Here is a 55,235-nt window from a genome sequence, read left to right as displayed (position 1 = left end):
GACAACGGCCTGCTCAGCGTGCCGCGCCCGGAGATCCGCATCGGCGACAGCGTGTTGCTGTCGTTGGCCGACGCCCGCGCGTTCTACGGTTTTGTCGCGGTGCTGTTCCTGCTGATCTTCATCGGCGCACGCCGCGTGATTGCCTCGCCGTTCGGCAGCACGCTGATGGCGATCCGCGAAAACGAAACCCGTGCCTCGGCCATCGGCTATGACACGCGCCACTTCAAGATCCTGGTGTTCGTGCTGTCCGGCGCGGTCACCGGGATTGCCGGCGCGCTGTACGCCATGTTGCTGCACTTTGTGCCGCTGTCGAATATCGACCTGGCGATGTCCGAGAACATCCTGATCATGACCATCGTCGGCGGCACCGGCTCGCTGTTCGGTTCGTTGCTCGGCGCCGGTTCCATCGTGCTGCTGGGGGATTTCCTCTCCGACCTGTGGCCGCGCTGGCTGATGCTGCTGGGGGTGATCCTGATCCTGGTGGTGATCTTCATGCGCGGCGGGTTATGGGGCGGCCTGGCGTCGCTGTTCGAGAACGTGCGCGGCCGCCGCAAAGCCGCCGTCGTCGCCAAGGAGCAAGGGCTATGAGCATCCTGCTGGAAACCAAAAACCTGGAACTGGCCTACGGTGCGTTCCATGCGGTCAACGGCGTCAACCTCAAGGTCGAAGCCGGCACCATCCACACCATCATCGGCCCCAACGGCGCGGGCAAGACCAGCCTGTTCCACTGCCTGACCGGCGAACGCCAGGCCACCGCCGGGGCGATCCATTTCGACGGCCAGCACCTGATGCGCAAACCGGCCCACGCCCGCGTCGGCCTGGGCATGGCGCGCTCGTTCCAACTCACCAGCCTGTTCCAGAACCTCAGCGTGCGCGAAAACCTGCGCCTGGCCGCCCAAGGGCGCGACGGTGTACGCGCGTTGAATTTCTGGCGCCGGGTCGAGAGCCAACGCGAACACCTGGAGATGGCCGACCAGGTGCTCGAACGCCTGCAACTCACCGCTCGCGCCGCGACCCTGGCCGGCGAGTTGTCCCACGGCCAGCAACGGGTGCTGGAGGTGGGCATGTCGATCTGTTCCAAACCCAAACTGCTGATGCTCGACGAGCCCACCTCGGGCATGGGCATCGATGACATCCCGATCATGACCCAACTGATCAGCGACCTGGGCCGCGACCACACGGTGCTGTTGATCGAACACAACATGAGCATCGTCATGTCCATCAGCCAACGCATCACCGTGATGAGCCACGGCCAGATCCTGGTGGAAGGCACGCCGGAATTCGTGCGCGCCGATGAACGCGTGCGCACGGCTTATCTTGGGGAGGCTGCCTGATGCTGATCGTCGAGAATATCCATGCCTACTACGATAAGAGCCATGTGCTCGAAGGCGTGTCGCTGACCGTCAACCCCGGCGAACTGGTGACCCTGCTGGGCCGCAACGGGGCCGGCAAGACCACCACGTTGCGCAGCATCCTCGGCATCATCTGCCCGCGCCAGGGCCAGATCCACTTCAACGGCCAGTCGCTGGTGGGCCAGAAGATCTTTGAAATCGCACGCCAGGGCCTGGCGCTGGTGCCGGAGAACCGTGGGATTTTCCGCCTGCTCACTGTCGAGGAAAACCTGCGCATCGCCGCACGCAAGACCAGCCGCTGGCAGCTCGAAGACGTCTACGGCATGTTCCCGCGCCTCAAGGAGCGGCGCAAAAACGCCGGCCACGCGCTCTCCGGCGGCGAGCAACAGATGCTCGCCATCGCCCGCGCCCTGCTCAACGATCCCAAGCTGCTGATCCTCGACGAACCCACCGAAGGCCTGGCCCCGGTGATCGTCGACGAGTTGGTGAAGATCCTGCGCAAGGTCAAGGACGACGGCCTGCCGGTGCTGCTGGTGGAACAGAACCTGATGGTCTGCGACAAGCTCGCCGACCGCCATTACGTGCTCGAACAGGGCCGCGTGGTGTACGAGGGCAGCGCCGCCGCCTTCCGCGCGGACCCGACGATCAAGAACCGCTACCTGGCCCTGAGTGCCTGACCGGAGTTCGAAGATGAATAGCTGTGCACAACCGCTCCAGAGCAACGCCCCGCTGATCAACCGCGACCGCCTGTGGCAATCGCTGATGGACCTGGCCCGACTCGGCGCCACCGTCAAAGGCGGCGTGTGCCGCCTGGCCCTGACCGACCTCGACCGCCAGGCCCGCGACCTGTTCGTGCAATGGTGCGAGGCGGCTGGGTGCAGCGTCAGTGTCGATACCATCGGCAATATTTTTGCGCGCCGCGCAGGACGTAATCCGGCGCTGCCGCCGGTGATGACCGGCAGCCACATCGACACCCAGCCCACCGGCGGCAAGTTCGACGGCTGCTTCGGGGTGATGGCCGGCCTGGAAGTGATCCGCACCCTCAATGACTTGAAAATCGAGACCGAAGCGCCGATCGAAGTGGTGGTGTGGACCAACGAAGAAGGCTCGCGCTTCCCGCCGTGCATGATGGGCTCCGGGGTGTTTGCCGGGAAGTTCGACTTGCAGGACACCCTGGACAAACAGGACGACCAGGGCCTGTCGGTGGGGGCCGAATTGCAGCGTATCGGTTATGCCGGTTCCCGCGCAGTGCTGGGCCACCCGGTCGGTGCGTATTTCGAGGCGCATATCGAACAAGGCCCGGTGCTGGAAGACCAGGCCACCACCATCGGCGTGGTGATGGGCTGCCTGGGTCAGAAGTGGTTCGACCTGACCCTCAGCGGCGTCGAAGCCCACGCCGGCCCGACGCCGATGCATCTGCGCAAGGACGCCCTCGTGGGCGCGGCCGAGGTGGTCAGCGCGGTTAACCGCATCGCGCGTCAGCAGCAACCCCACGCCTGCGGCACGGTCGGTTGCCTGAGCCTGCACCCCGGCTCGCGCAATGTGATTCCCGGGCAGGTCCACATGACCATCGACCTGCGCCATCTGCATGCCGACAAGCTGCAGGCGATGGTCGATGAAGTGCGCGGCGTGATCGAAGCCAGCGCCACGCACCACGGCCTGACGTTCGAGCTGACCCCCACCGCCGACTTCCCGCCGCTGGACTTCCACCCGGCCTGCGTCAACGCCGTGCGCAACGCCGCCGGCGCCTTGGGCCTGAGCCATATGGACATCGTCAGCGGCGCCGGGCACGACGCGATTTTCGTCGCCGAACTGGGCCCGGCCGGGATGATCTTTGTGCCGTGCGAAGGCGGCATCAGCCACAACGAAATCGAAAACGCCGCACCGGATGACCTGGCGGCAGGTTGCGCAGTGTTGCTGCGCGCCATGGTCAATGCGGCACAGGGGATCGACCATGAGTGAGATCGGCCAACTGACGGCAGTGCAACTGCTGCAGCATTTTCGTGACCAGACCTTGTCGCCGGTGGAGGTCACCGAAGACGCGCTGCTGCGCATCGAGCGCTACAACCCGCTGGTCAACGCCTACTGCCATGTCGACCCCGAGGGCGCACTCAATGCCGCACGGGCCTCAGAAGCGCGCTGGCTGAAGGGCGAACCCTGCGGCGCGCTGGATGGCGTGCCAGCGTCGATCAAAGACCTGACCCTGACCCTCGGCATGCCCACGCGCAAGGGTTCGCGCACCTCTTCGGCCGACGGACCATGGGCGGTGGATGCGCCCTTCCCGGCCCTGATGCGCAAGGCCGGCGCGGTGCTGCTGGGCAAGACCACCACCCCGGAATTCGGCTGGAAAGGCGTCACCGACAACCCGCTGTACGGCATCACCCGCAACCCGTGGGACACGCGCATGACCACGGGCGGCTCATCCGGCGGCGCGGGTGCGGCGGCGGCGTTGAATCTGGGGGTGTTGCACCAGGGCAGCGATGCCGGCGGTTCGATCCGGATTCCCTGTGCGTTTACCGGCACCTTCGGCATCAAGCCGACCTTCGGCTATGTGCCGCAGTGGCCAGCCAGTTCGATGACGATCCTGTCGCACCTGGGGCCGATGACCCGCACCGTGGAAGACAGCGTGTTGATGCTGCAAACCGTCGCACAACCGGATGCGCGGGACGGCTTGATCGGCGCGCCGAGGACCACGCCCTGGTTGTCGGACGCAGCGGACCTGAAAGGCCTGCGCGTCGCCTACAGCCCCACCTTCGGCTACGTCGACGTCGACCCGCAAGTGGCCAAGGTAGTCGCCGAGGCGGTGGCGGGCCTGGTGCAGTTGGGCGCCCATGTCGAACAGATCGACCCAGGCTTCAGCGACCCGCTGGAGCTGTTCAGCACCTTGTGGGCGGCCGGCGCCGCCCGCCTGACCGGCCCGATGAGCGACGCGCAAAAACACCTGCTCGACCCCGGCCTGCTGCGCATCGCACAGCGCGGCGAGCGCTTGAGCCTGGACGATTTCAGCGCGGCCCTCGAAGCACGGGCAGCGCTGGTGGCGCGGATGGCGGCGTTCCATGAGCACTACGATGTGCTGGTGTCGCCGATGATGCCGATCACCGCGTTCGAGGTCGGGCACAACGTACCGCCAGGTTCCGGGATGCAGGAATGGATGGAGTGGACGCCGTTTACCTACCCCTTCAACCTGACCCAGCAGCCGGCGGCGTCGGTGCCGTGCGGGCTGGCGGCGAATGGCTTGCCGGTGGGGCTGCACGTGGTGGCGGCGCGGTTTGCCGATGAGACGGTGTTGCGGGTTTGCCAGGCATATGCCAAGGCATTCCCGACCGCCCCTCTGCCAGCCCCGATCACCGGAGCAGCGTAGATCCAACTGTGGGAGGGGGCTTGCTCCCGATGAGGGTGTGCCAGAACCCGCTCGGTCAACTGACACACTGCAATCGGGAGCAAGCCCCCTCCCACAGTTCTTGATCGCATTCCACTACAATAGGCCCCCATTCATCCCCGGGGGCTTCATGGACATCGAACTGGCACGCACTTTCCTCGAAATCACCCGCTGCGGCAGCCTGGCCGCGGCGGCCGAGAAACTGCACGTCACCCAGACCGCCATCACCGCACGCGTGAAGAACCTCGAAAGCCAGCTAGGCAGCACGCTGTTTGTGCGCAACCGCGCCGGTGCGCGCTTGACCGCCGACGGCGAGGCCTTTGTGGTGTACGCCAACCAGTTGCTGCAAACCTGGGAAGCCGCGCGCCGCGACCTGCCATTGCCCGAGGGCTATCGCAATGTGCTGCATATCGGCGGCGAGGTCAGCCTGTGCAACCCGTTGATGCTCGGCTGGGCGAAGGCCTTGCGCGAACATATCCCGGGGCATGCGCTGCGCACGGAAATCCGTGAAGGCGACTACCTGCTGCGCCAATTGGAACTGGGTGTGATCGACGCGGCACTGGTGTTCCAGCCGCAGTACTGGCCGGGGCTGCAAGTGGAGCAGGTGCTGGAAGAAAAACTGATCCTGGTGCAACGGGTGAGCAAGCCGACCCCATACGTGTATATCGATTGGGGCCCGGGGTTTCGCCAGCAGCATGACGCCGCCCTGCCCGACAAGGCCCGCGCCGCGCTGAGTTTCAACCTCGGGCCGTTGGCGCTGCAGTACATTCTGGAGCACGGCGGTGCCGGGTATTTCCGTACCCGAGTGGTGCAAAGCTACCTCGACAGCGGCGTGATGCAACGCGTGCCCAAGGCACCGGAGTTCAGCTTCCCGACGTTCCTGGTGTACTCACGGGCGCGGGATTCGGCGGTGTTGCAGCAGGCGCTGGAGTTGCTGCGCGGCGTGGTCAAGGCGGAAGCTGACTGGTCGCAACGCTGGGACCCGCTGATTTGAATGTTCGCGCCGGAAACTCGCACATCCCCCACCGGCAGCGAAGCTCGCTCCCACGTTCAAATTGGAATGTTGCACCACCTGCGCCAAACCGACCATACGACCGTTGCGATAGCCCAAATGAACGCAAGGTAATAGGGCCACAACACCCAACGTTTGAGCGCTAAAGGAATAGACGCCAGTTCGGCTTCGGTCACAAGACCGGCTTTCACATGGCGTTTAGAGTCTGCAAGGTATTCAAAAATCAGCATCATGCGATATTGTCTGTCGATCCACTGGTTTCGTCGCCAAAAGCGCTTGTTGTTGCGAACTTCTTCGTTTTCACTGAAGTAACTTTCCAACTCGTCGAGTTTTGTATATTCGGCAAATAGCATCAGTCCCAAGACGACAAACATTCCAAAAAACCAAACCATCGTATATGCGAGAAAAAAATCCATGGTTAAGCCCCCTCTGGCTGGAATATTAAATCACCATCGATCTCTAGGATCTTTCCACCCAGAACCAAGCCGCATGCACGACGCGCTAATGCAGCGCCTAACCCTCCCAGCAGCCCCAGGCGCAGGTGATGATTCAATACATCAAAATGGTCAGCTTTATGGTGACTCGTACTGTGGCCCATCAGCCAGGATTGCAAACTACTGTAGTCGATTGTCATGTCGTTGATATATCCCCGCGCAATGCCTTACATCCTTGATGCAATGAAGTTGGCGTCGAAATACAGGCAAGCGAATTCCGTCCGAATACAAGCCCGAGGGGGCTCAATTACATTCAGGAAGTTGCCTACAAAAAAAGATCGGCGCCTACAGAAAGTGCTAATACCTGGTCATCTCCAGAGTCCCTTAAACCTCACCGGCCCTTCCAGTACGGAATACTCAGGTTCATCCAGGTGGCGGTGAAGACAGGTGAGCTACCATCGGTACCAAATGCCCCAAACGACTGATGCAGCCAGCCAAATAAAAGAAAGACGATACGGCCAAAGTGCCCAACGCTTGAGGGATATCGGGATTGAAGCCAGCTCTGCCTCAGTCACATCGCCCCTCTTTACATGCAGTTTTGGCATTCCTAACAATTGATTGATCAAGAGCATGCGCTGAAACCTGTCGATCCGCATATTTCTTCCCCAAAAACGCTTGTTATCGCAAACCAGCTTGTTTTCACTGAAGTAGCTTTCCAACACTTCGAGCTTTTTGCACTCGGCGTATAACATCAGCCCTACGCCAACCAGAGAGCCTACACACAGCAAAATACTAAAGACGAGAAAAAAATCCATAGTCAGGCCTCCTCGGATTGAAAGATAAAAACACCATCGTTCTCTATGATCTTGCCGCCTAGAAACCCCACCTTCAAACTGCACCGGCCCTTGCCAGTACGGAATATCCAGGCCTTCGGGTTGACAGCTTCAGTTATGGACAGCAGCGTTGTGCAGGGTTTGGGTTGACCCTCGCGGTCGCTCCAGGTGCCGGAGAGATAACCCGTACTGTCCTTTTTCCTTACGCGAAACAGCATCAACTGCTCAGGTGTAGGAAAACGAGCGACCACTAGAGCCAACTGCACCAATAGCCCCAGCTAATAGCCAAAATCATCGCAAGGCAATATGGCCACACGGCCCAACGCTTAAGTGATAACGGAACGCAGGCCAACTCTTCCTCAGTCACAAGACCTTCTTTCACGTAGCGTTTTGACATTAGCAGGATATCAATCATCAGGCCCATGCGATGAAATCCGCCGAACCGCAGGTTTGGCCCCCAGAGTTGCTTACGTTTACGAACCTCTGCGTTTTCACTGAAGTAACTTTCCAGCTCGTCGAGTTTTGTACGTTTGGCAAAAAGCATCAGTCCCAGGACGACGAACGTCCCAATAGACATTACAAGGGTGTAAGCAAGAAAAAACGACATCGTTAAACTCCCTCCCTCTTTCAAATTGGGATGTTGCACCACCTGCGCCAAATGGACCAAACAACCAATGCGACACCCCAAATAAAGCCAAGATAATAGGGCCATAGCGCCCAACGCTTGAGCGCTAAAGGAACAGACGCAAGTTCAGCCTCAGTCACAAGACCTGCTTTTACAAAACGTTTTGAATCTGACAACAACTCAAACATCAAAAGCAGGCGATACATTCTGTCAATTCGCTGGTTTCTTTTCCAAAATCGCTTATGGTAACGAACCTTTTCGTTCTCACTAAAGTAGCGTTCCAACTCGTCGAGTTTTCTATATTCAGCAAAAAAACAGCAGTCCCAAGTTGACCAGCGCCACGGTAAAGAGCAAAACCGTGTAGGCAAGAAAAAACGACTTCGTATCGTAGGAAATATCCATCACCACTTATACCAAACGGACCAAACGCCTAATGCAACAAGCCAGATATAAGAAATGCGATATGGCCACAACGCCCAACGCTTGAGTGCTATAGGAACAGACGCCAGCTCGGCCTCGGTCACAAGACCTGCTTTCAAAAAGGGTTTTGGGTTTGATAGAAAATCAATCATCAGGCCCATCCGATGAAATCTGTCGATCCGCTGATTTCTTTTCCAAAATCGCTTATGGTAACGAACCTTTTCGTTCTCACTGAAGTAACTTTCCAACTCGTCGAGTTTTTTATATTCGGCAAATAGCATCAGTCCCAAGAGGATAGACATCCCAACAAACAGCACAATGGTATAGGCGAGAAAAAAATCCATAGTCAGGCCCCCTCTGGTTGAAAGATCAAATCACCATCGATCTCTATGATCTTGCCGCCCAGAAACGCACCGCTATCCCCGCCTGCATTTCCTCCTATATACCCTCCCCCGGCGCCGCCAATAATTCCACAGGCCAACTCAGCGCGTCCTTTCGCGTAAACACCCAAAAAAACCGTACATATGCGACGCGCGGCTTTAGCTCCTACCGCCGTTCCCCAAGCCCCCCCCTCTACCCCGCCCGCCAGCCGCCCACTCTCCACATACTTCGCCAGCCGACACTGCGCCTCCCGCCCCACCACACACGCCTCCTTGATCTCCAAACCCGCTGCGCCCACATCCAGCGCCAACCCAATATAAGTGCCCTTGCCCAACCACTTCGACGTCTGCGAAATCGCCTTCAACCGCTGTGCATACCCGGCGATCTCGCCTTTATTCAGATAGCTTTTGGTCGAAATCCCCAGCACCTTTTTCAGCGATTGATTGCCGCGCAACCCCGTGCCAAATCGTGCGGCACCGCGCAGTTGCGTGCCCAGCAGCGCCAGCAGCACCTGGCGCTGGCGGATAAACGCCTGGCGATCCAACCCGCCCGCTTTCAGGCGTTGATGCAGGCGCTCGATTTCCTCCAACGTGTTCACGACTTCATCCAGGTGCCGCGACCACGCCGATGTCGCACTGCCGATACCTATCGAGCCATACGTCAGAAGGCTCTGCAGCAGGTCGTAGTTATCGATCATCGTCTGTGCAGCCGCAGCGTCCAGCTCCAGGTTGCGATCAATTTCCTCGGCATAACGCACCCACCAGGATTCGTTCCAGGAACAACTGACGCTCTCCGTGTCTGGAACAATCACCATCCGCCCCGGCATCACCCACCCACGGCGCAGGTGATGATTCAACACATCAAAATGATCAGAGTGCTGGCGGCTCACGCCGTGGCCCATCAGCCAGGTTTTCAAACTGCTGTAGCTGATTGGCTTGTCGTTGATGTATCCCCGCGCCATGCCTTACATCCCGAATGCAATGAAGATGGCGTCGGAATATAAGCAAGCGAATACGGCCAGGACACAAGCCCGAGGGGGCTAAATCACATTTGGGAAGTTGCCTACGCAGAACAGGATTAGCACCTACAGAAAAGTGCTAATACCCGGTCATCTCCAGATACCCAACCCCACCCTCAAACTGCACCGGTCCTTCCCAGTACGGAATATTGAGGTTCATCCAGGCCTTCGGGTTGACGGCTTCTGTGGTGATATCGAGCTGTTTGCCGGGAATTTTCAGCGACCAGCGTGTGGGAATACGCCGCCCGTCGATGGCCGTGGTGGCCAGTGGCGTAAGTTGGATATCGGCGTTGTGCAAGGTTTGGGTATGGCCCTCGCGGTCGATCCAGGTGCCGGTGAGATAACCCGTGCCGTCCTTTTGTCTTACGCGAAACAGCATCAACTGCTCGCCACGGTCCAGGTGCAGGGAAAACCAGTCCCAGCCGGTCTGGTTGGCGGCCAGGGGTTGGCTGCTCCACTCGCGGTCGAGCCAGGCCGGGCCCGTGACCTGGTAAACCTTGCCGTCGAGACTGATGCTGCCGTTGGCGGTAAAAAACGGCTGACTGTAGTAGTAAGAGGCCTGGCCTTGGTCGGACTTGCGGCTGTAGCCGTTGTCGCCTTGAAGCACCAACGGGCGACTGGACGTCAGGTGCAAGTCGTAGGCGAATTGCGCGCCACTGGCCTTGAGCTGCATGTCCGCCAAGGGGCCGGTTGCGCCTGGGCGGGTGGCGAAGTTCCAGTCGTCGATCCAGGCACTGAACGGCGCGGCCTGGGCCCCGGCCTGGCCGACGCCGCCACGGGCGTAGCGCTCGGCGGCGTAGTGCCGGGTGGCCGAGGTGACGGCGGCGTGGCCGAGCCAGATCGTTGAATCCTGCCAGCCCGATTGCGTCGGCCCGGCCTTGAGAGCATTGCGAAACAAGGTCCATTGCACGCCGAACACGTGGCCCTGAGCGTCTTTCAGGTTGGCGGTAACGTACCACCACTCGATACGAAAACCGGCGTGGGGGCCGTGGTCCTCGGGAAAATCGAAGACCTTGCCGGGCAGCACCTGGGCAAAATCTGCCGCCTCACTGCCCAGGCCGGCGAAACTTTCCTCGGGCGCGGGGGCTTTGTCACAGCCGCTCACCAGCAACAGAACGACGCACAGCAGCGCCTTAATCTTCATGGGCGAACGTCCTCAGCAAATCCGCCGGGCGACTGCGGTACAACTGCCACAGCGGCCATGCCGACGCCAGCAACGTGGCAAGCAGCGCCAACCCCAGCAGTTGCGCCAGTTGCCAGGGGAAAATATGCAATGGCAGGCGCCAGCCAAATGCCTGCACATTGATCACCGCATCCAGGCACCACGCCAACAGCAACCCCAAGGGCAAGGCCAGCAGTAGCGTCAGCACCGCCAACAACCAGGTCTGCCCCAAGTTGAGCAGCATCAATTGCCGGCGCGTCACCCCCAATGCCCACAGCGGTGCGAGTTGGCCGAGGCGGCTTTGGCTCTGGGTCAGCAGGCTGATGAACAGCGCCACGCCTGCCACGCCGAGGGTCAGGCTATTCAGCGCGGCGGTGGCGGCGAAGGTGCGTTCGAAGACCTGGCTCGACCAGCCTTTGAGTTGCTGCTGGTCAACGATACGGCTGTCGTCCAGGGCAAACTCGCGCTGCACTTCACGCACCAGCGGCGCCACGTTTTGCGGCAGTACGCGCAGGTTGAAGCGCGCCGGCGACAGCGTCGGCCAATGCGCCAACAGGTGCTGCGCATTGACCAGCACGTGGCCCTTGGGGTTGCCGTAGTCGGCGTAGATCCCCACCACCTGGGGCGACCACACACCCTCGGGCGTGGGAATGTCAACGGCGTCGCCGACTTGCACGTTCAAGCGCCGCGCCAGTTGCTCGCTGAGCATCAGCGTGTCATTGCGCAGTAATTGGTCCCACGGCGCACGCGCCGCTTGCAGCAACGGCCAGTGCTGGCGATAGGTCGGGGCGTCAACTACGCCGAACACATCCGCCGGCCAGCCCTGCAATTGCACGGCGACCTGCCAGGTGGGCAGCACCGCCTGCACCAGCGGTTGGTGCGTGAGCCAGGTATTCAACTGTTCGGCCTGGGCCGGGTTGTGTGGGTTGAGGTACAGCTCGGCGGTGAGGCGTTGTTCCAGCCAGTTGTTGAAGGTCAGGCGAAAGCCCGAGGTCATGGAGCCCGCGCCGATGTTGGCCGCCAGCGCCAACAGCAACGCCATCAGCGCCAGGCTCAAGGCCGGCAACTGTTGGCGGCAGTCGGCAAGAAACCATTGCCCAAGCACCGAGCGGCTGCGCCCCAGCAGCGCTTTCAACAGTGCATTGAGCAGCACCGGCAGCCCCAACGCGGCACCGAGCAGCAAGGCCGCCATTAGCACAAATCCAGCGGCCAGACTGTCGCCCCACCACAGCGCCAACAGCGCGATCAACAACGCCGCACTCGCCACCCAGCCCTGGCGCCGCAACCAGCGCCCATGGGCCTCATGCCAGGCCTGGGGATTGGCCAGCGCCAGCAACGGTAAGCGCGCCGCCCGCCACACACTGCCGGCGCCGGCGAGCAACGCACCGAGCAGGCTCAGGCCCAACCCGGCGAGCCACCACCAGGGGCTGAGGCTCAGCTGCCCCGGCACTTCGGCACCGTAGAGGCCGCGCAGGCTGGCCGCCACGTCCGGTAACAACACGCTGGCGAGCACATAGCCACTGGCGACACCGAGCACACCGCCAAGCAAGGCCAAGGCACCCAACTCCATCCCCAGGCCGAGGATCAACATCCGCGCACTCACCCCGCAAGCGCGCAAGGTGCGCAGCAGCCCGCGCCGTTGCTCCAGGGCTAGGCCGATGGCGGCATGGACAATAAACAGCCCGACCACAAAGGATAAAAAGCCCAGCGCGTCCAGGTTCAGGTGAAAGCTCTCGGTGAGGCGCGCGAGGTTATTGTCCTCGCCCTGCTTGAGCTGCAGTCCCGCCGGCGGCGTGGGATGGGCGGCGGCGAACGACTTGTCGAGCAGCAGCCGGGACAGGCGCCCAGGCATGTCCAGCAACGGTTGGGCAAAACCGATATCGGTCAGCAACATGCCAGGGGCCATGTCCGGTTGAACCTGCAACGGCGGCAGGGCTTGCCCGCTCGCCGTCAGCGGCCGTTCACCGGCCTGCAACCCCAGCGCCTGCAACGTATGCGGGGCGATCCAGGTACGCCCCGGCGGGTCGAAGAACGCGACCATTTGCGCCTGACTCAAGCGCTGCCCCGCCACCGCCCCGCTGCCGGGCAGCGACAGCGGATCGATGCCCATCAATTGCAGGCGCTGATCCTCATGCCCCTTGAGCAGCACCCGCCCCTGCACCACCGGCGACACCGGCCAGCCGGCGCGGCGCAACTCGGCAAACAGCGCCTGGGGGAAACTGGCAGCGTCCGGCGCGCTGAGGCTGGCCTGGGGTTCGCCGCCGATCAATTGACTGGCGCGCGCGTAGCTGTCCCGCGCCTGGCTGTTGAGCGCTTGCACCCCGGTCAGCAGCGCGGTGGCGAGCCACAGACCGGTCAGCACACTGAAAAACTGCACGGGATGGCGCCGCCAGTGGCTAAGCAACGCGCGTAACGTCCAATAGAACACCGCCATCTCAGCCAACGTCCGCAGGCAGGACGTGGCCGCGGTGCAACACCACCTGCCGGTCGAGCCGCGCGGCAATGCGCGGGCTGTGGGTGACCATCAACAGGCTGGTGGGGGTATCGCGCAACAGGTCCAGCAGCAGTTGCAGCACCTCATCGCTGGTGGTTTCATCAAGATTGCCCGTAGGCTCATCCGCCAACAGCAAGCCAGGTCGAGACGCCAACGCCCGCCCTACCGCGACCCGCTGCTGCTGGCCACCGGAGAGTTGTTCCGGGTAGCGCTTGAGCAGACCCCCCAGGCCCAGGCGCTCGACCAACTGCGCTTGCCAGATCGGATCAAACCGCCCTGCCAGGCGTGCCTGGAACGCCAGGTTGTCGTCGACACGCAAGCTGCCGATCAGGTTGAATTGCTGGAACACCAGGCCGATGTCAGTGCGTCGCCAATCGGCCAACTGCCGCTCGGTCATCTGATCCAGGCGCTGCTCACCCACGCGGATACTGCCACCGTCGACGCGATCCAACCCGGCCACCAGGTGCAACAGTGTGCTTTTTCCGCTGCCGGACTCGCCCATCAGCGCCAGGCTGCTACACTCAGCCAACTGCAGATCGACCCCGGCCAATACCGTCAGCGGGCCCTGCGCAGTGACGTAGCATTTATGGACACCTTGCACCTGCAACATGGGAATGCTCGCTCGCCAATGGACTGCAACCGAGGATAACGGCTGACCGACCTCGCCACGCAAATTTTTCACATGCATTTCACCGGTTACCTACCGATCACCGAATAAAGTGCCCGACAAGCGCCAATGACGCTCAACTTTTTAGTTGTCGGCACGCCTTATTTTTAACGCTCCAATTTTCAGCAAAAAGACAGCAACTGTATGACAGGCTCTTGCTCCACTAAGGGCACTGTCAAACAGTTGCGCCTGACTAATAAAAAGCTGCCTGACGTACCTACGGTGAATAGTGTGGTTAACCTGACCTTGACCAAACCGCGTTCGTATCAAACGCGAGCAAAACGTCTGAAAAAACTTTGGCAGGGCATTGCAGCAATCACCTTGCTCGGCGTGTTGCTGGCAGGTTTTCTGGCCTGGCCTGTGTCGCCACCGAACCTGGGCGCGGGCAATCGCCTGCTGACGTCAGGCCTGCTGACCAGCTGGCGCGAGGGTAATCTGGTGGTACTGGTGCGCCATGAAGAGCGCTGCGACCGCTCCTCCAACCCCTGCTTCGGACCCGCTGACGGTCTGACGGTCAAAGGGACTCAACAGGCAGCCGAAACCGGAAAAGCCTTTAAAACATTGGGCATGGAGCGTGCAGACGTGTTCAGCACCCCGACCACCCGTACCGCCCAGACCTCGCTGTTCATGTTTGGCAAAACCGAACTGTCGCCAGGCCCGCTGGCGATCTGCGGCGATGCCATGGGTGAAGAACTCCTCAGCCACAAGCAGCCTGGACGCAACCTGGTGCTGATCACCCACAGCGGCTGCATCAGTGACATCGAACTTGCCCTAGGCTACCCCCACGCGAAATCCACCGAATACGGCAGTGCATTGTTCATCAAGGTGCTGGGCAACGGCGAACTCAAGGCCGTGGGAATTATAAACAGCGGCGATTGGCCGGCGGCGCTCAAGCAACTTTAGACACTTTTCAACCGATACAAGAGGCGGATGTTCAGCCAAACGACAGCCAACTTATGGCATGTTTAACTGCGCCTGTTAGTTAAGGACGTCATGAATAATTTAAGACCCTTAGTGAACACTGTGACTTTTTACCCCCGTGCGTCCTTACACAAATTCCCTACACTTAGACGTCAAGGAGCGACGTTCGCATGACCCGATTCAAACCCCTACCTTTATTGCTGCTGGCCGTTGTCGCGTTTTATCTCCTGCCTTTGGGCCTGCACGGTCTATGGATACCCGACGAGACCCGCTACGCTCAGGTCAGCCAGGAAATGCTCATGAGCGGCAATTGGGCCGCACCGCATTTCATGGGCGTGCGTTATTTTGAAAAACCCGCCGCCGGCTATTGGCTGATTGCCCTCGGCCAGGCGGTCTTCGGCCAGAACCTGTTCGGCGTGCGCATCGCCTCGGCGTTGACCAGCGCCCTGAGCGTGCTGCTGGCCTACCTGATCGCCCGGCGCCTGTGGAACGACCCGCGCAAAAGCTTCGCCTGCGCCTTGCTCTACTTGAGCTTTGGCCTGGTGGCGGGGCAAGCCGGCTACTCCAATCTCGACCCGCAATTCACCTTTTGGGTCAACCTCAGCCTGGTGGCGCTGTGGTTTGCCCTCGATAGCCGCACCCCGCGCGCCCGACTCGGCGCCTGGGCGGCGCTGGGGCTGGCCTGCGCGATGGGCTTCATGACCAAGGGCTTCCTCGCGTTGTTGCTGCCGGTGCTGATCGCCGTGCCCTATATGCTCTGGCAACGCCGCCTGGGCGAATTGCTGCGGTATGGCCCACTGGCGATCGTCGTGGCAGTCGTGGTGTGCCTGCCGTGGGTGTGGGCGATCCATGTGCAGGAGCCCGACTACTGGAATTTCTTCTTCTGGCATGAACACATCCGCCGTTTTGCCTCCGGCACCGCGCAACATGCGCGGCCATGGTGGTTCTTCCTGCCGATCATGGTCGTCGCATGCCTGCCCTGGGCGGCGCTGCTACCGACCACGCTGCACAAGACCTGGAAAGAAAAGCGCCAACCGGCGATAGCCTTTCTCGCCCTGTGGATGCTGCTGCCGCTGGGTTTCTTCAGCCTGAGCAGCGGCAAGCTGCCGACCTACATCATGCCGTGCCTGTTACCGCTGGCGTTGTTGATGGGGCATGCCTTGATCGATGTGATGCAGCAGGGCAAAACCCGCGCACTCCGCATCAACGGCCTGCTCAACTTCGTGATCGGCATGGCCGCGATGGTGACGTTGATCTATCTGCAAATCGGCGATCCGCTATACGGCAACAGCCACGCGGAAATGTTCAGCCTGTCGTTGACCTTCATTGTGCTGCTGGGCTGGGTCCTGACCAACCTGCTGCAAGCCTTTCGCCCGTTGACACTCTGGGCGACGCCAGCCCTGGGCATCGGTTTGCTGGTGCTACTCCTGCCAGCGGGCATGCCGGCGCGGATATCGAATAACGAAATGCCTGACCAGTTTGTGCTGGAGCATCTGGAAGAACTGCAGCAAACCCAGGCGTTATTGAGCAACGAATTAGGCTCGGCATCGGCACTGGCTTGGCGCCTGAGCCGGCCGGATGTCGCGTTTTATGACACCGAAGGCGAGCTGCAATACGGCCTGCAATACCCAGACGCGGTACACCGCAAAGTCGGGCTGGACAACGTCCAGTCGTGGCTGGCCGAGGCGCGCCAACAGGGTTCGGTCGGGGTGCTGATGCGCGTCAGGAGCACCAACGAACACCTTGAGGAAGGGCAACTGCCACCCGGCGGCAAGCGCTATCGCAAGGGCGACCTGGTGCTCACCCTCTATCCGAAATCCCCTTAGGAACCGTCCATGACTGTCTGGAAAACCGAACGTGGCGCCTTGCTGCTATTGCTGGGCGTTTCCGCCCTGCTTCTGCTGCTGGGCCTGGGCAGTCGCGACCTATGGGGCCCGGAAACCCGCTGGGCGAACATCGCCGTGCAGATGCTGCAAAGCGGTGACTACTTCGACCCCTACCTCAAAGGCACGCCGTATTACGACAAGCCCCTGCCCTCCTACTGGCTGATCACCGGGTTCGCCAACCTGATGGGCGGCCTGGGGCCCTGGTCGCTGCGCCTGTCGTCGGTGATTTCCGCATGGTTGAGCATCTGGCTGGTGTACCTGATCGGCGAGCGCCTGTTTCGCAAAGGCACCGGGCTGATTGCCGGCTGGATGCTCGCCACCACGTTCTATTTCCTGTTCTGGGCACGCGTGGCCACGGCGGACGTGCTCACTGTGTGTGGCGTGCTGGCGGCGGTGTGGTGGTACTGGCGCGGGCCGGATGACACACGACTATGGCGCTACACGGTGTTTTTCCTGCTGTTGGCCGCGACCTCGTTGTTAAAGGGCTTGATCGGTTTTGTGCTGCCAGGCCTGGTGCTGCTGCCGCACCTGCTCAGCGAGCATCGCTACAAACGTCACCTCAACCTGCGCGTGGTGCTGGCGCTGCTGATTGCCGCCGGGTTCTATGCCATCCCCTTTGTGCTGTCGCACCTCTACGGCGCGCCGACCTACGGCGAAAGCGGCCTGGCCCTGGTATTCCGCGAAAACGTCGTGCGTTTCTTCGACCCCTTCGACCATATGGGGCCGATCTATACCTATCTGATTTACCTGCCCGCCTACACCCTGCCCTGGGCACCGTGCTGGTTGCTCGGCCTGTGGCTGGCCGTGCGACATTGGCGTCAGACCCCGCCCAACGTGCGCTGGCTGGTATGGGGCCTCGGGCTGCTATTCGTGTTCTTCACCGCCAGCGGCAGCCGCCGCAGTTACTACGTGCTGCCGCTGGTACCGTTTGCCCAGTTGCTGGGAGCGTGGTGGCTCAGCGAACGACTGGCGAAAAAACCCGCCAGTTGGCCGCGCTGGCAGAAAGGCTTTGGCGTTGCCGCCGCACTGATGCTGCTGGTGCTCGGCGTGGCGTACCCGTGGACCAACGGCAATGGCGGCGTAACCCGTTTCGTCGAGGATGTGCACGCTCAAGCCGAGAAGACCGCGCCGTGGAACCAATGGCAAATGGTACTGGTGGAAGTCGACAACAAACTGCCGATGTACCTGCAAAACGACGGCCAGCCGTTCTACTACGTCGCCGAAACCCAGGACTTCCCCCGCCAGGGCGACAGCGCTGCGTTCATGGCCTGGCTGGAACGCACCAGCGGCCGCCGCTTCGACCCGCAACACACGATTATCGTCGCGCAGTTCTCCAAGGACGATCCCACGCCCCTGGCATACCTGGGCACGGATCATCAGGTGATCACCACTCAGCCGGACAATGGCGAGCGGCTGTTTCACCAGCGTGCGGATGGGAGTGTGGCGTTTATCCCTATGTCACGCTGACCTGCCCGCCCCTGGCGCTCGACGATAGCCAAAGCCACACGCTGTTGGCGACGCGGGGGTTGCCGCTGCGGCGCGATCGCTTGATTCCCTACCGGCTCACTGATAGGGAATCAAGCGATCACGGTCCAGGTCTCGCATCAGGTCGCCGAGCATTTCACTCTCGCTGCGAGGTTCGATCATGGGGATGTACCAGGTCGTGGCCGTCCAGCCGCCGCGCTTGTAGGCATAGGTTTTCAACAGTTGACCGTCCTTGAACACCGAGCCATGCAATTGGCGCTCGTAGGTGTAGGGCACTGGCACGGTCAGCAGCGTCAGAGCGCCGAGTACTGCGGGGAGCACTCCGGCCCCTTTACCGCCGCTCTGGTCGACCAGCAGGCTGTAGCCGGTCTTGCTGAAACCACCGTCGAGGAAACTGAAGGCGCCGGTATCACGCAGCAACTGGATGACTTCGCGCTGCTTTTGCTGATCGAACCGGGATTCGGGCGGCGGCATGGTGACACTCATCGGCACATAGGCGTGCTGGGCTTTGTAGTCCAGGGGCTTGAGGGCGGTGCTGCAGCCGCCGAGCAACAGCACGGCAGCCATTAAGGTGATCCTGATCATTGCGTGTGCTCCACAGGCAGCAGGCCATCACGTTGTACATCCTGGGCAAAGGCACGGGTGATACGGTTTACGTTCTCTTGCTGCATCCCGCCGCTGCCATCGAGCAGCCAGGTGTATTTGTGGGTGACGTTGCGATAGCTGTATTGCTTCAACAGCTTTCCATTTTGTTGCAGGGAAAACTCGGTGGTGGTGTCGATACTCTGGGACAAGGGCAGCAAAAACAGTGTCGCCGTACTCAGCAGAATTACCGGGAAAGGTGGCAAATCGCGCTGGCTATTGAAGCGGATCAACACCGAATAATCCCCTGCCTTGCCCTGGCCGGTTTCGACACTGCGAAACACTCCGGTTTCGCGTAACTGGTTACGGATTTGCGCGGCATTCAGCGGGTCGTCGACCATGACATGGATCGGCTTGAGGTAGTCCTGACCGTCGGGCAACGCGCGCTCGGGCAGGGTATTGGTGGCCGCACAGCCAGTCAGCAGCGCCAGGACGCTCAGGGTAATAACGCGGTTCATGGACGCATCTCTTGAAGGGTGTTCTGGCCCGCAGCGGTAGACAGCGGCGCGATGATATGCGGGGCGGCGCTGCGATAATCCAGCGGTATCAACTCCAGCGCCGGCAAGCGCGGAACCGATTGTCGCGCGATCGGTTCATCGCGACCTTGCTGGTCACGCCAACGGAAGGCGCACAGGGAAGCCCCCAGGCACAGCGAGCGAAATTCACCGAGGTAATAGGCCTTGCCGGCTTGCAGGCGCATCGGCAGGTTGAACTTCTCCCGAGCCTGGACCGAGGTGTAGGTGGTGCCCAGGGTGGGTGAATAGTTGCTGGAGAAGAACTGGAAATCATAAAACTCATAATCTCCCGGTTTGAGCGGCAGCACGAACACACTGGCGGCACCGGCCTGGTCCTTCACATCCTGAGGCGTTTCCCGCCCGGCACCGACCCATATACCGGCGGCCCCGAAGGCGGAGCCACGCTTGCGAAACAACAGGCGCTGGTTGGGTGCGGGAGAAGCATTGAGGTTCTGCGGGCCGATGGAGCCCACAAGATAAGCCACCGGTTCTTCGGGGCCTGGTTGCAGCGGCTGACTGATCAGCGACGCGGGCTGAGTACCGCACCCCGCCAAGGCTGCAGCCATTAAGAGCAAGGCCAAAGGCCTGGAAAAGCAAAACATGTCGAATCCTGAACGCGGGCAAAAAGGGAGCTGCATACGCCACAGGAAAGACATGCAATGAGCCATCCTGGCGCTGCGCCTCGCGTCACTGCGAGGGGGGCGAATGGTACGGGAGGGATGAAGGTTTTACCACCCGCTCGCCACCCCAGGCTTTCCAGCACCGCCCTACCAACGCCCCATCGCCAGGCTGTACGGCGAAAACTCCGCAACCCCCCACCTCAACGCCAGCGCCGCCGGGCGGCGCACCACCTGCTCCACCGTGACCGTCCACAACCGCTGCGCGCCCTCGAACCGCGCCACCTCGGCCCCGCTGAGGATCAGTGAAGTGCGCCCGGCCAGGTGCATCACGTCCCCCGATGCAAAGTCGATGAACAACAACCCCGCCACCGGATTGGCGTGCAGGTTGCCCAGGGTGTTGAAGAACAGGTTGCCGGCAAAGTCGGGGATGGTCAGCACGTTGCCTTCCACGCGCACGAAGCCGCGGTTGCCGCCGCGATGGGAGACGTCCACCGAGCGTTCGCCGCCGATGTCCACGTAACTGGCGACGAAGAAGGTGTCGGCATTGCGGATCATTGCGCACGCGGCGTCATCCAGGCAGTTGCTGCGCTCGACCACATCCCCGGGTTTACGGGCGACCCCATCGACAGGCCGCAGTTGGATGTATTTGGGGCAGTTGCCGAAGGACTGCACCACATCGACCGCAAAGCCCTCATGATCCAGCGCGCCGACCCGGCCATTCAGGCGATTGCGGCGGCGCGTGTCGAGGTCGATGCCGAGTAAGCCGACCGCGGCCCCTGGATGCAGCGCGGAGCGTGCAGGGTCGCCGGTGCCCGGCAGGCTGTCGATCTGCAAGGTGTGGGGGTCGGGCGAATGGGCAAACCCCGGCGCGCCTTCGATCATCGTCGCCCAGGGCATGCCGTGCGCGTCCACCACGCCGAGCAGCAAGTACGGCAACAGCGGATAAAACCCTCGGTGTTGCTCGTGCAGATGATCGCGGATCACCTTGGCGCCAATCATGTCCATGCGCTCGGCAGCACCTGCGCTTGCTTGCATCTGCCGTTCACCGGCATGCCAGGGGGAGTGTTCGATCGGGTTCATGGCGATCACCTCGAGTTAGATAACCCAATGCTGCGCCCCGCCAGGCAGCGAGAGAATACCCATGTTGAGCAATCGAGCATTACGCCAACTGAAACGCCGGATGCTCGCGCAGCGCCGCCACGCAGTGATCGACAAAACTGCGCACGCGCATCGGTGCATGGCGGCCTTCGCGGTAGACCACGTTGACCGGCAACGGCGCCAACTCGTGGGCGGGCAAGACGCGGCGCAACTGATTGCTGATCAGGTGCTCGTGAACCGGGTAGCTCAGGCAACGGATGATCCCCGCGCCATGCACGGCCGCATTGATCGCACCTTGCACCGTGGCGCAGCGCAGGCGTGTACGGGCCTTGAGGTGGGCGTGGGGGAAATCCCAGTGGACCTGATCGGCGCTGGCGATCAGGCGATGTTGTTTGAGATCGTCCGGGTGCGCGGGTGCGCCGTGGGCAGCGAGGTAATCGGGACTGGCGCAAAGGATCTGCCGCACCTGGCCGACCGGCCGTGCGATCAGCGACGAGTTCGGCAACGCGCCGACCAGGATCGCCACGTCCAGCCCCTCTTCGTGCAGGTTGGGGTAATAGTCGTGGTAGCGGGCCGTCAGGTACACATCGGGGTGGCGGTCCAGATAACCGGCCAAGATCGGCGCCATCACGTACCGGCTGAACAGCAACGGCAAGAACACCCGCAGATTGCCCTGGGCCTGCACATGCGAGCCCTTGGCCGAGGCTTCGGCGGCGTCCACGGCGGCCAGCAGGCGTACGCAGTCGGCCAGGTAGGCGCGGCCTGCGTCGGTGAGGCTAACACCCCGCGTACTGCGCTGCAGCAACGCCACGTGCAGGCGTGCTTCCAACCGCGCCAGCGCACGCACCAGCGTCGCGCCCGACACCTGGGCACTGCGCGCCGCCGCAGCCAGGCTCGGTTGCCCGGCCAGCGCCGCAAACCGCTGCATGTCGCGATAGCGCTCCATCAGCTAGGCCGCTGCGGCGCCGGGTTCAGGCCCCGGTCCTGGGCGAAACGCTGGGTGAGGAAGTCGACGAAGGTCTGCACCTTCGCCGGTACACGGGCGCCCTTCTGGAACACCACCTGGATCGGCAGCGGCGCGGGTTCGAACGCGTCGAGGACAATCTCCAGCTCACCGGCCGCCACCGCCGCCGCCACCTGATAGGACAGCACCCTCGTCAAGCCCCAGCCGATGCGCGCCAGGTTGATCGCGGCGTTGTTTGCCGTGACCACCAGGCGCGGCGCGATGGGCACCGTCAGCAGCCGGTCGCCGTCGACGAATTGCCACTCGCTGATCAATTGGCTGGCCGACGACGTGGCGATCTTGGCTTCACGCAACTGCTCGGGACGTTGCGGCCGCCCGTGCTGATCGAGATAGCCGGGCGATGCGCACACCACCCGCCGCACTTCACCGACCTGGATCGCCTGTTGCCCCGGCTCCTGCAGATGACCGATGCGCACGGCCACGTCGACGCCTTCGTCGGTCATGTTCACCACGCGGTCGACCAGCAAGGCGTTGATGTTCACCAGGGGAAAACGATCGAGATACGTCCCCAGCAACGGCGCCACATACAGCTCGCCAAACAGCACCGGGGCGGTCACGGTCAGTTGCCCACTGGGGATGGAATAACTGCCCGCCGCCGCTTCCTCGGCTTCGTTCAGCTCGGCGAGGATGCGTCGACAGTCTTCTAGGTAGCGCTGGCCGGCTTCAGTCAGGTGCAGACTGCGGGTGGTGCGCGCCAGCAATTGGGTGCCGATGCGCTGTTCCATCGCGGCAATCGCCCGGGTCACGCTGGGCGGCGAGGTGTTCAGGCGGCGCGCGGCGGCGGCGAAGCCCTCCTCCTCGGCCACCGCGAGGAACACCTGCATTTCATGAAATCGGTCCATCGACGCCCCTCTTGAAGGTTACTGTGATTGCAGGCCCACCGCCGTGCGTGGCATGCCGACAAAACCCGGCAACGCTTCGATACTGGCCAGCCACGCGCGCACTTGAGGGTAGTCGGCCAGCGACACATTGCCTTCCGGCGCGTGGGCCACGTAGGTATAGAAGGCGATATCGGCAATGCTCGGCTGCTCACTGGCCAGGAAGCGACTTTGGCCCAGTTGCTGTTCAACCAATTGCAGCAAAGCGTGGGAGCGGCTGATGGCGGTCACGGTATCGACATCCGCGCCAAACACCACCGCCAGCCGCGCGGTCGCCGGCCCGACGTGGAGCTGACCGGCGGCGGCCGAGAGCCAGCGCTGCACACGCGCCTGGCCCAGCGGGTCGCTCGGCAGCCATTGGCCGTTGCCGTACTTGCTCGCCAGGTACACCAGAATCGCGTTGGAATCGGCGAGTACGGTGCCGTTGTCATCAATCGCCGGCACCTGGCCGAACGGGTTGATGGTGTCGACGAATTCAGCGGCCTTGTGCGCGCCTTGCTTGAGGTCTACCAGGATGAATTCACTGGGCAGGCCCAACAGCGACAACATCAGCTCGACCCGATGGGAATGGCCGGACAGGGGGAAACCATAGAGTTTGATCGCAGACTGGGACATGAAAGGCTCCAAAGAAGTGGGGGGCTTGACGCCAGGCATATTCCGCCGCGGCGTCTATCGATGGAATCACCAGGATTTACAATCGAGCATTTCAGCTGATGAAACAATCATCGACGGCTCGTCGCCTGACCTTCAGCGCTCTTGCAGCCGATCCCGCAAAAACCGATGACTCCTGGAAAACAGGCGCCGGTAGGTAAGCAGCACCGCGCCGACCGTGCCCAACGCCGACGAAGCGGCGATCAAAAACATGATCACGATCTGGTACCGCACCGCGTCCACCGGGCTCTCCCCCGCCAGCACCTGGCCGGTCATCATGCCGGGCAGGCTGACGATACCGACCACGGTCATCTGGTTCAGCGTCGGGATCATCCCGGCGCGCACCGCCTGGCGGATCGCTTCCTGCGCCGCTTCCCAGCGTGAGCCGCCGAGGGCCAGGATCATCTCGATGGTGTTGCGGCCCGAGGTCAGTTCCTGGGTCATGCGCTCGATCCCCAAGGACACGCCGGTCAGGGTGTTGCCGAGGATCATGCCGAGGATCGGGATCGCATACTGCGGCTCGTACCACGGGTGGATACGAATTACCGCAAACAAGCCCACCGCCGTGACCAGCCACGAACTGCCCCACACCGACACGATGCTGTCGATCCGTTGCCCACGGTACGTCCGCCGCCCACGCCCCGCCGCCGACAGGCCGGCAATCAGGGTCATCGCGCACATCAGCGGCAGCACCACGTACCAATAGGCGAACGCGAACACCCAGCCCAGCAGGTAACCGATCGCCAGCAGTTGCACCACGGTACGCACGGCGGCCCACAACAACTGGCGCTCCAGGCCCAGGCGCAACGCCAGCGACAGCGCGCCGTTGATCAGGATCAGCGAGGCGGCGATGGCCATGTCCAGCGCAGTCAGGTTTTGGTAGTTCATGGCTGGGTGGCTCCGCTCAGCACACCGGCGCGCATGTGCAAGTGGATGTCACTCATGCGTTGGGCCTGTTCCAGGTCGTGGGACACCCAGACATACGCACGGGTGGGGTCATTGGCGAACCAGGCGTCGATCAGCGCTTCGACATCGTGCGAGGACGCGGGGTCGAGGGCGGCGGTGGGTTCGTCCAGCAACAGCACGTCGGGATTGAGCTGCAGCGTGCGGATCAACGCCACCACCTGGGACTCGCCGCCCGACAGGTCGCTGGCGTTTTTTGCCAGGAAGTCGGGCGACTTGCCGGCGTGCTGCAGCAGCGCCGTGACGGTCGTCAGCTCGAAACGGCGTTTACGCAGGGTCTTGAGGCTGAAGGGGAAACGCAGATTGTCTTGCACCGTGCCGTCGATCAGCGCCGGGCGTTGGGACAGGTAGCAGATGCGGCTGCGGTACTCGGGAATGTCTGCGTTAGTGATCGGCCGGTTGTTCCACAAGACCTGCCCCGATGTGGGCGCGTCCAGCAACGCCAGTGCCCGCAGGAACACGCTTTTGCCGGAGCCGGACGGGCCGGTGATCGATACGCGGTCGGCGCGGTGCAGGGCGAAGTCAGTGGGCTGGAGCAAAGCCACCTGGCGACGCTCATCCCGGCACGCAAGGGCGCGGGTTTCGATCAGTGCGCTCATGGACGCGATGCTCCTCATGGTTCGGTCAGGCGCAATGGTGAAGCAGGCGAGCGGGCTTTTCATAGCAAAAGTTCAAACGATGGCGACCGGCTCTGTGGCGGGCGCCTTGCAATCAGCCCCTGCCCTGCCTATATTTGCCGCCTGGCGCTCTCTACGCCACCTTCCGCGGAAAGGGCTGCGCCCAAGACAGTGAAGCACTCCCTCGTTTCTACGACTCCCAACCTTAAAGCGGAAAAGGTGTGCAAGGAGCTCGTATGTCGCAACGCCGCGTATCCTCGACCACTGATGGCCGTCTCAACCTTGAGCAGCAGCGCAAGCGCGCCAAGGAACTGTTGGCACGCCTGAAAAGCGAAAACCCCGACGCCACCTTGTCCCAGGCTCAATGGCAGATCGCTAAACAGCTGGGTTTCAGCAGTTGGCCCCAGCTCAAGGCCCATGTCGACGCCATCGACTTCGCCGCCCGCCATCCCGACTTCGCCGCCAGCGACGAAGTCCGCACCACCCATTGGCGCTGTGGCAACGACATTGCCCATAGCCTGCAAGTGGCGGGGTTCAAGGGCCACTTCCAGATGCTCAGCGACCCACTGTGCATGGGCCCGGTTCGCGACCTGCCCCGCGACGAATTCCGCGCCATGCGCAGCGCATTCATCAGCCAGACTTTTGGCCTGGGCGAAGCGGATGTCGCACGCCGTGTCGCCGATGAATACAACCAACTGGAAACCTTGGCCAGCGCCGAACACAGCGTGCTGTGGTGCGAGGCGGACGCGTATGACCAACTGTTCCTGATCCGCGCCCTGGCCGGTCTTGACCAGGCACCACGCAAGCTGGAGCTGATCGAGGTGGACCGAATTCCAGGGGTAGAACGCTTTATTGGCATTGGCCAATTGGCCCCCGATGTACTGGCGTGGTTATGGCCGCAGCGGCGCTTGATCGATGACGACGCGGTGCAGTTGGCCCGTGAGGCATGGTCAGCCTACTGCGCCAGTTCTCCGCTTGAGGTGGCGGCACTGGCCCAGGGTACGCATCCCGCCCTACCCTTGCTGGCACCCGCCTTGCGAAGCCAGTTGCAGGAATTGCCAGGTGCGAGGGATGGTTTGTCACTGACCGAACGTCTGTCCCTGGCGTACATCGCCGAAGCCGGGCCGGTCGCGTTCGGGCGCGTGTTTGCCGAGTTGATGGGCAAGCGCGAACCACTGCCGTTCCTCGGGGACATGATGTTCCATGCGCTGCTGCGGCCGTTGATCGACGGCGAGCGGCCTTTGTTGACAGAAACCGAGGCTCATCTTGAATGGCCTCGGCGGGTACTGGCGTTGACTGCGTTGGGGCACGCCGTGCTGAGCGGCGATGCTTATTGGCTGGACCACGCCAGCCATGAACGCTGGGTTGGCGGGGTTTGCCTGAGGCCCGGCCAATCCCATTGGAGCCTTGATGAACAGCTGTCGCCGGTATGGCGGCCTTGATTCGCGGGGGGGATTTCGTCCGGGCCGGACACAACATCGGTGAGGCCCGGCGCAAGGCGGTCGTGCCTTGTGGGACTGAAGCAGCGGGTAGTGCTGTTGCAGGAATAGTGAAGGGACGAAGACTGGCGCCCGGATGCACAAAGACGCGCTATCCGGGCACAAGGTGCAGCTTCACGCTTTGACGTTCTGCCGGATATTCCAGCCAAACTTCACTGGCCCGCCGTCCTTGGCGCCGTCGGCCTTCTGCGGCTGGTAGCTGACGTCGACGCTGGCGAAGTTCAAGGCGATGCTGTCGTAGAGCACCTCATCCTGACTTTCAGCACCGGTGCCGTAGGACACCACCATGACTTCCTTCAGGGTGATCACCAGATACTCCACCGGGCTGGAACCGCCCGCCTTGCGCACCACCAGTCGTGCTTCGGGATAATGCTTGCCGGTCGTGCAGGCCATCATCAGGTTGGGGCTGGATTTATCCAGCGGCTTTTTCAGGTTCAGGTTGGCAAAGTCGGCCTTGCCCGCGCCGCCACCGGTGCCGGAATGCATCGACCCGGTCTGCGACACCCCCCACGTCCACTCGCTGACATCAATCTCATCCCGATGGGCCTGGTCCCGTGATTCACCCTTGATATCGCCCAGTTTCAAAAACATATCGACGGCCATGTGAGCTCCCTGTCCTGTTATGCGTCGGTAGCGACGTGGGGCGCACTGTTCCTGAATCGATACGCCGCTCACAAGACGCCAGGGCGGGATTGGGAAGTGCCTTTCTTGAAAAAACGAAACTTCCGACATTCATCCGCGCGACGCCATCTTTACTCTCTCGACTCTCGCCAATCAGGAGTTAAGGAATGACGATCTCCCAGTTCAAGGATAGATATCTCTCAGCCCATCTCAACACGCGCCAACGTCTCGAAGGCAGCCTCAACCTGCGGCGGTTGTTCTTCGCCATCGACGCCGACCCGGCGCTGATCGGCGCGGGGGTGGTGTACATCGACGAAGCGTTCAACGTGGTGACACTGCGCGAGTTCCAGGCGACTTGCAGTGTGCGGCCGATTACCGTGGTGCTGCGTGAAGCGCCCCGGTATGTGGGGCCGGTGGAATTCAAGCGGATGCTGGAACATGAGCCGCGAGAGTCGAGGTTGATGGCTGAGGCGATGAGTACGGCGGTGACGTGTGCGGGGGCGCTGCTAAGTTGGTTGGTCGTAACTAGCGGGTTCATGCTGATACCGTTTACAGCGGGGACGAGTGCGGTGATCTCGTTTATTGGCCAGGCAGCCATGGTGGCCAGCGTAACCCAATGCTTTATTGGGGTGGGCAGGACCAGCGCTGAGGTGATCGCTCCGCAAGCTATTGATCGCCTCGACAGTGAAGCGTGGTATCAGGCAGCAATTGCGGTTCTGGATGGTGTCGCGCTGTTGGGGGTCTCAGCATCAGCGTTGACGACAGCGAAAACTATCAGTGTCGCTACCAAGACAACGGGAAAACCTCTTCGGCAAGTACTGAAAGGGCTGACCCGACAGGAACGAACAAAACTGAATGATGAATTGCTCAAAATCCACGACCCTCGTTTGACAACGAAACTGCTCAAGCTGAAAAAAGTCGCTGGAACGGCTACCAAACGCATCAGTGCGACACAGATGCAACGAGCCACGATCAATCACATACGAGATGCACGATCGGTAGTCCTGGGGGTTACCAGCAGCTCGATATCGGGAAATGTTAATACACTCGCTATCGGTATCTACGAAGAGATCAGCCAGTGAAAAAGCAGCGAGCACTTAAGGCACTGGAAAAATTGGGGTACAGCAACAGCCCGACAACTGACTGGGAAACGCTGAGCGGAAAAGACCTCTACTATTCGATTTTTTACCTAGAGGACCCACGAACTTTACGCAAGCGCTACGGGCTGGTTATCGGTGGCTGGATGTTTGCGGGTTGTTTTTCAATTGCGATGAGCGGTGTGCTGATACTGGACACCTATCTTTCCGGAGCGCCGGAAGATGCAACATTACGCAATTGGTTTTTTAGTATGTTGGCGATAGGTGTGAGTTTTTTTCTTGCAAAATCCCAAGTGTTGTACGGCCGCATTCACGGAATCTGGATAAACGTAGCTGTCTACTTGGCCTGCTTACTGGTTTCACTTCCCGCAATCACCTATGGCCCCAACATCTATATCTACTCCATGGCCCTCCTCAGCCCCCTGACCGGCCTACTAATCCTCAACAGCAAACGCTGCCGCGAACTGCGCCAAAGGATGGTAGAAATCCGCCACAAGCGCGAAGCCATCATCGCCACCCTGAAAAAACAAGGCCGCTGGAAAGGGTGGTAACCCGCGCGGTTGCTGGCACGGTCGACTTCCGATCACCGAGACCCGAACGCCACCCTATCGCGAGCAAGCCCGCACACGTTTTTTTACCGCAGTCCGTTAGTTTGCCGGCTTCAGCAACTGCATCTGCTGGCGATAATCATCCGTCACCTGCCGCGCCTGGCTGCTGCTGGTGATCACCCTCGGCGTAATCAGCACAATCAGCTCAGTGCGGTCCTTGGATTTGCTGGTGTTGCCGAACAGCCAGCGCAGGCCGGGGATTTTGCCCAGGTACGGCACGGCACTGACGCTCTCGGCGTTGTCCTGTTTGATCAACCCGCCGAGCAACACCGTCTGCCCACTTTGCACCGCCACTTGAGTCGAGACCGAGCGCGTTGAGATACGCGGATTTACCGGCGTGTCACTGCTGCTGGTCTGGCTCTCGGCATCGCTGACCTGCTGCTGGATGTCCATGTACACCAGGCCGCCCGGGTTGATGCGAGGTACCACATCCAGAATCACCCCGGTCTGCACGTATTCGACGCTGCTCAGGGTGCTGTCGGCGTTACCGGTATTCACCGTGGTCTGGCTGATGGGGATGTTGTCCCCGACCTGGATCTGCGCCGGCTGGTTGTTCATCACCACCAGCGACGGTGCCGACAGCACCTGCGTGCGGCCGTTGGTCTCCAGCGCGTGCAAGGCCACTTGCAAGTTGGAGCTGACGAAGGAATAGAACAACGAATCCGACGCCCCCAGCCCTGCCCCGCCACCGCCCAGCGCGCCCTGGCTGCCGGACGCGTTGGCGACGGTGGTGCTGGAGGAGTTGCCCGCCAGGCGGCCGAGGTACCACTGCACGCCAAGGTCCAGTTCACCGGTGAGTTTGACTTCGAGGATGCGCGTCTCGATCTGCACTTGCAGCGGCGGGTTGTCGAGGCGTTTGATCGCGGCTTCGATCTCTTTCCATTGCGCGGGGCGGGTGCGCACCAGCAGTTGGTTACTGCTTTTTTGCGCGGTGATGCGGGTGCCGGCTTCGAGGCTTTTATCCGCTGCGGGTTCGGGCGCTTCGGCGCTTTGCTCAGGTTCTTCAGCCGGCGGCGGAGTGCTCTGCAGGCCACCGGCATTGTTGTTGAGCGATGACAACGTAGTGGTGCGCAACCCCGGTGCGACCTTGGCCGGCGTATCGTCCTTGATCGCGCCGTTGCCGTAGATCTGCCGCAGGTATTTGGCCAGGTCAGAGGCCTTCATGTTGCGCACGTCGTACACATACATCTGCGGCTCGTTACCACCACCTTCGTCGATGGTGCGAATCCAGTCGCCCACCTCGCTGAGGTACTGCGGCTGGGAAGAAATCGCCACCACCGAATTGGTCCGCTCGATCGGCAGAAAGCGCAGCATGCCGGCCAGGGGCATACCGCTGTCCGGGCCGAACATGGCTTGCAGCTCGGGCATCAGCTCGGCCACCGACGCGCGTTGCAAGCCGAATACGCCCACCGACATGCCCTTGAGCCAGTCCACATCGAAGGTGTCGATGGTGGCCTGGTAGTTGGCCAATTCTTCCGCAGTGCCGGCCAAACTCAGGACGTTGCGCGCCGGGTCCACCAGCAGAAAGGCGTTTTCGCGGGCGAACGGCTTGAGCAGTTTCTGCATCTCGGTGGCGGAGATATACCGCAACGGAAACAGCCGCGCCGACAGGCCGCTGGACGGTTGGGCGACGTTCATTTGCGGCACCAGCTTGCCCGCCACCGCCTGGTTGGCCGGCAGGATCACGTAGCGCTTGCCCTGCTTGATCATCGCGTTGTCAGTCCAGGACAGCAGCGTTTCGAGAATCGACAGCGCCTGCTGTTTGTCCACCGGTTTAGACGTGGAAAAGCTGACGCTGCCTTTCACCCCTTGGGCGATGCTGTAGTTCTCGTGCAGCAGGTCACCCATCACGCTGTTGATCACCGCTTCGATAGGCTGGTCGGCGAAGTTGAACACGATATCGCCGCCGCCCTGCTCTTCGTCACGCGGGCTGGCGCTGGGTGGGCGCACGAATTGCTGGTTGCCACGTATCAACTGGCGTTGGGCCGGCGCCTTCGCTGCGGGCGGCGGGCTGTCCACCGCCGGCGTCTCACTCGGCGGGCGTTGCGCGCCGGTGCCTTGCATGGCTTCGTGAAGTAAAGCGTCGTCTGCGTCGAGACGCTCGGGCAGCGAGCCACAGCCTCCCAGGGAGACGGCGGTAGTCAGGCAAAACAACGAGGTGCGCATGTCGATCAAGGGAGGGGCTCGCGAGGCAGGGAAATCGGTGGCCGGGTCGACGGCGGCGGCAAACGCTTGGCGTACAGGCTCAAGGTTTGCGTGCGACCGTCCAGGGTAAAACGGGCGGATTGCGGCGTGAGGTGTTCCAGGCGCCAGCCGTTGGGCAGCACCTGGCCCAGGCGCACGGTCAGCGGGCGACCGTCGGCTTGCTTGAGCATCACCATTTGCAGGTTGCCGGTGATCAGGATGCCGCTGAGGGTCAGGTTGGCCAGGCTGCTGGCCTGGGTATTGCCGACCGCACGATCGGGGCTGCGATCCGCACTGAACAGCGGGGTTTGCCACGTGGCGGCGAGGCGGTCCAACGCGACGCTGGGCGCGACTCGCACCCGCGCAGAGGCATGCTCGCGCACGGCCGGTTCGGGCAGCCACTGCGGTTCGTCGCCGATGCTGCTCAGGATGACCGCCATCAACAGGCCCAATACCCCGACCAACCCGAGCAAGCCCCATTCCAAGGGGCGCAAGACACCGATCATCGGGCCACCTGCGGTTGCAGGTAGCCGCGCACCAGCAACTGCACCACCAACTGCCCCGCCCCGCCACTGACCGGCGCCTGTTTGCCACGGCGGATGCGCAGCTCATCGACGAACAGAAACGGCGGCTGGTATTCCAGCTCATGCAGGATCGCGGTCAAGGGTTCGATGGCGCAATTGAGGGTCAGGCTGACCTGCACCTGTCGATACGGTTCGCCGTCGTCCTGCTCCGGGGTGATCGGTTTGCGTTGGCTCAGGCTGCAGCCGCCGCCGAGGGTGGCGTGGCGGTTGATCAAATCGGCGAGGCGTTGCATCAGGTCGGCGGCGACCGCATCCGGGTCATCCCCCGGCAGCAGGCTGGTTTGGCTGGCCGGGTCCTGGCGGGCCTGGTCCAGTTGCTCGCGCAGTGCATCGCCCTGGCGCAACACACCGGCATAGCGTTGCTGCTGTTCGCGCAACTGCTCGGCCTGTTCGCCCATGGCACGCAAGGGCCCGGCGAACCAGCTGTCGATCAACAGCCAGTACGCCGCGCCGAGCACCACGGCCAGGATCAGCAAGGCCGTGCCACGGCGTTCACGGGGTGTGAGGGGTCGGCGCATCGGCGGCCTCCGGGCGAAGATGGGCACGCAAGGCAAACTGATCCTTGCCGCTGCGCACATCGGGTTGAATCACCCCTTCAAACTGGGCGTTGTCCAGGCGGTGGCAGCCTTTGATCCGAGTGATCAGGGCGCTGGCCTTGGCGCTTTGTCCGGAGAAGGCAATGTCTCGACCCTTGATGTCCAACTGGTCGAGCCAGGTGTCGGCGGGCAAGCACGTGGTGAGGTCGTCGAGCAGCGCCACCAGCGGTGGCTGGGCCAATTTGCGCCGGGTCAGGTACTGCGCCGCGCCGCGGGTGGTGAGCAGTTGCTGACGCAGCGCATGCACTTCGGCGACCTGGGCTTTTTGCTGCTGGACGCTTTCGTGCATGGCGTCGAGCACGCGCTGGCGGTCGTTGAGCCACAGCAGCATCGCCGCGATCAGCAACGCGCCGCACAGCCACGGCAAGCTGCGTTGCAAGCCCTTGCCTGCCGGGCGCGAACGTGGGCGCAAAGGCGCGGGCAGCAGGTCGATGCCCAGGTTGCCCACATCCACGCGATGAGGATGCAAACCGAGGGCGGCACCGTCGCTGAGGATCTGATCGAGGCGTTCGCGCAGGATCGCCACCAGCGTCACCTGCAGGTGGGTCGGCGTGCGCCGCTCCTGGCGGGCGACGAAGTACAACTGGTCGGCCTCGAACGGCGTGTAGCGATCCAGTTCATAGCCGACCACGGCGCTGAGGTTGCGGGCAGCGGCTACGGGCAACTGCACGGTTTGCACCAGCACGGCGTCGGCCGCGAGCACCAGCACCTGGCGCGCGTTGCCCGGCGCCAGCTCAACCGGCTCGCTCAACGGCCAGTGATAGCGCTGCTCGGGCGGCTCGTGCAGCGCCAGCCACGCTGGCACGCACGCACGCAGCTCCGCGAGCCACAGGCGCCAACCTTGTTGCGCCAGGCTGCCACGCCAATACCGGGCGATGGGTTCCAGTCGATTCATTCTTGCCAACGCAACACCCGGTAGGGCTGTGCGCCGTCCTCCGTTGGGCTCAATAAAACCGTGACGTGCAAACGCGCTTCATAACCGCCGGGGCGCTGTGCGCGGCTGTCGACCACCAGCACCTCGCCGGGATCGACGCCCTGCGCGCTCTGCTGCGGCAGGTTCAGGGCCTGGCGCATCAGGGCGCTGGCGAACGCCGGAGCGGGCCGATCGAGGTCGCTCCACAAAGTGATCTCGGGCAACAATTGGCTGTACAGCGCCTGGGTCATGCCCGGCAATTGGCGCACTTCTTCGAGCACGCGAAACGGCGCCAGGCCCTGGTTGCGCCGCGCCTCCAACGCCTTGGCCAGTTGCGTGGCCTGGGCCGGGGTGGCGCCGCAGGCCAGGGCCAGGCGCGTGAGGTCATCCGCCTCGGCGTTGATCAGGTACAGCTTGCCGCGCTCGCTGCGTAGGCTGACGTGCAACTGCGCGTCATCGAAAGTCAGCGGCATTTCACGACCATCGGCGATCCAGCGTGGATCGGCCATCGCCAGGGCGACGCCGGCTTCGGCCGCCAGCACCGTCTGGGTGTGCTGGCGATGCCACAGCGCCTGGCGACTTTCCAGCTGTACCCAAGCGGCCAAGCCACCCAGCAACACGCTGAGCAAGGCCAGCACCCAGAGCACCAGCAGCAGCGCCGCCCCGCGTTGACGCCTCATTCGCCCGTGGCTCCGCTGGACAGGTTCAAGCGCAACGCAATCACCTCGGTGACCCAGGGCACCGGCCCGTCGACACGCGCGGCAATCCGTACCGCAGCGGGCAAGCGCCGGGGCCACGGCCACTGGTCAATCCATCCGGTGGGTTGGCCCAAGGGCGATACGCCGCGATAACTGAACTGCAGCGCCGCAAGGTTCGTCAATAGCACTTGCGGCTCATCGCGGGAGACCGTGGTCTGCGCCTCCAACCGCGAGAACGCCACCTGCAAATCCTCTGCGCCCCGTTGCAGGGTGAAACGCTGAATCCCACCGCCGAGCACACCGGGCAACGTCGCGACAAACTGCAGTCGCTCGGAGGTGCCCACGAAAAACCCATCGGCCTGGCTTTCGTCTTCCGTGACATCCAGTGGCAATGCTTCACTGATGGCAGTGCGTAAGAACTGCTGGGCGGCGCGCATTTCGTCCAGGCTGACGGTATAGCGCTGGGCCTTGGACACCGCGCGATTGGCGCCGAGCAACGCGCCGCTCAACAACACCAGCAGCACCGCGAGCAAGCTGAGTACCACGAGGATTTCGAGCAGGGTGAAGCCCCGCTCGCGGCACCTCACTGGCGCACCTTCAATGTGCTGAAACGGGCCTGGTGCGAGCCCTCGCTGACAATAAGGTCAAGGCGATACAGCTGCGGTTGCTGGCGCACGCACGTCAGTTGCCAATGGATGCCGTCCAGCTCGCCCTGGCGGACCCCGTCGGCCAGGTGCCCCGCCGTTTCCTGGTCCAGCACACTGAGGGCGGCATGGCTCAGGCGATCGCTGCGGGCCACTTGCGCCAACGAGCGCGCGCTCTGGCCGAAGGCGACCAGCAACACCGTGCTGCACACCGCCATCAACGTCAGGGCGGCGAGCATTTCGAGTAAGGTAAACCCGGCCTGGCGCTTCATGGCAGCGCCTTGGACTGCACGCTGCCGGTCAGCCAGCCAATGTCGATGCGCCAACGCCGGCTGCCGTTGGCCAGCAGCAGATTGCCGCCGGTGGAACTGCCATCGGGGTAGAACTCTACGGCGCTTGCGACCTGTTCGGCGCTGTGCAAGGTGACTCGCAGGCTCGCCGGCCACGCGTGAGGGGCGCGGCCCGGCGCCTGGAAGGTCAGGCGCTGCAGATCGAATTCGGTCCTGGCCGCACGCCCGCTAACAATCGCCCCGGCCCGCGTGGTGCGCAGGGCGTCGACCATCTGCCCGACCACGCGCCGCTCGTTCGCCGCCTGCACGGCCTGGCGCGCACCGAGCCCCAACAACCCGACAGCGAGGCTGATCAACAGGATGACCGCCAGCATCTCGAGCAAGGTAAAGCCGCGTTGGGGCATGGGCGGGTTATTCCCAGTTGCCCAGGTCGGCGCTGTAGCCCTCGCCGCCCGGTTGGCCATCCTGGCCGTAGAAGATCAGGTCGAAGGCCCCATGTTCGCCCGGGAAGCGATAGCCGAACGCATGGCCGAACGGGTCTTTCAGCTCCGACGGTTTGGCATACGGTCCGGCCCAGCTTGCGGCATTCCCGGGTTTGTCCACCAGTTGCTGCAGGCTGTTGGGCGGTGAACCGACATCCAGGGCGTAGCTGTCGAGCTTCATGCTCAGGCTGGCCAGTTGCGCCTTGCCCGCGCCGTACTTGCCCTTGTCCACATTGCCGCCGACCTGGCGCACCACAATGGTTGCGACAATGCCCAGCAGCACGATCACCGCGAGCATTTCCAGCAGGGTGAAACCGCTTTGACGGCGTTGAGTTCTCATCGATCGGGTTCCTTGAAGGTTCATATATGGCTGGTCAGGCTCATCAGCGGCAGCATGATCGCGAGCATGATCACCGCCACCAGCACCGCCATGACCACGGTCAGGGACGGCACCAGGGCCGCGAGCAGGCGGTCGATACCGCGTTTGGCTTCGACGTCGAAGATGTCGGCGACCTTGAGCAGCATGCTGTCGAGTTCGCCGGCCTGTTCGCCGACGTCAATCATTTGCAGGGCCAGGTCGGGCAACAGCGCTTGCGTACCGAAGGCGCTGGCCAGGGTGCCGCCGCCTTTCACCGATTCAGCCGCATCGGCCACTTGGGCCTGCAATGCGCGGTTGGTGCAGACCTGCCGCGCGATGACCAACGCTTGCAGCAAGGCCACGCCATTGCTGAGCAAGGTGCCCAGGGTGCGGGTCAGGCGCGCCGCTTCAACCCGCTGCAACAACGGGCCGAGCACCCGCAGGCCGAGCAGACGGCGGTCGTAGCGTTCGCGGCGCTGGGGATCGCGCAGGCGTGCCGCCAGGGTCCCCAGCGCGACGATCGACCCGGCCAACAGCAGCAGACCGTAGGCACCGAGGAATTGACCCAGGGCCAGAATCACGTCGGTGATCAGCGGAATCGGCACGCCCAGGTCCTGGAAAATCGGCACGAACTGCGGCACCACATACGCCAGCAACAACGCCAGCGAACCGAGCACGCCGACCACCAGGAACGCCGGGTAGATCAGCGCATTGATGACCTCGCCGCGCAGCCGCTCGCTGCGTTCGAGGTAGTCGCTGAGTTGGCGCAGGGTGCTTTCCAGCGCACCACCGGCTTCACCGGCGCGCACCATGCTCAGGTACAACGGTGAGAAGCTCGCGCCCTCGTCCTCCAGCGCGGCCGATAACGGTTTGCCGGCCTTGACCTGGTCGCGGATGCGTTCGATCAGCGCGCGCACCTGGGGCTGGCCGGGTTGCTTGAGCAGCAGGCCCAGGGAGCGCTCCAACGGCTGACCGGCGCCCAACAGCGTCGCCAACTGCTGGGTGAAACTCACCAACGCGGCGCCCTTCAACGCCCCACGCACAAAGGCATGGCGCAGGCCCTGGCTGCCGGCCGTGTCGATCTGCAACAGCAGCCAACCGCGCTTGTGCAGGATTGCGACGGCGGCGGCTTGATCCTTGGCTTGCAGCGTGCCGCGCTGGGTCACACCCTGGCTGTCCAGGGCGCGGAAGGTGAACAGACTCACGCGCCGTCACCACGGGTAACGCGCAGCACTTCTTCCAGCGAGGTGACGCCCGCCACCGCCTGGCGCAGGCCTTCTTCATGCAAGGTACGCAGGCCCGCGCGACGGGCGGCCTGCTCCAGCGTCGCGGCGTCGGCGTGGCGCATCAACAGGCCACGCAGTTCGTCATTCATCACCAGCAATTCGGTGATGGCGCTGCGGCCGTGGTAACCGCCTTCGGCGCCGGGCCGGTAGAGCAGGATCGGGCGCTCATCGGTAAAGCGCTCCAAGCCATGCTCCTCGATCAGCTCCGGCGGCGCTTCGAAGGCGACGCGGGTCGCCGGGTCCAGGCGCCGCACCAGGCGTTGCGCGAGGATGCCGGTGACGGTCGAGGCGATCAGGTAACGCTCCACGCCCATGTCCAGCAGGCGCGTGATGCTCGCGGCGGCGCTGTTGGTGTGCAGGGTGGAGAGCACGAGATGGCCGGTGAGCGACGATTGGATGGCGATGCGGCAGGTTTCCAGGTCGCGGATCTCGCCGATCATGATCACGTCCGGGTCCTGGCGCACGATGGAGCGCAGCGCCCCGGCGAAGTCCAGGCCGATGGCCGGTTTGACCTGGATCTGGTTGATGCCTTCGAGCTGGTATTCCACCGGGTCTTCGACGGTGATGATCTTGCGCTCGGCGCTGTTGAGCCGCGCCAGCGCGGTGTAGAGCGTGGTGGTCTTGCCGGAACCGGTGGGCCCGGTGACCAGCAGGATGCCGTGGGGCCGTTCGAGCACGTCGAGGAAGGCGGCCAGGCGCTGGCCGTCAAAGCCCAGGCTGGGGAAGTCGAACTGCACGGTTTGCCGGTCGAGCAGGCGCATCACCACCGACTCGCCAAAACTGGTGGGCACCGTGGACACCCGCAGGTCCAGCTCCTTGCCCTGGATGCGCAACATGATCCGCCCGTCCTGGGGCAGGCGCCGCTCGGCGATGTCCAGGCGCGCCATGATCTTCACCCGCGAGATCACCGCCGCCGACGAACTGGCCGGCGGCGCTTCGGCGTCGTGCAGCACGCCGTCGACGCGGTAGCGCACCTTGAGCTGGTTTTCGAAGGGTTCGATATGGATGTCCGATGCACGCTGTTCCACCGCCCGCTGCAGGATCAGGTTGACCAGGCGAATCACCGGTGCTTCGGAGGCCATGTCCTTGAGGTGTTCGATATCTTCCAGCGCGCCGCCCTGCTCATCGAGGTTCTCGATCAGGGTGCCCATGGCGGAACGGCCCTGGCCGTAGTAGCGCTCGATCAACGTATCGACTTCGTTGCGCGGGCCGATGGCCAGCCATATCGGCACATCGCAGGCGTAGGCCAGGGCCTGAAAGGGATAGTGCTGCGCCGGGTTGGCCGCGAGGACGCGCAGCCCGCCTTGGGTCCACCCCATCGGCACCACTTGGTAATGGCGCATAAAGCGCTCGGTGAGCGTGGGCAACGGGTCGAGCAGCGGCGGCGCGGCATCGGCCAGCAACAGCGGCGCACCGAGCAACGCCGCCCAGGCGCGGGCCAGTTCGATTTCGGACACCAACCCCAGGCGCGTGAGCAACCCCAACAGGTCGCAGGCGTCGGTGGACAAGCGCCGGGCACGCTCCAGATCGACGGTTTTCAGCCCGGCGTGCTGCATCAGCCACGCGCACACGGTGTCGGTGTGCGGTATCTGCGTATGGCAGGCATCGATGGGCATGGACGACATAGTGGGGTGTCTAGTTGCGAGAAAGTATGGCTATTTGGAACTACTGGATATAAAAAGAAAATGCCATTAGTTCGCCACGCCGCAGTCGGAGTTAACTGGGTTAATCGACTGGAAGTTCCAACGCTAGTTCCGGAAGCAGGGAAACAAACTGAAAAGAATAGGCTTCGGCCATCTTTAAATGGCCTTACAAGCCTTGATTTAAAGGCTCAGCACCGAAAAGGCCGAATTTAGCTAATTGCAATTAGCCACTTCGCTAATTAGCGCCACGCGCCGAAGTTTCCCTCGGCGGACATCATGCTAAAACTTTCAAATAGCCTGTGTGTTTTTCACTGCCGCTGGCACCTGCGAACCGCGCGCGAGTAAACAAAGGCGATCTCCCGATCAGAAGTCGACCGTGGCCGACAACAGGTAAGTACGCGGCGTCGACAAGGTCAACCCCGGCTCACTGTCGTCCGACGCGCCCGCCGAACTCCAATAGCGTTTATCGGCGACGTTCTCCACATTCGCGCGCAGGGTGATGTGTTTGTCATCGACCTTGAACGCATACCGCGCGCCCACGTCGATGCGGTTCCAGGCGTCGATTTCCTTGACGTTCGACTGATCCAGGTATTGCGAGCTGGAGTGGATGCCGCGGCTGGTCAAGGTCAGGCCTTCGAGGCTCGGCACGTCCCACTCCGCGCCGAGGTTGACGTTGTACTTGGGGGTGGCCGGGGCGCGGTTGCCGTCGTAGGTGCCGTTGGTGGTGTGGGTCAGCTCGCTGTCGATGTACATCACCCCGCCAAGCAAACGCACACCCTTGAGCGGCTCGCCGAACACGCTCAGTTCCACCCCTTCGTTCTGGCGCTTGCCGTTGGGGCCGAACACGTTCGAGGTGGCGTTGGTTTCATAGGCCGGTTGCTTGATGCGGAACACTGCCGCAGTCACCGCGAAAGCACCGGCGTCGTATTTGGCGCCCACTTCCACCTGGCGGCTGATGAACGGCGGGAAGATTTGATTTTCGTTGTTCGAGGTCGACGGCGCGACCTTGCCCTGGCTCAGGCCTTCCATGTAGTTGGCGTACAGCGACAGCGTGTCGGTGGCCTTGAACAGGATGCCACCGGACGGCGAGATTTTTTCTTCGTCGTAGCCAGTGCGGCCTTTGACGTCGTTGGTCCAGTCATCCACCTTCACGCGTTGCCAGCGCGCGCCAAGAGTCAGCAGCAGGCGGTCGTCGAAGAAGCCCAGGGTGTCGGACAGCGCCACGCCGCTGAATTTATTCTCGGTGTACACCTTCGCATCCTGGCGGGTGGCGGTGGACGGCGTCGGCGTTTGCACCGGGTCGTAGAGATTGCTCGACGCCGACGCATACCGTGCGCCGCCGTTGGTGAAGTCCATGTAGAAGTAGCTGGCAGCCAGGTTGACCTCGTGACTCACCGGCCCGGTCTGGAACCCGTTGCGCACGCCCGCCGTGGCGGTGCGCACATTTTCATCGCGGGTGAAGTCACGGGGCTGCACGCTGAAATCCCCTGCGCTGTTGCTAACGGAAACGGCGTGGCGCAGGAAGTCGTGGTTGCTTTTGCGCGCGCCTAGGCCGCCGTAGAGCATCACGTTATCGCTGAGGTCGAACTCAGCATTGACCGTGCCAAACGTGTCGTTGGTGCTGGCCTTGCTCCACGACTGCGCGTAATTGTGGCGCACATCGTTGGCGCTGGGCACCGGGGCTGCGGCGGCCACCTGCACACGCTCCTGGGGCGCATCGGTGTCGCGCTCGGTGTGGCCGATATCGGTGGAAAGGCGCAGGCGCTCGCCGCGAAAATCCAGGCCCAGTACGGCCATCTCGCGATCGACGCTCTGATGGTCCCATTCGGTATCGCCGGACTGCTTCACGCCGTTGAAGCGCAGGCCGAACTTGTTGTCCTCGCCAAAGCGCCGGCCCACATCCACCGCGCCGCCGGCCTGGCTGTCGGAGGCCCAGGTGCCGGTGAACGAGGTGATGTCCTTGTCGGTGGCGCGCTTGGGCACCACGTTGATCCCGCCGCCCACACTGCCGCGCGGCGAGATGCCGTTGATCAATTGGCTGGGGCCTTTGACGACGTCGACGCGGTCGGCCATTTCCATGTCGATGGTGTAGGTGGGCAACACGCCATAGAGGCCGTTGTAGGCCACATCACTGTTGAACAGGCTGAACCCGCGAATGGTGAACTGCTCATAGCGCCCACCGGCCGGGTTGGTGGCGCGCACCGATGGGTCGCTGGCGATCAGGTCGCCGAGGGTGCGGGCCTGTTGGTTCTTCACCGCCGCCTGGGTGTAGGTGGTCATGCTGAACGGCGTGTCCATGAAGTCCCGCGAACCCAGCAGGCCTTGCGAACCACGCCGCGCCACTTGCCCACCGGCGTAGGTATCGCCGTCGTCCAGGCCGCTGGTGCCGAGGATCGACGTCGGCGCCAGTTCCAGGCGGCTGCCCTCGGGCGTCGGCACCAGCATGTAGGCCTGCTCTCCCATGGCTTGCAGTTGCAGGCCCGAGCCTTGCAGCAGGCGCGCAAAGCCCTCTTCCACCGCATATTCGCCGGACAACCCGCTGCTGCTGCGCCCGCTGACCAGCGCCGGGTCCACCGACAGGTTGACCCCCGACAACCCGGCGAAACGGGTCAGCGCGGCACTCAGGCTACCGGCTGGCACCTGGTAGCTCCGGCGGCTGGCGGTGTCTTCGGCATAGCTGACGGGCACGAACAACGGGCTGGCGCTGAGGCTCAGCAGCAGGCTCAGGTTGAGCAACGGGCGCAAGCGCAAGGAGGGGACTGCGGACATTGTAAGAAGCTCTCGATTTTGTTCACTTACCTGGGATGACAGGCGAGGTGAAAAAAAGGGACAGGCTTCGTCAAACTATTTTCCGCAACGGCTACCCACCGCCTCCCGATGCGCTGGCCGCCCGTTTTACCACACGGCGATATGCGAGTCCGCCCGCGGCTCGGTCCCTGCGCACAGCACCCCGCTGACCGGGTCGCGCAGGATGATCTGCCCGCGCCCATAGTCGGTGAGGTCGCTGTCGATTTGCACCTTGTGGCCACGCCGCGCCAACCCATTGGCCAGATCGCGAGAAGCGCCCTGCTCAATCCCAACCTTCATGTCGCCCAGCCATTGCCAGCGCGGCGCATCCAGTGCGGCCTGAGGGTTGAGGCCGAAGTCCACCAGGTTCATCACCATCTGCACATGGCCCTGGGGCTGCATGTACCCGCCCATCACGCCGAACGGCCCGAGGGCCTCACCGTTCTGTGTAAGAAAGCCGGGGATGATGGTGTGGAAGGTTTTCTTGCCCGGTGCGAGGCAGTTGGCGTGGGTCGGGTCGAGGCTGAATTCCTGCCCGCGATTCTGCAGTGCGATGCCGCTGTCGGGCAGCACCACGCCGGAACCAAAGCCGTGGTAATTGCTCTGGATGAACGAGACCATATTGCCTTCGGCGTCCGCCGTGGCCAGGTACACCGTGCCGCTGGCGTGCGGGTCGCCGGGTTTGGGCGGCTGTGCCTGCTCGCCGATCTGGTTGCGGCGGCGGGTGCTGTAGTCGTCGCTCAGCAGGTCGGCCACCGCCACGCGCATGTGCTCGGGGTCGGTGATGTAATGCAAGCCATCGCTGTAGGCGAGCTTCATCGCTTCCAATTGGCGATGCCAGGTTTGCTGGCTGTCGCGGTGATCGAAGCTGAAACCTTCGAGGATCTTCAGCGCCATCAGTGCCACCAGGCCCTGGCCGCTGGGCGGGATTTCCCAGACATCGACGCCGCGATAGTTGATGTGGATCGGCTCCACCCACTGTGCGCGGTAATCCTTGAGGTCGCAGGCGCGCAGGTAGCCGCCACTGGCCTTGGAATACGTCTCCAGGCGTGCGGCCAGGGCCCCGCGATACAGGCTTTCGCAGCGGGTCGCGGCGAGTTCTTCCAGCGTTCGGGCCTGGGCCAGGTTGCGGAAAACCTGCCCCGCCTGGGGGGCGCGCCCGTCGATCAGGAACGTGTCGAACCAGGCGTCCAGTACGGCGTCGCGATGGGGGGTGAATTCGTTCAGCGCAATCTGCCATTGATGGGCGACCACCGGCGACACCGGGAAACCCTCCCGCGCCAGGCTGATGGCCGGTTGCAGCAGTTCGGCAAACGGCAACTTGCCGAAGCGTTGCGACAGCTCGGCCCAGGCCGAGGGGCAGCCGGGCACAGTGACCGGGGTCCAGCCATACAGCGGCATCCGGTCATGCCCCGCCGCCTTGACCGCCTCGATACTCAAGGCGGCCGGCGCGTGACCGTTACCGTTCAGGCCATGCAACTGGCCCTTGCACCAGACCAAGGCAAACGCATCGCCGCCCAGGCCGCAGCCGGTGGGCTCCACCACCGTCAAGGCCGCCGCCGTGGCAATGGCCGCGTCGATCGCGTTGCCGCCCTTTTGCATGATTTCGATGCCCGCCTGGGCGGCCAGGGGTTGGGATGCCGCGACCATGCCGCGCCGGGCAAACACACTCTGGCGTTGCGACGGATAGGGGTACTCGTGAGCAGAAAATTTCAACATGGCAAAGGCTCTTCGATTTATTGGCCGGATTTGATCCGGTTCCATTCCCGGGTCATCAGACGCTGGATGTTTTCCGGCAGGTCGGCGGAGACGAAGGTGTGGCTGATCACGTCGTCGCCGGGGTAGATGCCCGGGTTGCCGCTGACCTTGGGGTTCATCAGCGCCGTCGCATCCTTGTTGGGGTTGGCGTAGCCCACGTAGTCGCTGATCGGCGCGATCACCTCGGGCCGCAGCAGGTAGTTGATCAGCGCATGGGCGTTGGCCGCGTTACCGGCATCCTTGGGAATCGCCAGCATGTCGAACCACAGGTTCACGCCTTCTTTGGGTATCAGGTAGCGGATGTCGATGTTCTTGCCGGCCTCCTTGGCTCGGCTCTGGGCCTGCATGACATCGCCGGAATAACCGACCGCCACGCAGATATCGCCGTTGGCCAGGTCGGCGGTGTATTTCGACGAATTGAAGTAGGTCACCGACGGCCGCAGCGCCATCAGCCGTTTCGAGGCCTGCGTGTAGTCGTCTGGCTTGACGCTGTTGGGGTTCAGGCCAAGGTAGAGCATGACCTGGGGAATGATCTTCACCGGCGCATCGAGAAAAGCGACTCCGCAACTTTTGAGTTTGGCCAGGTTGCCGGGCTCGAAAACCATCGACCATGAGTCCAGCACCGCCTCTTTGCCCAGCACAGCCCGCACCTTTTCTGCGTTGTAGCCGATGCCCACGGTGCCCCACATGTACGGCACAGCGTAGCGGTTGCCGGGGTCGGCCGCGTCCAGGCGTTGCATCAGACGCGGGTCGAGGTGCTTCCAGTTATCCAGCAGCCCGCGTTGCAGTGGCTGGTAGGCGCCGGCACGAATCTGCTTGGACAGGAACTGGCTGGATGGCACCACCACGTCATATCCCGAGTGCCCGGAAAGCAACTTGGCCTCGAGCATTTCGTTGGTGTCGAAGATGTCGTACTGCACCTTGATGCCGCTGTCTTTCTCGAAGTTTTTCAAGGTGTCAGGCCCGATGTAATCGGACCAGTTATAGACCTTCACCACCGGGTCGGCGGCCTCGGCCATAGGGACAATGGCGGCGCAGCACAGGGCCGCGAAGAAGCTCGATAAGCGCATGGAAAATCTCCTTGGACGGGTCATAACACGCGGCTGAGAAAGGCCCGGGTACGGGGGTGGCTGGGGTGGCTGAATATCTGTTCCGGAGGGCCTTGTTCGATGAGCTCGCCCTGGTCGAGCACCACCACGCGGTCGGCCACTTCACGGGCAAAGCCCATTTCATGGGTGACCACCACCATGGTCATGCCCTCCTCGGCCAGTTCCTTCATCACCTGCAGCACTTCGCCGACGGTTTCCGGGTCGAGGGCGCTGGTGGGTTCGTCGAACAGCATGGCCTGGGGTTTCATCGCCAACGCGCGGGCAATCGCCACCCGTTGTTGCTGGCCGCCAGAGAGCATCGACGGGTAATGGCTGGCCTTGTCCGCCAGGCCGACCCGCGCGAGCAAACCACGCGCCTGCTCCAACGCCTCGGCACGCGGGGTGCCGAGCACGTGGATCGGTGCTTCGATGATGTTTTCCAGCGCGGTCATATGGGGGAACAGGTTGAAGCGCTGGAACACCATGCCGATGTCACGGCGCTGCCGGGCGATGTTGCGCTCCGAGTCGCGCACCAGGCTGCCGTCGGGGCGTTCGCGATAGCCCATGGCGCGGCCGTTGACGCGGATGCGCCCACCCTGGATGTCTTCCAACAGGTTGATGCAGCGGATGAACGTGGTCTTGCCGGAACCGGAGGCACCGATCAGCACCACCACTTCGCCGCGCCGCACTTGCAGGGAAATGCCCTTGAGAATCTGCAGTGCGCCGAACGACTTGTGGATGTCCAGCGCTTCGATGATCAGTTCTTCACTTTGGTGCGCCATGGTTAACGTCCCCTCAGCAGTTTCAGGGCGCTGCGCCCGAACATGCGGCTGGCTGCCGGCGGTGGCTCAGAAGGCCGGTCGGACTGGCTGAAGCGCGTTTCCAGCCAGCGCTGGAAAAAGCCCCACAGGGTGGTCAGTGTCAGGAAATACAGAGCGACCACCAAGTACAACTCGAACACGCGGAAGGTCGCCGAGGTGATCATCTGGGTGCTGAGCAGCAACTCCTGCACCCCGATCACACTGACCAGGGTGGTGTTCTTGAGCATCACGTTGAACTCGTTGCCCAGCGGCGGCACGATCACCCGGAATGCCTGGGGCAGCACGATACGCCGCATCAATTTGGCAAAGCCCATGCCCAGGGAGCGCCCGGCTTCGTATTGGCCCTTGTCTACCGCACCGATGCCGGCGCGAATGATCTCGGCCATGTACGCGCCTTCATTGAGGCCCAGGGCAATGATTGCCGCCTGGATATTGCCGGGCACGATCAGGCCGAACAGCTCGATATCCTCGAAGCGGAAAATCCCGCCCGCCGCCAGCGCGGTGTACAAAAACACGATCTGCACCAGCAGCGGTGTGCCGCGCATCAGCCACACATAAAAACGCACCGGCAGGTGCAACAACGGGTTCTTCGACAAGCGCAGCAGCGCCGCCGCCAGCCCCAGCACACAGCCGAGCAGCATCGCCAGCACGCTGATCAGGCAGGTCAGCCACAACCCGGTGAGGTACACCCCACTGGGCTGCAGCAGGTACTGCCAGAACACATCCCAATTGAAATTCATCGCAGGTTTGCCTCAGTCGAGTGTGTCGCTGCTGACATGCCATTTGTCCAGCAACCGCACGTAGCTGCCGTCGCTGCGCATATCGCTGATCACCTGCTGCACGGCGGCGGTCAGTTGCGGATCGTCCTTGCGCATGCCCAGGCCGGTGAGGATGCGACTGAACGCTGGCACGCCTTCTTGGAACAGCTCCGGGGCCATCGCTGCGTAGTAACCTGCGGTTTCCACGGTGGTGCCGTAGGCGTCGACCTGGCTGATGCGCAGGGCCTGGAACGCGTCGGTGTCGGTGTTGTAGACCACCAGTTTCATCAAGGGCTTGCCAGCCTTGGTCAGGCTGTCGTTTTGCGCGTCCAGCAGGGTCTTGATGGTGGAGCCGTTGAGCACCGCGACTTTGTGCCCGGACAGCTCATCCAGGGTCTTGATGCCCTTGGGGTTGCCCTTGGGCACCACCACCGACTGGCTGGAGTACATGTAGTTGACGATGTCGATCACTTGGCGCCGCTCGGGCTTGTCGAACAACTGGTCGACGATCATGTCGCATTGCTGGGCCAGCAACGCCGGCACTAAACCGGAGAATGGGATCACCCGCCATTGCACCTGTTTGTCGCCCAGGCGCTTGGCGATTTCCAGGCCCAGGTCGACGGTGAGCCCGCGCGGTTTCTGGGCTTCGTCGAAGGACACCAGGGGCGGTGAGTCCATCCCCGAGCAATACGTGAGCTTATCGACTTTCTGCAGGCGCTCCGGCACCTGGGGCGCAGCAAAAGCCCATTGGGTACAGAGGCCGAGGGAGACAGCCACCAGCAAGGCACGGCATTTATGCATGACCAGACACTCCAGTTCGTTGAATAACGGGGGCAGGAATCAACGTCAAAACACGACAGCTTTTTTATTGTTCGTTTTGCAGGAATTGGATCAGCGCCGGCACCGTACCCTCGATGTGTTCACGCACCACGGCTTCGGCGCGCGCGGCATCACCGGCACGAATGGCGTCGAGGATCACCGCGTGTTCCTGGCGTGCGCTGAGGGGTTTTTCGCCGTGCTGCAACCACAAGCGCATGGGCGCCTCGACCAGCGAGTACAGCGCCGAAATCTGCTTCATCAAGCGCGGCCGGCCGCTGAGGCTGCACAGGTATTCATGAAACGCGCGGTGCCGGCCGACCCACGCGGCGCTCTCGTCGCGGTAGTCATCCATCTCATCCAGCAGGCGCTCCAGCGCCGCGAGCTGGCGCTCACCGATGCGGCCGACCGCCACACGCACCGCCAGACCTTCAAGGGCGCTGCGCATCTCGAACACCTCATGCAGCTCATCGATATCCAGACCACTGACGATGGCCCCGCGATTGGGGCGCAGGGTCACCAGGCCCTGGGCATCCAGGCGACGAAATGCCTCGCGCACCGGCATGCGGCTCATGCCGATCTCGCTGGCGATGTCTTCGGCGATTAGCCGGTCGCCCTTGCAGTAGCGGCCACGACAAATGGCGTCCAGCAGGAAGTTATAAGCTTCTTCCTCGGCGGTCAGCGGCTGACGATCAACGTAAGCGCGGGCAAATTGCATCGGCGGCACCTTTTGAATTTTTGTATCCAATTATCCACGGATACAAAAAAGCAGAATACGTGCCAACGTCTTGAGCGCTGTGCCAAGTGATTGATTTAGATGAAATCGGCGAGAACGTATCGGCAGGCAACGGGGGGGAGGACGGAGGAATTTGCTACCCAATGGCTCAACCCGCACCAAGGGTGGGCAGCGGTAACACACAATGTGGGTTGCACAGGCGAGCCTTGCGCCCGCCAGGTACCTGAAATAATCACGCGCTCCGAGCGGATGACTCAGCCGAATAGATGACCGTTTGTGCGCTGCCCGGCGCAACGGTTGGCCGGGTGAAGTAGGTGTCGCCTTCGTCGGTGCGGATCTCGTAGTCGGCTTTGCGCGTGGCGCTGGCGTGCTTGATGATTTTCAGCACGCGCTGGAATTTCACGCTTTGCGTACCGTTCTGGTTGGGCCCGGTCAGCACGTTGACGCTTTGAAACCAACCCGCGTGCTGCTTGTTGCCCACCAGCGCGCTGGTCATCGCCTCGAACCGCTCCAGTCGGGTGAAGCCCCACAGCGTCTGCTCCTCGACCGTGGCGTCCGGCGTGGCGGCGCCGGTGAACACGAAGAGATTGATCGCCGGGCTGTCTTCGCAAAAGAAGTCGTAAGGTACCAGGCCATCGACCATTTTCCTGCCGGGCACAAAGCCCTTTTTATGCACCTGAAACATCGCCACCTCCGCTCAATCAATGGTGACCAGTCTAATGAGCGGCGACGTACAGGGCGGTCAAGCCAATGTAATGTCGTGTAAAGATCGTGCGCTGTGCAGGTTGATTTCCACGGTCAGCCCGCCGCCCGCTTCGTTGCGGGCCGCGATGGTGCCGCCGTGCATCTGCACCGCCCGTGCGGCGATGGCCAAGCCCAGGCCGAAACCGACGCAGGCATCCCCCGCGCCCCGCTCGAACGGCTGGAAGATGCTGTGCAATCGGTCATTGTCGACGCCCGGCCCGTGGTCGGTGATGCGCACCGTGAGGCGGTTCGCGTCGCGGCTGATATGCGCCGAAACCCGCACCGTGGTGTCCGGTCGGGTGTAGCGCACGGCGTTGCGGATCACATTCTCGAAGCAGCGGTACAGCAACTCGCCGCTGACACACGCGATAAACGGCGGGCAGGCCTGCAGGTGCACGTGACAGCCTTTGATCCCGGCCTCGAACTGCGCGTCTTCGACGATCATCGCCAGCAACTCAGTGATGTCCACGGGCTCACGCTCGATGCTTTCGGGCCGGCCTTGCAGGCGTGCCAGGGTCAGCAGCGCTTCGATCAGGGTGTCCATGCGTTCGGATTCATGCTCGATGCGTTCGAGCATTTCCAGGCGTGCGGCGTCCTGGCGCAACAGGCCGATAGCCGCTTGCATGCGTGTCAGCGGCGAGCGCAGTTCATGGGAGATGTCGTGCAGCAGATGCTGCTGGGCTTGCACCAGCACCTTGAGCTGGTTGGCCATGCGATCGCAGTCTTCGGCCAGGTCGACGATTTCATCACGGCGCTTGCCCATGGCGGGCTTGACCCGGGTTTCGAAGCGCCCCTGGGCCACATCGCTCATCGCCCGACGTAAGTACGCCAATGGCCAGGCCAGGTAGTACGCCATGTAACCGCTGAACAGCGCACTCATCAGCGTGCCGATGATCAGCGGGATTTGGTGCCACGGCCTGCCGCCGTCAATACCCGGGAAGTGGGTCGAGCGCAGCGAAAGCGCCAGGCCTTCCTTGCTGATGACCGCTTGTTCATAGGCCGGCCGCGTAACGGGGGCCCCCACCAGCAACTGGCCGGCGCTGTCATAGACACCGATGGCTTGGTCCGACGGATGCTCCCATACCGCCAGAAGCTGGGCGGCCGCTTCGACACCAAATTGTTGCAGCAGCTTCTGTTCACTCGCGAGGATGGCTTCAACATGCGGGTCGCCTGGGCGGAAGCGGCCCAACTCAAGCACGCCGATCCCTACCAGAAACGTCAAGGTGGTCGCCAGCCAGAAAGCCAGGAACAGTTTCCAGAACAGCAGGCTGGGCTTGATCATTCGGCAATCAACAGGTAGCCGAGACCGCGCACGCTCTGGATCCAGGCCTTGGCATCCGGGCGCGGCCCGAGCTTTTGCCGGATGCTGCTGATGTGAACGTCGATACGCCGGTCATAGCGAGTCAGCGGACAGCCCAGGGCGTTGAGCGACAGATCCCTTTTGCTCACCACTTGGCCGGCGCTGCGGGCCAGTTCTTCGAGCAGGCTGAACTCGGTGCTGGTCACACCCAGCTCGGCGCCGTTCCACAGAGCCTGGCGCTTGCCCGGCCACAACACCAGCGAGCCGGTCTTGATCACCTCGGTGGTCGGCTGGCCCACCGCCTGCACCCTACGCATGATGGCGCGCAGGCGCGCCACCAATTCGCCCGGGGAACTGGGCTTGGGCACATAATCGTCGGCGCCGAGTTCCAGGCCGGTGATGCGATCGATGTTGTCGCCACGGGCAGTGAGCAATACCACCGGCACTTGGCTGACGGCACGGATACGCCGGAGTACCTCGATACCCGAGCGCTGGGGCAGCATGACGTCCAGCACCACAATGCTATGGCGCCCCGACAGCGCCTCGACCTCACCCTCCTCACCGGTATGCACGGCCGTGACCTCGAAGCCTTCACACGCCAGGTACTGGCTCAGCATTTCAGTCAATTCCTGATCGTCGTCGACTAACAGTACGGAGATCATTGCGGGCTCGTCAGTAGAGTGGGGGCGCATTATCAGCCTTGCAGCAGGGATTCGGGCCAACCTTTACCTAACTTGACATTCAGTTAACCGCACCAAACGCGATGCGCTCTTATGCTGGGTGTTCACCAGTCTGGCCGCGCGGTGAATTATCCAAGCGAGCCGGCGCTGCTTGTCGATGTATTCTGGAAAAGATCTTGATGAATTTTTCGCGCCTGCTCTGCTCGGTTGCGCTGCTGCTCAACACCTCACTGGCACTCGCCCAAGGCTTCAAAATCTCCGATATTCGAATCAATGGCCTGCAACGGGTCTCGGCGGGCAGCGTATTCGGCGCATTGCCGCTGAACGTCGGCGACGAAGCGGATGACCGGCGTTTGGTGGATTCCACTCGCGCGTTGTTCAAGACCGGGTTCTTCCAGGACATCCAGTTGAGTCGCGAAGGCGACGTGCTGATTATCAATGTCGTCGAGCGCCCTTCGGTTGCCAGTATCGAGTTCGAGGGCAACAAGGCGATCTCCACCGAAGACTTGATGAAAGGCATGAAGCAATCGGGCCTTGCCGAAGGCGAGATATTCCAGCGGGCCACCCTGGAAGGCGTGCGCAACGAGTTGCAGCGCCAGTACGTGGCCCAGGGCCGTTACTCGGCGTCGGTCGACACCGAAGTCGTGGCTCAGCCGCGCAATCGGGTCGGCCTGAAAATCAAGATCGATGAAGGCCAAGTGGCGTCGATCCAGCACATCAACGTGGTGGGCAATACGGTGTTCTCCGACGACACGTTGAACGACCAATTTACGCTCAAGACCAGTAACTGGCTGTCATTTTTCAAGAACGACGATAAATACGCGCGGGAGAAACTCTCCGGCGACCTCGAACGACTGCGCTCCTATTACCTGGACCGTGGCTATATCAACATGGATATCACCTCGACCCAGGTCTCCATGACCCCGGACAAAAAGCACGTCTACATCACCGTGAACATCCAGGAAGGCCAGAAATACACGGTGCGCGAGGTCAAGTTGAGTGGTGAGCTGAAAGTCCCGCAAGACCAGGTCCAGTCATTATTACTGGTGCAAAAGGGCCAGGTGTTTTCGCGCAAGTTGATGACGACCACCTCGGAACTGATCACCCGCCGCCTGGGCAACGAAGGCTATACGTTCGCCAACGTCAACGGTACGCCTCAGGTACATGAAGAAGACCACACGGTGGACATCATCTTCAGCGTCGACCCCGGCAAGCGGGCTTACGTCAATCGCATCAACTTCCGGGGCAATACCAAGACCGACGACAAGGTGCTGCGTCGCGAGATGCGCCAGATGGAAGGCGGCTGGGCGTCGACTTACCTGATCGACCAATCCAAGGTGCGCCTGGAGCGCCTGGGGTTCTTCAAGGAGGTGAATGTCGAGACGCCGGCCGTGGCCGGGGTGGATGACCAGTTGGATGTGAACTACGCCGTGGAAGAACAAGCCTCCGGCTCGATCACCGCCAGCATCGGCTTCGCCCAAAGCTCGGGCCTGATCCTCGGCGGGTCGATTACCCAGAACAACTTTCTCGGCACGGGCAATTACGCCAGCCTGGGGCTGACCCGTTCGTCCTACCAGAGCAAGTACAACATCGGTTTCACCGACCCCTACTTCACCACCGATGGGGTTAGCCTGGGTTACAACGCGTTCTACAGTGATACCGACTACAACAAATACTACGATAGCGGGGTGTCTTATTACTCCATCAACAGTTATGGCCTGGGCACCAGCCTTGGTTACCCGATCAATGAGACTTCCCGCCTGACGTTCGGCCTGACGGCACAGCACGACAACATCGAGCCGGGCACCTACAGCGCCGACGAGATCTACGACTTCATCGAGCGCGAAGGCAAGCAGTTCACCAACTTCAAGGCCAGCGCAGGCTGGTCGGAATCGACCCTGAACAAAGGCGTACTGGCGACGCGCGGGCATTCGCAAAACCTCAACCTGATGGTGACCGTACCCGGCAGTGACCTGAGCTTCTACAAAGTCGACTACACGGGGCAAACCTTCCTGCCAATCAGCAATGCCACGGCCCTGCGCTTGCACACCAAACTGGGTTACGGCAACGGCTATGGTTCCACGGACGGGTTACCCTTCTATGAAAGCTATACGGCGGGCGGCGAAGGCACGGTACGCGGGTTTAAAAGCGGTACCCTCGGCCCACGCAGCACGCCGGCGACCGGGGCTTATGCCAGTGAGGGTCAGGCGTACTATTCGGACCGGAGCACGGACGCGCTGGGCGGTAATATCCTGATTACCGGTGGCGCGGAGTACTTGTTCCCCGTGCCGTTCATCAAGGACAACAAATCCGTGCGCACCTCGGTGTTCTGGGATATGGGCACGGTGTATTCGGACAAGTGCTACCTGAGCACCACCCAAAGCTGCGACGGTGTGGACCTGAGCCAGATGGCCAGTTCGGTAGGGGTGGGTGTGACGTGGTACAGCCCGCTGGGGCCATTGAGTGTCAACCTGGCCTATCCGATTCGCACACCCGAGAACGCCGAAAAGCAAATATTCCAGTTTTCCATGGGGCAGACGTTCTGATTGTTTCAGCGCGTTAAGGCGACTGATCCCGCCCCTAAATAGAGATGATTCCTACTCTCTATAGAGACTAATCTGACGTCCGTTTATAAATTATTATTTATAAATCAACTCTCCTGAAGACACCCGGCTTGAGGACGTGTATATCTTTTTCACTTATTAGCAGTACGAGTAGGTCAGATGAAACAGGTGTCCCTCAAGGACCAGTACGGTGAGAACACTGAGCAGGCTCTGCATGACCCAGAGTCGGTAGCCACACATTCAAACCAACGCGAGTTGACCGTGCACGATTTTGATAGCTGTCGGAATATCGAATCAGGCGCGGTTTTTATTCTTGCATCCGGCCTGTCGGCGAAATCGTTCCCCATCGAAAAATTTGCGCACGTTCCGATGATCACAATGAACGGCGCTATTTCGATGTTTTTGAACACCGACGTAAAACCGTTTTTTTATGTCTGCTCGGATAGAAGTTTTTCCGAACAGCAGCCGCATTTATTCAACTACGCCATGACGGTCAGCCAAAGAGTCGCGCTGTGGGAAGACCACGCGCGTACTTCGGGTATTTGTCCCAGCGGGCAACTCTATGCGTTGTCCAAGGCTAAAAAACCGTCCTGGTTCCACTGCGTATTGGGACGACACACGCCGCTGGTCACCCATCCCCCCTTACGGGCTTGCGGGAAAGGACACATTGGTTTCAGCAAAGACATGCGCGAGGGGTTTTTTGATGCCCGGACGGTGGCGTATCTGGCCATTCAACTGGCGTTCCACGTCGGGTTCTCCAAGGTGTTTCTTGTGGGCGTGGATCTGAAAGAGAACTCGGGACGATTTTATGAAAATCATGATTCCATAAACTCACCCTGCGGACTCGATCAGCACTACCACACTCGCATACTTCCATCGCTAGAGCTGATGTCGCAGAAAATCATCGGCGATGATTTTAGGGTCTACAACTTATCCGACTGTTCAAGAATTCCGGAGAGCGTTATACCGCGCATCACGCTTGCGCAGGCCGAGACGCTGATTTAGTCGTATTGCATGCGCCGGGACAGACTCGCGCGACGCTTCCCGGAGCAGACCTAGCCAAAAACTGTATGGATTGACGATCCCGCCGCCCCGCAGAGCCGCCAGCGTGGCGCCGGGATCGTCGGCTTTCAGTGCAGGAACTTCAACCCGCCCGCCAGTGCCAGCGCACCAAAGCAGGTCCAGCCCGAGAACAAACAACGCCACACGCGCGCGCGCGGCACGAAGCCCACGCCCCGCACAAAGGCCACACTCATCGCCGTGAACAAGGCCATTGCCAGCCCATGATCAGCTTTCCCGTCCGGGGCGGCCATCAGGGGCGGATAGAGCGTACACACGAGCATGATCCCTACCGCGATAAGCAAGCTCAGCGGGTGAAGGCGTGAGGGTGCCGGGGCGTCGGCGACACGCGGCATCATGGCCGCGGCTCCTCACGGTCGCTCAGGGCGCGAGCGGCTTCGTTCTCGCCCCACATCGCATTTAATATGGCCAGCAGCAAGGCAAAACCGACTCCCAGCATCCAGGCGAAATACCACATAGTCTTTGCTCCTCTGATGGCGTTAGTAGGCCGAATGTTCGTTGGCTTCGATCTGTGCCACGGTGACCTTGCCGCGCATGACGCGATAGGCCCACGAGGTGTAGATCACGATCAGCGGCATGAAGATCAACGTGGCCCAGAACATGATGGACAGGCTCAGATGACTGGACACACTGTCCCACACGGTCAGGCTGGCCGCAGGCACGGTTGAGGACGGCATGACGAAGGGAAACATCGAGACACCGGCCGTGCTAATCACCCCGATCACCGCGAGCGACGACGCGACAAACGCGACCAGTGTGCGGCGCATCAGCATCAACAACGCGGCGCCGGCTGCGCCAACCAAGCCCAGCGCGGGCAGCAGCCACAACACAGGATAATGACCATAGTTGGCCATCCAGGCCCCCGCTTCGCGCACCACGGTCTTGTTGAGAATGTCCGGCAGCCCGGCGGTATCCACCACCGAGGTAATGCGATAGCCGTCGATCCATTGCAACCACACGCCGGCAATGACGAATGTGCACAGCAGCACCAGCGCCGCGCCAACCCCGCCCTTGATCGCACGGGCCTGGATCACGCCTTCAGTGCGGTGCGCCAGATAGGTCCCGCCTTGCAGGGTGATCATTGCACTGCTCACCACACCGGTCAGCAGCGCGAAGGGGTTCAGCAGTTGCCAGAAACTCCCGGTGTACGTCGATACCAGCATGTTATTGAAGTGGAACGGTACGCCTTGCAACAGGTTGCCGAACGCGATGCCGAACACCAGCGGCGGCACGGCCCCGCCGACAAACAGCCCCCAGTCCCAGGTGCTGCGCCATTTGGCGTTGTGAATCTTGCTGCGATAGTCAAACCCCACCGGGCGGAAGAACAGCGCCCACAGGACCAGAATCATCGCCCAGTAAAACCCGCTGAACGCGGTGGCATACACCACCGGCCACGCGGCGAACAACGCGCCGCCCGCGGTGATGAACCACACCTGGTTGCCGTCCCAGTGCGGCCCTACGGTGTTGATCGCGACGCGGCGTTCCACGTCCGAGCGGCCCACGAAGGGCAGCAAGGTGCCGAC

At 62.2% G+C, this 55,235-nt stretch carries 58 protein-coding genes and 1 pseudogene (2 of these 59 running past the window's edge); 14 read left to right on the top strand and 45 right to left on the bottom strand.

Annotated features, from left to right (window positions below; translation table 11 throughout):
- The 6 genes from ACP7CJ_RS20625 to ACP7CJ_RS20600 all read left to right on the top strand — a co-directional run.
- Positions 1–588: the 3' portion of a branched-chain amino acid ABC transporter permease gene (locus ACP7CJ_RS20625; RefSeq protein WP_247406724.1), read on the top strand. It extends 423 nt beyond the left edge of the window; 588 of the gene's 1,011 nt are visible here — the last part of the coding sequence; its start codon lies beyond the left edge, outside the window; it ends in the stop codon at positions 586–588.
- On the top strand, positions 585–1,334 hold the full coding sequence (locus ACP7CJ_RS20620; RefSeq protein WP_426101377.1) for an ABC transporter ATP-binding protein: 750 nt from the start codon (positions 585–587) through the stop codon (positions 1,332–1,334). The genes ACP7CJ_RS20625 and ACP7CJ_RS20620 overlap by 4 nt, the downstream gene beginning before the upstream one ends.
- A complete protein-coding gene (locus tag ACP7CJ_RS20615) occupies positions 1,334–2,029 on the top strand; it encodes an ABC transporter ATP-binding protein (RefSeq protein ID WP_276193726.1) in 696 nt (231 codons plus the stop codon). Before ACP7CJ_RS20620 ends, ACP7CJ_RS20615 begins: the two co-directional genes overlap by 1 nt.
- Before the next feature lie 13 nt (positions 2,030–2,042).
- Positions 2,043–3,314 carry a Zn-dependent hydrolase gene (locus ACP7CJ_RS20610; protein ID WP_426101375.1) on the top strand — a complete coding sequence of 424 codons (1,272 nt, stop codon included), beginning with the start codon at positions 2,043–2,045 and terminating at the stop codon, positions 3,312–3,314.
- A complete protein-coding gene (locus tag ACP7CJ_RS20605; RefSeq protein WP_426101373.1) occupies positions 3,307–4,713 on the top strand; it encodes an amidase in 1,407 nt (468 codons plus the stop codon). Before ACP7CJ_RS20610 ends, ACP7CJ_RS20605 begins: the two co-directional genes overlap by 8 nt.
- 148 nt (positions 4,714–4,861) lie before the next feature.
- Positions 4,862–5,725, top strand: a complete 864-nt coding sequence (locus ACP7CJ_RS20600) for a LysR family transcriptional regulator (RefSeq protein WP_426101371.1) — start codon at positions 4,862–4,864, stop codon at positions 5,723–5,725.
- A 56-nt stretch (positions 5,726–5,781) separates the two neighbouring features.
- On the opposite strand, the gene ACP7CJ_RS20595 is transcribed toward ACP7CJ_RS20600, so the two are convergent.
- From ACP7CJ_RS20595 to ACP7CJ_RS20545, 11 genes and pseudogenes are all read right to left on the bottom strand, one after another.
- On the bottom strand, positions 5,782–6,159 hold the full coding sequence (locus tag ACP7CJ_RS20595; RefSeq protein WP_046382783.1) for a hypothetical protein: 378 nt from the start codon (positions 6,157–6,159) through the stop codon (positions 5,782–5,784).
- Positions 6,160–6,161: 2 nt separating this feature from the next.
- Positions 6,162–6,377: a hypothetical protein gene (locus ACP7CJ_RS20590; RefSeq protein ID WP_426101369.1), complete on the bottom strand. Its 216-nt coding sequence runs from the start codon at positions 6,375–6,377 to the stop codon at positions 6,162–6,164.
- Positions 6,378–6,629: 252 nt separating this feature from the next.
- On the bottom strand, positions 6,630–6,992 hold the full coding sequence (locus ACP7CJ_RS20585) for a hypothetical protein (protein WP_426101367.1): 363 nt from the start codon (positions 6,990–6,992) through the stop codon (positions 6,630–6,632).
- A 2-nt stretch (positions 6,993–6,994) separates the two neighbouring features.
- Complete coding sequence (locus ACP7CJ_RS20580) at positions 6,995–7,228, bottom strand: hypothetical protein (RefSeq protein WP_426101365.1); 234 nt, start codon at positions 7,226–7,228, stop codon at positions 6,995–6,997.
- Between the two features lie 32 nt (positions 7,229–7,260).
- Positions 7,261–7,617 carry a hypothetical protein gene (locus tag ACP7CJ_RS20575; protein ID WP_426101363.1) on the bottom strand — a complete coding sequence of 119 codons (357 nt, stop codon included), beginning with the start codon at positions 7,615–7,617 and terminating at the stop codon, positions 7,261–7,263.
- Between the two features lie 20 nt (positions 7,618–7,637).
- Positions 7,638–8,037, bottom strand: a pseudogene (locus tag ACP7CJ_RS20570) (hypothetical protein).
- Complete coding sequence (locus ACP7CJ_RS20565; RefSeq protein WP_321847911.1) at positions 8,037–8,399, bottom strand: hypothetical protein; 363 nt, start codon at positions 8,397–8,399, stop codon at positions 8,037–8,039. The pseudogene ACP7CJ_RS20570 and the gene ACP7CJ_RS20565 overlap by 1 nt, the downstream one beginning before the upstream one ends.
- 2 nt (positions 8,400–8,401) lie before the next feature.
- Positions 8,402–9,397, bottom strand: coding sequence for a hypothetical protein (locus tag ACP7CJ_RS20560; RefSeq protein WP_426101361.1), 996 nt, complete (start codon positions 9,395–9,397; stop codon positions 8,402–8,404).
- Positions 9,398–9,533: 136 nt separating this feature from the next.
- Positions 9,534–10,598: a lipocalin-like domain-containing protein gene (locus ACP7CJ_RS20555; RefSeq protein ID WP_426101359.1), complete on the bottom strand. Its 1,065-nt coding sequence runs from the start codon at positions 10,596–10,598 to the stop codon at positions 9,534–9,536.
- Positions 10,588–13,050: an FtsX-like permease family protein gene (locus tag ACP7CJ_RS20550; protein ID WP_426101357.1), complete on the bottom strand. Its 2,463-nt coding sequence runs from the start codon at positions 13,048–13,050 to the stop codon at positions 10,588–10,590. The genes ACP7CJ_RS20555 and ACP7CJ_RS20550 overlap by 11 nt, the downstream gene beginning before the upstream one ends.
- Position 13,051: 1 nt before the next feature.
- Positions 13,052–13,720 (bottom strand): ABC transporter ATP-binding protein, encoded by a 669-nt coding sequence (locus ACP7CJ_RS20545; protein ID WP_426101355.1) that lies wholly within the window; start codon positions 13,718–13,720, stop codon positions 13,052–13,054.
- Between the two features lie 279 nt (positions 13,721–13,999).
- Between ACP7CJ_RS20545 and ACP7CJ_RS20540 the strand changes: the two genes are divergently transcribed.
- From ACP7CJ_RS20540 to ACP7CJ_RS20530, 3 genes are all read left to right on the top strand, one after another.
- On the top strand, positions 14,000–14,680 hold the full coding sequence (locus ACP7CJ_RS20540) for a histidine phosphatase family protein (RefSeq protein ID WP_426101353.1): 681 nt from the start codon (positions 14,000–14,002) through the stop codon (positions 14,678–14,680).
- 188 nt (positions 14,681–14,868) lie between these two features.
- A complete protein-coding gene (arnT, locus tag ACP7CJ_RS20535) occupies positions 14,869–16,524 on the top strand; it encodes a lipid IV(A) 4-amino-4-deoxy-L-arabinosyltransferase (protein WP_426101351.1) in 1,656 nt (551 codons plus the stop codon).
- Positions 16,525–16,533: 9 nt separating this feature from the next.
- A complete protein-coding gene (locus ACP7CJ_RS20530; RefSeq protein WP_426101349.1) occupies positions 16,534–18,051 on the top strand; it encodes an ArnT family glycosyltransferase in 1,518 nt (505 codons plus the stop codon).
- Positions 18,052–18,147: 96 nt separating this feature from the next.
- Here ACP7CJ_RS20530 and ACP7CJ_RS20525 read toward each other — a convergent pair whose 3' ends face one another.
- The 9 genes from ACP7CJ_RS20525 to ACP7CJ_RS20485 all read right to left on the bottom strand — a co-directional run bounded on the left by ACP7CJ_RS20525 (position 18,148) and on the right by ACP7CJ_RS20485 (position 25,059).
- The gene (locus ACP7CJ_RS20525) at positions 18,148–18,654 is read right to left on the bottom strand and encodes a hypothetical protein (protein ID WP_426101347.1); all 507 of its coding nucleotides are present in this window, start codon (positions 18,652–18,654) and stop codon (positions 18,148–18,150) included.
- The gene (locus ACP7CJ_RS20520) at positions 18,651–19,169 is read right to left on the bottom strand and encodes a hypothetical protein (RefSeq protein WP_276193742.1); all 519 of its coding nucleotides are present in this window, start codon (positions 19,167–19,169) and stop codon (positions 18,651–18,653) included. The genes ACP7CJ_RS20525 and ACP7CJ_RS20520 overlap by 4 nt, the downstream gene beginning before the upstream one ends.
- The gene (locus tag ACP7CJ_RS20515) at positions 19,166–19,792 is read right to left on the bottom strand and encodes a hypothetical protein (protein ID WP_426101345.1); all 627 of its coding nucleotides are present in this window, start codon (positions 19,790–19,792) and stop codon (positions 19,166–19,168) included. The genes ACP7CJ_RS20520 and ACP7CJ_RS20515 overlap by 4 nt, the downstream gene beginning before the upstream one ends.
- Before the next feature lie 201 nt (positions 19,793–19,993).
- Entirely contained in the window at positions 19,994–20,926 is a 933-nt protein-coding gene (locus ACP7CJ_RS20510) for a pyridoxamine 5'-phosphate oxidase family protein (protein ID WP_426101343.1), read from the bottom strand.
- Positions 20,927–21,005: 79 nt separating this feature from the next.
- Positions 21,006–21,890 (bottom strand): LysR family transcriptional regulator, encoded by an 885-nt coding sequence (locus ACP7CJ_RS20505; protein ID WP_426101341.1) that lies wholly within the window; start codon positions 21,888–21,890, stop codon positions 21,006–21,008.
- Positions 21,890–22,810, bottom strand: a complete 921-nt coding sequence (locus ACP7CJ_RS20500) for a LysR family transcriptional regulator (protein WP_426101339.1) — start codon at positions 22,808–22,810, stop codon at positions 21,890–21,892. Before ACP7CJ_RS20500 ends, ACP7CJ_RS20505 begins: the two co-directional genes overlap by 1 nt.
- An 18-nt stretch (positions 22,811–22,828) precedes the next feature.
- Complete coding sequence (locus ACP7CJ_RS20495) at positions 22,829–23,461, bottom strand: glutathione S-transferase family protein (RefSeq protein WP_426101337.1); 633 nt, start codon at positions 23,459–23,461, stop codon at positions 22,829–22,831.
- Between the two features lie 132 nt (positions 23,462–23,593).
- Complete coding sequence (locus ACP7CJ_RS20490; protein WP_253397130.1) at positions 23,594–24,385, bottom strand: ABC transporter permease; 792 nt, start codon at positions 24,383–24,385, stop codon at positions 23,594–23,596.
- Positions 24,382–25,059 carry an ABC transporter ATP-binding protein gene (locus ACP7CJ_RS20485; protein WP_426101335.1) on the bottom strand — a complete coding sequence of 226 codons (678 nt, stop codon included), beginning with the start codon at positions 25,057–25,059 and terminating at the stop codon, positions 24,382–24,384. Before ACP7CJ_RS20485 ends, ACP7CJ_RS20490 begins: the two co-directional genes overlap by 4 nt.
- A 254-nt stretch (positions 25,060–25,313) precedes the next feature.
- Between ACP7CJ_RS20485 and ACP7CJ_RS20480 the strand changes: the two genes are divergently transcribed.
- On the top strand, positions 25,314–26,519 hold the full coding sequence (locus ACP7CJ_RS20480; protein WP_426101333.1) for a DUF1835 domain-containing protein: 1,206 nt from the start codon (positions 25,314–25,316) through the stop codon (positions 26,517–26,519).
- A 171-nt stretch (positions 26,520–26,690) separates the two neighbouring features.
- Here the strand turns inward: ACP7CJ_RS20480 and ACP7CJ_RS20475 are convergent, their stop codons facing one another.
- Positions 26,691–27,179 (bottom strand): Hcp family type VI secretion system effector, encoded by a 489-nt coding sequence (locus tag ACP7CJ_RS20475; protein WP_426101331.1) that lies wholly within the window; start codon positions 27,177–27,179, stop codon positions 26,691–26,693.
- 185 nt (positions 27,180–27,364) lie between these two features.
- Here ACP7CJ_RS20475 and ACP7CJ_RS20470 point away from each other — a divergent pair, with 185 nt between their 5' ends.
- Complete coding sequence (locus ACP7CJ_RS20470; protein WP_426101329.1) at positions 27,365–28,279, top strand: NAD synthetase; 915 nt, start codon at positions 27,365–27,367, stop codon at positions 28,277–28,279.
- Positions 28,276–28,845: a hypothetical protein gene (locus tag ACP7CJ_RS20465; RefSeq protein WP_426101327.1), complete on the top strand. Its 570-nt coding sequence runs from the start codon at positions 28,276–28,278 to the stop codon at positions 28,843–28,845. The genes ACP7CJ_RS20470 and ACP7CJ_RS20465 overlap by 4 nt, the downstream gene beginning before the upstream one ends.
- Positions 28,846–28,941: 96 nt before the next feature.
- On the opposite strand, the gene gspD is transcribed toward ACP7CJ_RS20465, so the two are convergent.
- The 21 genes from gspD to ACP7CJ_RS20360 form a co-directional block, all read right to left on the bottom strand.
- A complete protein-coding gene (gene gspD, locus ACP7CJ_RS20460; protein ID WP_276197962.1) occupies positions 28,942–31,068 on the bottom strand; it encodes a type II secretion system secretin GspD in 2,127 nt (708 codons plus the stop codon).
- Between the two features lie 5 nt (positions 31,069–31,073).
- Positions 31,074–31,592 (bottom strand): general secretion pathway protein GspN, encoded by a 519-nt coding sequence (locus ACP7CJ_RS20455; RefSeq protein ID WP_276193752.1) that lies wholly within the window; start codon positions 31,590–31,592, stop codon positions 31,074–31,076.
- Positions 31,589–32,188, bottom strand: coding sequence for a type II secretion system protein GspM (gene gspM, locus ACP7CJ_RS20450; RefSeq protein ID WP_276193753.1), 600 nt, complete (start codon positions 32,186–32,188; stop codon positions 31,589–31,591). Before gspM ends, ACP7CJ_RS20455 begins: the two co-directional genes overlap by 4 nt.
- Positions 32,163–33,161, bottom strand: a complete 999-nt coding sequence (locus tag ACP7CJ_RS20445; RefSeq protein WP_276193754.1) for a PilN domain-containing protein — start codon at positions 33,159–33,161, stop codon at positions 32,163–32,165. The genes gspM and ACP7CJ_RS20445 overlap by 26 nt, the downstream gene beginning before the upstream one ends.
- Complete coding sequence (locus tag ACP7CJ_RS20440; protein ID WP_276193755.1) at positions 33,158–33,859, bottom strand: general secretion pathway protein GspK; 702 nt, start codon at positions 33,857–33,859, stop codon at positions 33,158–33,160. Before ACP7CJ_RS20440 ends, ACP7CJ_RS20445 begins: the two co-directional genes overlap by 4 nt.
- Entirely contained in the window at positions 33,856–34,464 is a 609-nt protein-coding gene (locus ACP7CJ_RS20435) for a prepilin-type N-terminal cleavage/methylation domain-containing protein (RefSeq protein WP_426101325.1), read from the bottom strand. The genes ACP7CJ_RS20440 and ACP7CJ_RS20435 overlap by 4 nt, the downstream gene beginning before the upstream one ends.
- Positions 34,461–34,793, bottom strand: a complete 333-nt coding sequence (locus tag ACP7CJ_RS20430) for a type II secretion system protein (RefSeq protein ID WP_426101323.1) — start codon at positions 34,791–34,793, stop codon at positions 34,461–34,463. Before ACP7CJ_RS20430 ends, ACP7CJ_RS20435 begins: the two co-directional genes overlap by 4 nt.
- Positions 34,790–35,215, bottom strand: a complete 426-nt coding sequence (locus ACP7CJ_RS20425) for a pilus assembly FimT family protein (RefSeq protein ID WP_426101321.1) — start codon at positions 35,213–35,215, stop codon at positions 34,790–34,792. Before ACP7CJ_RS20425 ends, ACP7CJ_RS20430 begins: the two co-directional genes overlap by 4 nt.
- A gap of 7 nt (positions 35,216–35,222) precedes the next feature.
- On the bottom strand, positions 35,223–35,633 hold the full coding sequence (gene gspG, locus ACP7CJ_RS20420) for a type II secretion system major pseudopilin GspG (RefSeq protein ID WP_276193759.1): 411 nt from the start codon (positions 35,631–35,633) through the stop codon (positions 35,223–35,225).
- A gap of 20 nt (positions 35,634–35,653) precedes the next feature.
- The gene (gene gspF, locus ACP7CJ_RS20415; RefSeq protein WP_276193760.1) at positions 35,654–36,856 is read right to left on the bottom strand and encodes a type II secretion system inner membrane protein GspF; all 1,203 of its coding nucleotides are present in this window, start codon (positions 36,854–36,856) and stop codon (positions 35,654–35,656) included.
- Positions 36,853–38,562 (bottom strand): type II secretion system ATPase GspE, encoded by a 1,710-nt coding sequence (gene gspE, locus ACP7CJ_RS20410; RefSeq protein WP_276193761.1) that lies wholly within the window; start codon positions 38,560–38,562, stop codon positions 36,853–36,855. Before gspE ends, gspF begins: the two co-directional genes overlap by 4 nt.
- Before the next feature lie 381 nt (positions 38,563–38,943).
- Positions 38,944–41,349 carry a TonB-dependent receptor gene (locus ACP7CJ_RS20405; protein WP_276193763.1) on the bottom strand — a complete coding sequence of 802 codons (2,406 nt, stop codon included), beginning with the start codon at positions 41,347–41,349 and terminating at the stop codon, positions 38,944–38,946.
- Between the two features lie 126 nt (positions 41,350–41,475).
- Positions 41,476–43,086 carry a gamma-glutamyltransferase family protein gene (locus ACP7CJ_RS20400; RefSeq protein ID WP_276193764.1) on the bottom strand — a complete coding sequence of 537 codons (1,611 nt, stop codon included), beginning with the start codon at positions 43,084–43,086 and terminating at the stop codon, positions 41,476–41,478.
- Between the two features lie 17 nt (positions 43,087–43,103).
- On the bottom strand, positions 43,104–44,195 hold the full coding sequence (locus ACP7CJ_RS20395; protein ID WP_276193765.1) for a polyamine ABC transporter substrate-binding protein: 1,092 nt from the start codon (positions 44,193–44,195) through the stop codon (positions 43,104–43,106).
- Between the two features lie 20 nt (positions 44,196–44,215).
- A complete protein-coding gene (locus tag ACP7CJ_RS20390) occupies positions 44,216–44,995 on the bottom strand; it encodes an amino acid ABC transporter ATP-binding protein (RefSeq protein ID WP_276193766.1) in 780 nt (259 codons plus the stop codon).
- Positions 44,996–44,997: 2 nt separating this feature from the next.
- Positions 44,998–45,774, bottom strand: a complete 777-nt coding sequence (locus ACP7CJ_RS20385) for an amino acid ABC transporter permease (protein WP_276193767.1) — start codon at positions 45,772–45,774, stop codon at positions 44,998–45,000.
- Positions 45,775–45,786: 12 nt separating this feature from the next.
- Positions 45,787–46,593, bottom strand: a complete 807-nt coding sequence (locus ACP7CJ_RS20380) for an ABC transporter substrate-binding protein (protein ID WP_276193768.1) — start codon at positions 46,591–46,593, stop codon at positions 45,787–45,789.
- A gap of 64 nt (positions 46,594–46,657) precedes the next feature.
- Positions 46,658–47,326: a GntR family transcriptional regulator gene (locus ACP7CJ_RS20375; RefSeq protein ID WP_276193769.1), complete on the bottom strand. Its 669-nt coding sequence runs from the start codon at positions 47,324–47,326 to the stop codon at positions 46,658–46,660.
- Positions 47,327–47,576: 250 nt separating this feature from the next.
- Positions 47,577–48,029: a hypothetical protein gene (locus ACP7CJ_RS20370; RefSeq protein ID WP_276193770.1), complete on the bottom strand. Its 453-nt coding sequence runs from the start codon at positions 48,027–48,029 to the stop codon at positions 47,577–47,579.
- Positions 48,030–48,086: 57 nt separating this feature from the next.
- Entirely contained in the window at positions 48,087–49,370 is a 1,284-nt protein-coding gene (locus tag ACP7CJ_RS20365; protein ID WP_276193771.1) for a HAMP domain-containing sensor histidine kinase, read from the bottom strand.
- A complete protein-coding gene (locus ACP7CJ_RS20360; RefSeq protein ID WP_247407170.1) occupies positions 49,367–50,050 on the bottom strand; it encodes a response regulator transcription factor in 684 nt (227 codons plus the stop codon). Before ACP7CJ_RS20360 ends, ACP7CJ_RS20365 begins: the two co-directional genes overlap by 4 nt.
- Before the next feature lie 197 nt (positions 50,051–50,247).
- Between ACP7CJ_RS20360 and bamA the strand changes: the two genes are divergently transcribed.
- Together bamA and ACP7CJ_RS20350 are read left to right on the top strand one after the other, a co-directional pair.
- The gene (gene bamA, locus ACP7CJ_RS20355) at positions 50,248–52,614 is read left to right on the top strand and encodes an outer membrane protein assembly factor BamA (protein WP_276193772.1); all 2,367 of its coding nucleotides are present in this window, start codon (positions 50,248–50,250) and stop codon (positions 52,612–52,614) included.
- Positions 52,615–52,791: 177 nt separating this feature from the next.
- A complete protein-coding gene (locus ACP7CJ_RS20350) occupies positions 52,792–53,637 on the top strand; it encodes a lipopolysaccharide biosynthesis protein (protein ID WP_276193773.1) in 846 nt (281 codons plus the stop codon).
- 125 nt (positions 53,638–53,762) lie between these two features.
- On the opposite strand, the gene ACP7CJ_RS20345 is transcribed toward ACP7CJ_RS20350, so the two are convergent.
- The 3 genes in view from ACP7CJ_RS20345 to cydB are tightly spaced (at most 22 nt apart) and all read right to left on the bottom strand, a layout consistent with a single transcriptional unit that may run on beyond the window.
- Positions 53,763–54,050: a cyd operon YbgE family protein gene (locus ACP7CJ_RS20345; RefSeq protein WP_276193774.1), complete on the bottom strand. Its 288-nt coding sequence runs from the start codon at positions 54,048–54,050 to the stop codon at positions 53,763–53,765.
- Entirely contained in the window at positions 54,047–54,169 is a 123-nt protein-coding gene (cydX, locus tag ACP7CJ_RS20340; protein ID WP_276193775.1) for a cytochrome bd-I oxidase subunit CydX, read from the bottom strand. Before cydX ends, ACP7CJ_RS20345 begins: the two co-directional genes overlap by 4 nt.
- Before the next feature lie 22 nt (positions 54,170–54,191).
- Positions 54,192–55,235: the 3' portion of a cytochrome d ubiquinol oxidase subunit II gene (gene cydB / locus ACP7CJ_RS20335; protein WP_276193776.1), read on the bottom strand. Its footprint extends 93 nt past the window's final position; 1,044 of the gene's 1,137 nt are visible here — the last part of the coding sequence; its start codon lies off the right edge, out of view; it ends in the stop codon at positions 54,192–54,194.

Source organism: Pseudomonas sp. PSPC3-2 (assembly GCF_049897085.1).
Lineage (GTDB): Bacteria > Pseudomonadota > Gammaproteobacteria > Pseudomonadales > Pseudomonadaceae > Aquipseudomonas > Aquipseudomonas paraveronii.
Note: the sequence above shows the minus strand (reverse complement) of the source record. Positions and strands in the feature narration are given on the sequence as shown.

Bases quoted from the DNA above. Each gene is read 5' to 3' on its own strand.
- ACP7CJ_RS20370 (WP_276193770.1), bottom strand. From the start codon at position 48,029: ATGTTTCAGGTGCATAAAAAGGGCTTTGTGCCCGGCAGGAAAATGGTC.
- ACP7CJ_RS20555 (WP_426101359.1), bottom strand. From the start codon at position 10,598: ATGAAGATTAAGGCGCTGCTGTGCGTCGTTCTGTTGCTGGTGAGCGGC.
- bamA (WP_276193772.1), top strand. From the start codon at position 50,248: ATGAATTTTTCGCGCCTGCTCTGCTCGGTTGCGCTGCTGCTCAACACC.
- ACP7CJ_RS20395 (WP_276193765.1), bottom strand. From the start codon at position 44,195: ATGCGCTTATCGAGCTTCTTCGCGGCCCTGTGCTGCGCCGCCATTGTC.
- gspE (WP_276193761.1), bottom strand. From the start codon at position 38,562: ATGTCGTCCATGCCCATCGATGCCTGCCATACGCAGATACCGCACACC.
- ACP7CJ_RS20475 (WP_426101331.1), bottom strand. From the start codon at position 27,179: ATGGCCGTCGATATGTTTTTGAAACTGGGCGATATCAAGGGTGAATCA.
- ACP7CJ_RS20505 (WP_426101341.1), bottom strand. From the start codon at position 21,890: ATGGAGCGCTATCGCGACATGCAGCGGTTTGCGGCGCTGGCCGGGCAA.
- ACP7CJ_RS20565 (WP_321847911.1), bottom strand. From the start codon at position 8,399: ATGGATTTTTTTCTCGCCTATACCATTGTGCTGTTTGTTGGGATGTCT.
- ACP7CJ_RS20515 (WP_426101345.1), bottom strand. From the start codon at position 19,792: ATGGCTGCAGCCTTGGCGGGGTGCGGTACTCAGCCCGCGTCGCTGATC.
- ACP7CJ_RS20390 (WP_276193766.1), bottom strand. From the start codon at position 44,995: ATGGCGCACCAAAGTGAAGAACTGATCATCGAAGCGCTGGACATCCAC.
- ACP7CJ_RS20530 (WP_426101349.1), top strand. From the start codon at position 16,534: ATGACTGTCTGGAAAACCGAACGTGGCGCCTTGCTGCTATTGCTGGGC.
- ACP7CJ_RS20345 (WP_276193774.1), bottom strand. From the start codon at position 54,050: ATGATGCCGCGTGTCGCCGACGCCCCGGCACCCTCACGCCTTCACCCG.
- ACP7CJ_RS20360 (WP_247407170.1), bottom strand. From the start codon at position 50,050: ATGATCTCCGTACTGTTAGTCGACGACGATCAGGAATTGACTGAAATG.
- gspM (WP_276193753.1), bottom strand. From the start codon at position 32,188: ATGCGCCGACCCCTCACACCCCGTGAACGCCGTGGCACGGCCTTGCTG.
- ACP7CJ_RS20485 (WP_426101335.1), bottom strand. From the start codon at position 25,059: ATGAGCGCACTGATCGAAACCCGCGCCCTTGCGTGCCGGGATGAGCGT.
- ACP7CJ_RS20445 (WP_276193754.1), bottom strand. From the start codon at position 33,161: ATGAATCGACTGGAACCCATCGCCCGGTATTGGCGTGGCAGCCTGGCG.
- ACP7CJ_RS20525 (WP_426101347.1), bottom strand. From the start codon at position 18,654: ATGATCAGGATCACCTTAATGGCTGCCGTGCTGTTGCTCGGCGGCTGC.
- ACP7CJ_RS20550 (WP_426101357.1), bottom strand. From the start codon at position 13,050: ATGGCGGTGTTCTATTGGACGTTACGCGCGTTGCTTAGCCACTGGCGG.
- ACP7CJ_RS20430 (WP_426101323.1), bottom strand. From the start codon at position 34,793: ATGAAGCGCCAGGCCGGGTTTACCTTACTCGAAATGCTCGCCGCCCTG.
- ACP7CJ_RS20560 (WP_426101361.1), bottom strand. From the start codon at position 9,397: ATGGCGCGGGGATACATCAACGACAAGCCAATCAGCTACAGCAGTTTG.
- ACP7CJ_RS20405 (WP_276193763.1), bottom strand. From the start codon at position 41,349: ATGTCCGCAGTCCCCTCCTTGCGCTTGCGCCCGTTGCTCAACCTGAGC.
- ACP7CJ_RS20520 (WP_276193742.1), bottom strand. From the start codon at position 19,169: ATGAACCGCGTTATTACCCTGAGCGTCCTGGCGCTGCTGACTGGCTGT.
- ACP7CJ_RS20380 (WP_276193768.1), bottom strand. From the start codon at position 46,593: ATGCATAAATGCCGTGCCTTGCTGGTGGCTGTCTCCCTCGGCCTCTGT.
- ACP7CJ_RS20500 (WP_426101339.1), bottom strand. From the start codon at position 22,810: ATGGACCGATTTCATGAAATGCAGGTGTTCCTCGCGGTGGCCGAGGAG.
- cydX (WP_276193775.1), bottom strand. From the start codon at position 54,169: ATGTGGTATTTCGCCTGGATGCTGGGAGTCGGTTTTGCCTTGCTGCTG.
- ACP7CJ_RS20615 (WP_276193726.1), top strand. From the start codon at position 1,334: ATGCTGATCGTCGAGAATATCCATGCCTACTACGATAAGAGCCATGTG.
- ACP7CJ_RS20400 (WP_276193764.1), bottom strand. From the start codon at position 43,086: ATGTTGAAATTTTCTGCTCACGAGTACCCCTATCCGTCGCAACGCCAG.
- ACP7CJ_RS20610 (WP_426101375.1), top strand. From the start codon at position 2,043: ATGAATAGCTGTGCACAACCGCTCCAGAGCAACGCCCCGCTGATCAAC.
- ACP7CJ_RS20440 (WP_276193755.1), bottom strand. From the start codon at position 33,859: ATGAGGCGTCAACGCGGGGCGGCGCTGCTGCTGGTGCTCTGGGTGCTG.
- ACP7CJ_RS20545 (WP_426101355.1), bottom strand. From the start codon at position 13,720: ATGTTGCAGGTGCAAGGTGTCCATAAATGCTACGTCACTGCGCAGGGC.
- ACP7CJ_RS20350 (WP_276193773.1), top strand. From the start codon at position 52,792: ATGAAACAGGTGTCCCTCAAGGACCAGTACGGTGAGAACACTGAGCAG.
- ACP7CJ_RS20385 (WP_276193767.1), bottom strand. From the start codon at position 45,774: ATGAATTTCAATTGGGATGTGTTCTGGCAGTACCTGCTGCAGCCCAGT.
- arnT (WP_426101351.1), top strand. From the start codon at position 14,869: ATGACCCGATTCAAACCCCTACCTTTATTGCTGCTGGCCGTTGTCGCG.
- ACP7CJ_RS20595 (WP_046382783.1), bottom strand. From the start codon at position 6,159: ATGGATTTTTTTCTCGCATATACGATGGTTTGGTTTTTTGGAATGTTT.
- ACP7CJ_RS20425 (WP_426101321.1), bottom strand. From the start codon at position 35,215: ATGCCCCAACGCGGCTTTACCTTGCTCGAGATGCTGGCGGTCATCCTG.
- ACP7CJ_RS20375 (WP_276193769.1), bottom strand. From the start codon at position 47,326: ATGCAATTTGCCCGCGCTTACGTTGATCGTCAGCCGCTGACCGCCGAG.
- ACP7CJ_RS20580 (WP_426101365.1), bottom strand. From the start codon at position 7,228: ATGCTGTTTCGCGTAAGGAAAAAGGACAGTACGGGTTATCTCTCCGGC.
- ACP7CJ_RS20585 (WP_426101367.1), bottom strand. From the start codon at position 6,992: ATGGATTTTTTTCTCGTCTTTAGTATTTTGCTGTGTGTAGGCTCTCTG.
- gspG (WP_276193759.1), bottom strand. From the start codon at position 35,633: ATGAGAACTCAACGCCGTCAAAGCGGTTTCACCCTGCTGGAAATGCTC.
- ACP7CJ_RS20480 (WP_426101333.1), top strand. From the start codon at position 25,314: ATGTCGCAACGCCGCGTATCCTCGACCACTGATGGCCGTCTCAACCTT.
- ACP7CJ_RS20455 (WP_276193752.1), bottom strand. From the start codon at position 31,592: ATGATCGGTGTCTTGCGCCCCTTGGAATGGGGCTTGCTCGGGTTGGTC.
- ACP7CJ_RS20575 (WP_426101363.1), bottom strand. From the start codon at position 7,617: ATGTCGTTTTTTCTTGCTTACACCCTTGTAATGTCTATTGGGACGTTC.
- ACP7CJ_RS20470 (WP_426101329.1), top strand. From the start codon at position 27,365: ATGACGATCTCCCAGTTCAAGGATAGATATCTCTCAGCCCATCTCAAC.
- ACP7CJ_RS20365 (WP_276193771.1), bottom strand. From the start codon at position 49,370: ATGATCAAGCCCAGCCTGCTGTTCTGGAAACTGTTCCTGGCTTTCTGG.
- ACP7CJ_RS20590 (WP_426101369.1), bottom strand. From the start codon at position 6,377: ATGACAATCGACTACAGTAGTTTGCAATCCTGGCTGATGGGCCACAGT.
- gspD (WP_276197962.1), bottom strand. From the start codon at position 31,068: ATGCGCACCTCGTTGTTTTGCCTGACTACCGCCGTCTCCCTGGGAGGC.
- ACP7CJ_RS20510 (WP_426101343.1), bottom strand. From the start codon at position 20,926: ATGAACCCGATCGAACACTCCCCCTGGCATGCCGGTGAACGGCAGATG.
- ACP7CJ_RS20605 (WP_426101373.1), top strand. From the start codon at position 3,307: ATGAGTGAGATCGGCCAACTGACGGCAGTGCAACTGCTGCAGCATTTT.
- ACP7CJ_RS20490 (WP_253397130.1), bottom strand. From the start codon at position 24,385: ATGAACTACCAAAACCTGACTGCGCTGGACATGGCCATCGCCGCCTCG.
- ACP7CJ_RS20495 (WP_426101337.1), bottom strand. From the start codon at position 23,461: ATGTCCCAGTCTGCGATCAAACTCTATGGTTTCCCCCTGTCCGGCCAT.
- ACP7CJ_RS20620 (WP_426101377.1), top strand. From the start codon at position 585: ATGAGCATCCTGCTGGAAACCAAAAACCTGGAACTGGCCTACGGTGCG.
- ACP7CJ_RS20600 (WP_426101371.1), top strand. From the start codon at position 4,862: ATGGACATCGAACTGGCACGCACTTTCCTCGAAATCACCCGCTGCGGC.